Origin of the sequence: Nocardioides nanhaiensis, assembly GCF_039542785.1 — a bacterium.
GTDB lineage: Bacteria > Actinomycetota > Actinomycetes > Propionibacteriales > Nocardioidaceae > Nocardioides > Nocardioides nanhaiensis.
This window is the reverse complement of sequence record NZ_BAABIM010000002.1, coordinates 55083-106148: the sequence shown is the minus strand read 5'-3', so window position 1 is coordinate 106148 and position 51066 is coordinate 55083. Positions and strand designations below refer to the sequence as shown.

Below are 51066 nucleotides of genomic sequence, written 5' to 3'. Positions count from 1 at the left end.
ACCAGCCGGTCGCGCAGCTGGGACTCCAGGCGCGCCGAGAGCGCGCGGTCGCTGGAGACCACGAGCACCAGCAGCACCGCGGTCAGCGCCAGGAGCACGAAGGCGGTGACCCGGCGCCGCAGCGAGGGGGTGGCGACGCCGTCGCTCACGGGCGAGCGCCCTCGCGCGGGGCGCGGAGCACGTAGCCCAGGCCGCGCTCGGTGTGCAGCAGCCGCGGCCCGTGCTCCTCCAGCTTGCGGCGCAGCGCGCTCACGTGCACCTGCACCAGGTTGTCGGCGTACTCGCCGTACCCCCACACCTGGGTGAGGATCTGTGCCGACGACATCACCTTGTCGCGGTGGTCGGCCAGGAAGCACAGCAGCCGGAACTCGGTGGCCGTCAGCGACACGGGGGAGCCGGCGCGCTCGACCAGACCGGCGTCGGGGTCGATGCGCAGGTCGGCGACCTGCACGCTGGTGGGCACCGCGCCCAGCCGCCGCAGCACCGCCCGCACGCGGGCCACCAGCTCCTCGGTGACGAACGGCTTGGCCACGTAGTCGTCGACGCCGACCTCGAAGCCCCGCAGCCGGTCCTCGACGGCGTCGCGCGCCGTCAGCATCACCACTCCGGCGCCCGACCGCGCGCGCACCAGCTCCACCAGGTGCGGGCCCTGGCGCCCGGGCAGCATCCAGTCGAGCACCACCAGCGCGGGGCGGAACCCGGCCAGCTCGGCCTCGAGCTCCTCGCCGTCCGGCAGGGCACGGACTTCCAGCCCGGCGGCCACCAGCGCCTGCGTGACGCTCGAGCGGATCGCGGCGTCGTCCTCGACGACCAGGACGCGGGCCGGGGCAGGGGTGCTCACCGCGCCAGTGTGCCGACCCGGGGCTGAAGAACACCTCAAGAAGTGGGCGGGAGTCCTCGTTCTTGAGGTGGCCTTCAGGTCCGGCTCGCAGCGTGGTGCTCGTTCCCAGTCGTGACCGACACCGACCGACACCCGCAGGAGTCCTCGTGCCCGACCTCGCCCACCTCAGCCTGCTCGACCTCGTGGTCCTCGTGACCGTGGTGGCAGCCGTCGTCGGGGCCCTGCGCCGTGGTGCCGGCCTGCTCGGTGCCGTGGGCAGCGCGCTCGGCACCGCCCTGGTGGCGTGGCTGGTGCTCGCGGCGCTCGTGGCGTGGGGTCCCGGCCCCTGGGGCCACGCGGCCCGCGACACCGCCCTGATCCGGGCGGTGCCGGCACCCGAGCGCGCCTGGGACCAGGCCGAGCGCCTGCTCGGCGCCCGCCCCTGACCGGTCCGATCCGCATCTCGACCCCATCCCCATCCCCACCTGAAGGAGACACCCATGAACGACGACACCCGCCCCCTCTTCGTCCCCGGCGCCCAGCCCACCCCGCCCGCAGCGCCTTCCACCCCGCCTGGCCGGCGGCGCGGCCTGCTGGTGGCCGGCGTCGGCGCCGGGCTGGTGGCCGGCCTGGCCCTCGGTCTCGGCGTGCCTGCGCTCGCCGACGGCCCGGGCGGCGGGGACTCGTCCCTGCGTGCCGACACCAGCACGGCACAGCCGGCGCCGGCGGAGCAGGGGGCGACGCCCGAGCCCGCCCCGCCCGCCGAGCCCGTCCAGCCCGGTGACGACGCGCCGGAAGCAGCCGTGCCCTGCGAGGGCGGGCCGCGCGCGCCGCACCAGCCGCCGGCGGTCCCGATGCCGGAGGGCGAGCGGCCCGCGCCGCCGTCCGCGGGGGAGCACCCCGCGGAGCCGGAGGACGGGCGCACCCCGCCCTCGGTGCCTCCGGCGCCGACTCCTCCGAGCGGGGTCGAGACCCAGCCGGCCCCGACCGCACCCCGGAGCAGCTGACGCGGAGGGTGCCGCGACGCTGTCAGGCCGGCGGGTACTGCTGCGCGCGCAGCAGCCGCGCCAGGTGGGCGGCGTTCGCGGCGGCCGTGGCGGTGGTGCCCGCGGTCTTCTCCGGCGTCTGCTCCAGGTCGTTGTAGTCCGTGCCCTGCATCGCCTCGCCCACCCAGTAGGTGCAGCCGCTGGCCGGCACGGTGAAACCGGTGTCGTTGAGACCCTGCATGACCTCGGCGACCGTGTGGTGGGCGCCGTCCTCGTTGCCCACCACCGCCACCAGGGCCACCTTGCCGTAGGTGCTCATCCGGCCCTCGTGGTCGGTCTCGGAGATCTCGGCGTCGAGCCGCTCGAGCACGACCTTGCAGACCGAGGCGGGCTGCCCCATCCAGATCGGCGTCGCGATCACCAGCACGTCTGCCGCGAGCACCTTGGCCCGCAGTGCCGGCCACCCGTCGCCGTCGCCCTCGTCGGTGCTCACCCCGAAGCGGACGTCGTGGTCGACCACGCGCAGCACCTCGCCGGTGACGCTGTGCTCACCCAGGGCCTCGAGCACCTGGGTGCCCAGCAGCACCGAGCTGGAGGGAGCGGGGGAGCGCTTGAGCGAGCACGCCAGGACCACCGCGGTCAGCTGCTGCTCGGTGGCGGGATCGGTGGGGGTGGACGGCGTGGCGGTCACGGGGCTCCTCGGCGCTCGGGTCGGCGGACGCGCGCCGGTACCCGGGTGCCGCGGGGGTATGAGGCCGTGGGCGCCCCCGGCAGGATTCGAACCTGCGACCGGCGGATTCCGACGGCGAACGTTGCTGGACGTTGGTACGTGTTGCCGTAGACGACCCGCTGGACCGATTGACCTGCCATGTTGGTCCCGCGGGTCGCTTTCGCTGGACGATTGCCCGTCAGGCGGGGGGTGCGGCCGTGGATCGTTTCCGCGGGGTAGGTGCGGGGATCGGGGCCCGGTGGTGCCGTCTAGGGAAAGTGCGTTCATTGACTTGTTTCTATGGACGCCAGGGCTTAGCGTCTGTGTTGTCAGCAAGCACGACACACCAACCGAAGGAGTCACCATGACCGACACCACCACCACCACCCCCGCCGCCGGTTACACCCGCACCCCCGCCTGGCAGACCCTTGGCGGCTTCGTCCGCAAGGACGACGGCAACATGACCGCCGCTGAGGCGATGGAGGCCGCCGGCCTCGCCGGGTGGAACGTCCGCAAGGAGGCGATGTACACCGCCTCCGGCATCGAGATTCCGAACCGCGTCGCCACGGTCCGCAACGACCCGAAGACGGGCGGCACCGAGTACCTCGGATATGTCGGTCACAACTACGTGATCCAGCAGAACGAGGAGACGTTCGACTTCCTCGACTCGATCGTGGACCAGTCGGGCGCGAACTACGACGCCGCCGGGATGATGAAGAACGGCGCGCGGGTGTTCATGACGATGAAGATGCCCGAGGGCATCAAGATCGCCGGGGAGGACGCGCACGACCTCTACCTGCTGGGGTCGAACGGGCACGACGGCTTCCACTCGTTCCAGATCGCGGTTATGCCGATCCGCCTCGCGTGCACCAACCAGCTCACGATGTCGCTGCGCGGCGCGAAGCAGTCGTGGAAGATCCGCCACACGGTGAACATGGCCGGGCGGCTCGACGAGGCCCGCCAGTCGCTCGAGTTGACGTTCGACTACATGGACGAGTTCTCGGCCGAGATGGAGCGGCTGCTCGACCAGGCGTACACCGAGGCCGAGTTCGACAAGCTCACCCAGGGCCTCATCCCCGATGGCAAGACCGACGCCACGAAGGCGCGGGTGGCCGAGCGTCGCGGCGACCTCATGCACCTGTTCACCGAGGCCGAGACCAACGCCTTCGGCCGGGGCACCAAGTACGCCGCCTTCAACGCGGTCACCGAGTACGCCGACTGGATCGCCCCCATGCGTGGCGACCGCGACGGCACCAAGCGGGCCCAGCGGATCATGGACGGCGGCACGACCCAGGACCTCAAGGACTACGCCCACAAGGTTCTCGTCGCGGCCTGATCGCCGGGTAGCCGAGCGGCCACACCGTCTAGGCGGTGTGGCCGTTCGTCTTGGCGATGCACGGGTAGCCGTGTAAGTTCTGTGGTGTCAGCAAGCCACACCGAAGGAGCCCCCGATGAACTACACCGCCCCCCTCGCCAAGGGTGACACCATCCGCGACCACCGCAACCGTCCCGTCGTCGTCGGCGCGGTCCGCCCCCTGCGGGCAGACGGCCGTACGTGGGGCGTCTACGCCGCCGACGGGGCCCTCGTTGTCCGCGTGGCGGGGGTCGCCCGATGAGCAAGATGCGCCCGCCGTTCGTGCGGCTCCACGTCGCCACCCTCGACCCGGCCACCCGGCCCGACGAGCTGGCCGCCGCCATCGCCGCGTGCGAGGCCGTGCAGAGCCGCCACCGGCTCGCCGAGGGCGCGGTGTACGCGTCCGGCTGCCGCCGCTACCTGCTCGACACCGGCCGGTCGTGGAAGGCCGAGCGGGTCGACGCCGGGGCGACGGCATGGGGTGGCGCGTCCGACCACCGTGCCCGGGTCGCCGGGGACGCGTGGCGGTGTTCCTGTGGCGCGTCCGGCACCGCGGCGGACCCCGTGGCCGCCCACGCCGCGCACGCCGCGCAGACGGCCGCCTAGGTCGTCCAAAGAAAATAGCCGCGCGGGCTGGCTTCTATGGACGCCAGCACTTAGCGTCTGTGACGTCAGCAAGCAGGAAACACCGTCCAACGAAGGAGCCATCATGAACCTCACCCACGACACCACCGACGCGACGATCCTCGCCAACGTCGAGACGGCACGCGCCCGCGTCATCGGCCTCTGCAACGAGCGGGCGAGCGCCACCGACATCGCCGAGGCCGCCCTGCTCGTCGCCAACGCGGAGGGCATGGCGTCCGCCCGGATCGCCTACCGCAACACCCTGCGGAACGCCGCCGACCACCTGCGCCACGACCCGACGCACCCCGAGGTGGTCGAGGCCGCCCGCACCTACCTGCGCGACCTCATCCTCAGCGGCGCGGACGACACGTGGAGCGGCCGGGGCAACGACGCCCGCCGCGCCCGGCACGACGGCTTCCTCGCCGGTGCCCGCGAGTTGCTGATGCGCCGCTGAGCCACCCACACCCCCGCCGGGGGCGGCGTCACGTCGCCCCCGGCCCCACCCCGGAAGGAAGGAACCGCATGACCGCCACCGCCGCCGAGCAGGTGGAGCTCGTCTACACCGCGCCGACGGGCAAGGCCACGATCGGCCGCGTCCACCGGACGACCTGCGAGCACATCCCACGCACGGCGACCACCATCCCGGCCGAGCGTGTCGACCCCGACGCCCTCACCGACGCGACGCGGGCCACGTGCTGCTCGCCTCGCATGTTCGACGTCCGCACCGCCATCGCCCGCCAGGGCAACCCCACGAAGGAGCAGAGCATGACCGCCACCGACACCGCCAAGCCCGCCGCCGAGAAGAAGGCCGCCGCGAAGCCCGCCGCCGCTGCCAAGCCCGCCGCCGACAAGAAGGCCGGCGCGACCAAGGGGGCCGACAAGCCCGCCGCGAAGAAGGCGGCAGCCAAGCCCGCGGCGAAGAAGGACGCGCCCGCCCGCACCAAGGTGGGATCGTTCGAGGTCAAGGGCGACACCCACAAGTGCGAGGGGACGTGCGGCGAGACGCTGCCGGTCAAGAAGTTCCCCACGGTCGGCAAGGACGGGCACCGCGCCGTCGAGTGCCGCCCCTGCCGCGACGTGCGGACGAAGGCCGAGAAGGCCGCCCGTGACGCCGCCAAGGCGAAGGGCTGATCGCGCCGTGAAGATCAACGTCACCGGCCACCTCGACACCGACGACCTCGACGCCGAGCACGTCGACCTCGATCACCCGATGGGGCTGTCCTCGGCCGGGTACGAGTACTGGTCGCGCGAGCTGCCCCTGGACGACGCGGACTTCACCCTGGACCGCGGGTGATCCCCGGGGGCCGTCGGACCACCGCCCGGCGGCCCCCGTTGCCCTCGCACAACGTCCCCGGGAAGGATCGGCCCATGCCGCCACGCAAGACGCCGAAGCGATACCTGAGCCGCCCCGAGGTCGCCGAACGGATCGGGGTCAAGCCCGACACCCTCAACCGCTACACGCTGCCCGAGCCGGACGCCCAGATCGGGGCGCGGCTCGTCGGCTGGCTGCCCGAGACGATCGACCGCTGGAACGCGGCGCGGCCGTCGCGGTTGGCACCATTCGCAACACCCCCGGACTCCGACTAGGGTCGGACCCGACGACGCCCCCGGCGTGGCCCCTGCTTGCTGACACTTGTAGGTCTCCTTCTGGAGTGTGGCCCCCGGGGGCGTTGTCGTGCGCCCGCACGACTTCCTCCAATCGTCTAAAGAAAGTGGGCGTGGCGTCTACGGTATGCACGGCTACCCGTGTACTTTCGAGATCGTCAGCAAGCGATCCGATCGGGAGGCAGCATCGTGGACAAGGACGTTCGGCAACTCGTCAAGGCAGCGGCGCGACAGGGCTTCGAGGCGGTGCCACACGGCGCGCACGTGCGGGTGACCAACAAGCGCACGGGGGAGTGGACGACCCTGGCCAAGACGCCAAGCGACTACCGCTGGCGCAAGAACGCCATCGCCAACCTGCGGCGGATGGGCTTCAACCCCCACCGCTAGGCGCGCCAGAAACGACGAAACGCCCCCCACCCGACCACATGGGCCGGATGGGGGGCGTTAGTCCGTCAGCGGGCGTCAGACGACGGCGGTGCCGTGCTCGTGACCGTCGGCCACGTCGTCCGCGTCGTACTCGTAGGCGGGGTCCTCGTCCGACGGCGGCTCGGTGGCCAGCCACGGCACGAGGCGGGCGAGCAGGTCGTCCACGCCCGGCAGGGCCAGGACACGGGTGATCGCGCCCGCGACGGCGATCGACGTCGCCACGACGGGGAGGGACGGGTCGACGCCCGCGGCCTCGATGACGAGGCCCCACACGGCGGCGATGCCGACGACGGCAGCGAAGACGGTCCGGACGGTGGCCCGCCACGGGTAGGCGGTCTGGGTCGGTGCGGTCATGCGGTGTTCTCCCTTGCGGTGGGTGGGGGTGGTGGTCACGCGACGACGCGGAAGCCGTAGCGGTCGCCCAGGCGGGCGAGGGACACGCGGCCGGGCACGCCGTTGGCGTCGCGGCCCTTGTAGCCGAGCTTGCGCTGCCAGGCCGCGTAGTTCTTGCAGCCCTCGGCGCGCAGCGCGCGGCGGACGCGGTTCCGCTCGCGCCGGGTGCGCTTGACCAGCCCGCGGGTCCACCCCGCGACGGTGGCCGCCCGACGGAGGCGCTTGACCGACACCGAGGGGCGGTTGTCCACCGGCTGCGGCTTCGGCGGGGTGGCGGCGTGGGCGGCCGTGAGCCGGCCGCTGGTGATCGCGCGCATGACCGGCTTGCCCGGGCAGGCGGTGGAGTTGCCCGGCACCTGCTGGTGCCCCTGCACGAGGTTGGCGGACGGGAACGTCCGGCGGATGTGGGCACGCAGCTCGCGGAAGGCGTCGACCATCGCCTCCGGCGGCTCCTCGTCGTTGCCGAGGACGAACAGAACGCCGACGCGCGAGGGGTTGCCGATGGTCCCGGCGTGCGCGCCGACGTTGAAGCCGGTGAGGTCCCACACCCGGCCGGAGCCGTCGAGGGCGAAGTTGTAGCCGATGTCCGCCCAGCCCTTGGACACGTGGTAGGAGCGCCAGCCGCGGAGGCGGTTGGCGACCGCCGACTGGCTGAGGCCGGCGAGGCGGACGTTGCCCGCGGCCGGGTAGTGGCAGGCGATCCCGACCACACGGGACTTGGACAGGGGCCGCCCGGCGCGGCCGTTGCGGGTCGACGTCCACGCCGACCGGGGCAGGATGTTGAGGCTCATGCGGTGTTCTCCCTTGGGGACGACGACGGCCCCCGCCCGGTGTGGGCGAGGGCCGTCTGGTGTGGTGTTGCGGGTTGGTCAGTTGGGCGGGTGGGGGGGGTGTGCCGACCGTGGGAACGGCGGGAACCGCTCGGGGTCCACGCCGTTGTCAATGGCGATCCGCCGCACGATCGAGGCGTGCTCGCGGGCGATGCGCGCGTTGGCCTCGGCCGCGTCCCGCTCCCGGCGCAGGCGGTTGTTCTCGCGCTGCTCCTGCGGACGGCGGTTGTTGACGTAGCCGATGATCGCGCGGGCAATCTCGGGCAGGATCGTGCCGACGCCGAGGGCGGCCAGGATGGTGACAACAGCCTGGATCGTCGTCATGCGGGGCTCACTCCTTTTCTGGGCGCGGCTCGTAGTTGATCCCCCGCACCTTGTAGGCGCGTCCGATGAACACGAGGACGACGATGGCGATGGCCCCGAACTGCGGCAGCCGGTTGCCGGGGCCGTCGAAGTGGAGGTAGGCGACGACCGCCGCGTAGATGGCTGCCCCGGTCATGCCCGCCTTGGTGGCGACCCGTTCGGCCCACCACAGGCCCGGCAGGACACCGGCCGCGCCGAAGCCGCCGCACACCATGAGCAGGATTGCCCACGCCGACGTGAGGGCGACGCCGATCGTGCCCTCGATGGAGGACGGCGGATTGAACCAGGCCGAGACGCCCATCATGAGGGCGAGCAGGTAGGTGGCGAGCATGATGAACCGCTCGACCCGGGGCTCGCGGACGCGGCGGAACGCGCGGGACACCGCGCGCGGCAGGTTCACCCCTCCGCCTGCTCGGCGATGGCGGCCTCCGCCTGCTCTGCGCGGGCCGTCTGCATGGCGAGGTTCACCGAGAGCTGTGCCACCTGCTCGCGGAGTGCGGCGATCACCCGGGAGGGGTCGACCGCGATCTCGTTCGGCTGCTGGTTCATCACGCGTTCCTTTCTTCGAGGGATGCGACGCGCGCGTAGAGGTCGCGCACGAGGGGGATGAGGGCGACGCCGATGCGGTCGTAGGCGAGGCCCTGGGTGTCGCCGTCCTGGTCGTAGATGACGAACTCCGTCAGGCCGGTCGCCTCGACGTCCTCGGCCACGAGGCCGGGGATGCGGAGCATGGGCGTCTGGTTCTCGGGCACGTCGTCCTCGCCCGCCAACTCGGCGGCGAGCGTCTCGGCGGCCACGCGGTCGAACCAGGACACCATCGGGACATCGAGCAGCCGCATGAGCCGCTCGGTCGGGATGGGCTCGATGAGCAGCTTGGAATCGCGCCGCGACGTAATGCGGAAGATCTGGCCGCCCGCACCCATCTGCACGTTCGCCGAGCCGCTGTTGGTGGAGTGGCGACGGAAGTAGACGTTGCCGTTGCCGTCGGCGTCGATCGAGTTGGAGTTCGCGCCGCCGGTCCGCACCTGGAACACGCCCCCGGCGTAGATGAGGGCGTGGACGGATGGGGTCAGCAGGAACTGACCTCCGGGGTTGAAGGTCATCCCTCCGCTCGGCCGCGCGTTGACGACCTCACGCGTGATGTCGAGCGCCCCGCCCTGGAAGCGGAACAGGGGGGCGTCGAGGACGGCCGCGCCGCCCGAGATGCCGACCATTAGCCCGTCCTCGCTGATGAGGTTCATGCCGTAGCCGGGGGTGGTGAGGTCGAGCCAGATGGCGGTGCCGCCGTTGCCCTCGTCAACGGCCATGATGGTGCGGTTGGCTCCGGCGAGGCGGACGCCGCCCGGCTCCCACGACGACAACTGGCCCATGAGGGACCCGTTGCTGCGCAGGAAGTCCAGGACGCCGCCGCCGTAGGACAGGTCCTCGCCGAGGCGGACCCGGTTACCCGAGGCGTTGCCAGCGGTCACGGTGCCGTTGATGTCGGCGTCTACCGCCGTGAGGCGGCCGGTGGCGGCCGAGATGGTGGTGCGTGCCGCCCCGCTCGACGGGTAGGCCGAGAGGCCGCGGGCGTCGAGTTCCACGCGCTGGCCGCTAGCGGCGGTGCGGACGGTCGTGCCGGTGATGACGATGCCGTCAATGGCACCGCCCGCGATGGCGTCCGCGGTGACGGAGTTGGTAGCCAGGGTGAGGACCGTGACCGAGCCCGCGCCGAGGTCGCCGTTGACCAGCGGGCGTGGGGTCGCCGCGACCGCTGCCGAGGCCGTCGAAACGTTGCCCGCACGGTCCACGGCAACGAGGGTGATCGAGGCGGCCATGTTGTAGGTCAGGCCGGTGATGACCGCCCGGGCGTCCGGCCCGTCGAGGCGGTCGCGGATCACCCCGTCGACCAGCACGCGCACGTGCGCGAGGGTGGCGGGCATGGTGGCCCCGGTCGACGTGCGACCGTCCCAGGCGACGGTGACGACACCGAGGCGCACGGTGACGCCCGGTGCCGACGGCCGCGGGGGCGGGGCGAGGTAGCGGGCGGTGGTGATCGTCCGCTCCGTCGACCAGGGGCCGGTGACGTAGTTGTCCGACACCGCGCGCACCCGGAACGTGTGGGCGGTGTTGGTCGGCAGCGGGGACACCGCGTGCTGGGAGTCGGTGACGGTGGCCGCGAGGGTCCAGGTGCCGTCCGGCCCTCGCTGCCAGACCTCGTAGCCGCGCACGCCGAGCAGGACGCCCTCGGCGTCGGTGGTGACGTCGGCCCAATCGAGGGCCACGCGGGCGCGGGGCTGGCCGTCGGTGTCGGCGTAGGCCGTCGTGCTGACGACCAGGCCGTCCACGGCCGCGGGGGCGCGGGAGTCGGGGCCGTCTGGCGTGGGCGGGCTCGGGGTGCCGCCAGCGCCGCCGCTGGACGCCCCGCCCGTGACGTTGGCCGTACGCCGCGCGAGGCGGGCGAGCAAGTCGTCCAGGCGGGTGCCGAGGGTGGTGTGGCCCGACACGCCCTCGGCGTCGTAGGTCACCGACACCTGGGCCACGCGGGCGCGGTCGCGGATGAGCGTCCCGTTGTCCTCGCGGTCGAAGAAGGCCCAGTCGCCGGGGCGGTAGTGCTGCCACGGCACGACGGTGGCGGCAGCGGCGTGCCACTCGCGCGTGTACTGCGTCCGCTCGCTCGCACCTGCCGCCAGCTCCTGCTCGATGAGCAGGGCGGCCGTTCCCTCGTCGGTCACGCCGCTCTGGGTGACGTATCCCTCGAGGCGGCCGTAGGTCTGCACCGCGGCGGGGTTGGACACGTCCCACACCCCGCCCGCGTCGCCGGTGAGGCGCGCGAACGTCACGAGGTCCTCGATCGACCCTTCCTCGGGGGCCGAGGTCACGCCGTCGGTGTGGCGCACCCACACGGGCGCGGTGCCGGTGGTGAGGTCGCGGGCGAGGGCGGTGTCGGGGTTGTAGAGGTTGAGGGTGCGGCCGGTCCACGACAACTCCGCGAGCCCCTGGTCCACGACCGCCTTGAGCACCGAGTCGAGGTCGGCGGACGGCTCGAAGGCGAGCGTGACCTCGTGGGCCCACGGCTGCCCGGCCGAGTCGGTGGTGGCGTTGAAGGAGCGCGCGAGGCCGGGGCCCCATCCGCGGCCCCGGGCGTCGTCAAAGATGGTGCCGACGATCGTCCCGGGGTTGGCGGCATTGAACTGACGCTTGCCCTCGCTGTTCATGTTGCCGCCGGTCCACACGCGTGCCTTGCGGGCGAGCCAGCCGAGGTGGATGGCGTCGTAGCTCCGTGCCTGCCCGCCGTCGTCCTTGGAGTTCCAGGCGCGCTTGACGACGAGGAAGCGGGCGTCGTCGGGCTCCACCCACGTCCCCGCCGCCGCGTCCCACCGCTCCACCGCAATCTCCGGCAGGGCTTCGAGGACGTCGGAGCGGCGGCCGGCCTTCGTGTAGCCGACCTTGAGCGTGGGCAGGTCTGCGCCGAAGGGGATCGTGGCGGTGTAGTTGAGGGAGTCGGGGAGGACACCGATCTGTGCGCCGAGCGGCGTGTAGGCGACGAGGCGCAGGTGCATCACAGGAAGGCCCTCCTAGCGCGGCAGGTGTTCACCCCCGCGCCGCCCGTGCGCGTGAGGGTCCACCCGATCCGCTGGTTGGTGTTGGGGTTGAGGTCGAAGCCGTTGGGGCCGACCGACAGGCCGCCGGATACGTCGGTGCCGCCGGTCCATGCCGTGCCGGTCACGCGGTAGGCCGCGAGGATGCCGGGCTCGATGCGGAGGGATGAGCCGCTGGGGATGGTCGCGCCGGACCACCGCACCGAGCGGCCCGTGGTGGCGTCGGTGACGACCACCGACGCCACCGGGCCCGGGACCATGAACACGGGATCAGTGATGGAGCCCGTTGTGCCCGCGAGGTTGGCGGCGTTCGTGATCGACCACGAGGACGTCGAGGTCGACACGTTCTCGCGGGCGTCGGCGTCACGCCAGAACACGGTCGGCAGGTCGAACGGCAGCACGAGCTCGGCGGTGAACGGGTCGAACATCTCCGGTTCCACCGCGGCAAGGAGTCGCGCGGCTACGGTCCGGTAGTAGGCGTCCCCGGTCGGGTAGTACCGCAACTCCGGCAGCCGCCCGAGGGGGGCGGCCAGGGCCCAGAGGCGTTCGAGGTTGGCCCGGAGCTGCTGGTGCCCACCCGACACCCCGCCCTCGGTGTTGTCGGTGACGATGAGGCCGACGGTGTGCGACCCCGCGGCGCGCACGGTGGGCGGCAACGGGGCCGTCCCATGCACGCCGGGGATCGTGACCGACGGGACCACCGGGGCCGGTAGGCCGGGGAGCAACGTCTTGTCGCTCACCGCCCACCGGCCCGCGGGGTCATCGAGGGGAACCCCATCGAGGGTGTACGTCCCCATGCTCACAGCGCACCTACCATTCCGAGGGTCCGGGCGGCGGCGTCCACGGTCTTGCTCGTGGGCTCCGCCTGCGGGTTGTGGATCGTCTGCTCGACCACCACGCGCGGCCCGCCGTACGCGCCACCACCGGATGCCCCCGGGCCGTCGCCGCCCCAGGGGGGACGGACGTCGGGCAGGGACGGGGTGGGGCCGTCGTCGGTGAACGTGAGCGCGTTGCTGACGGCCGTAGACGCCCGCTCGACGTCGCCGAGGCGGGAACGGACACCGGCTGCCGCGTCGGCCGCCAGGGCGGCACCAGCGGCGGTGACCTGCCGGACCCGGGACGCCGCGCCCATGCCGACGGCGAGGCCGGCGGGCACCCACCGTCCGATGAGTGCCAGGACGCGGGACGGCGACCGGATGCCGAGCGCCTTCTTGATCGCGCGGGCGAGCTGGTTGGCTACCCGCTTGGCCGCCTTGTTGATGCGGTTGATCTGGGACTCGATGCCCTTGACCAACCCCTGCGCGGCGTTCACACCGGCCTGGAACAGGGTCGACGAGGACGACGTGCCGAGGGTGTTGGCTGCCGCGTTGATCTGGGCGTTGAGCCCGTTGACCTCCGCGACCGCCGTCGACCCACCGGCCACCAGGGCGGCGGCGTAGTCCGACGCTGCCTCCGGCCCCGCCTCGACCAGTTCCCGGTAGGTCTGCTGGTTGAGCCCGGACCGGAGCAGGGTTGCCATATCGGTCGTGAACTTCTGCACCACCGCGAGGCGGTCGCGCATGGAGGCCACGATGTCCGCTGACGTCACCTTCTGGAGGAAGCCGTAGACGTTGACCTTGCCCTCGGCGTTCATGAGGGACGTGTAGGAACGCACGTTCTCCACGACCGACCGCTTGAAGTCGTCGCGGAGGGCGACGGCGTTAGCCAGGCGATCCTGCGCCTTCTTGAGCCGGGTGGTGAGTACCTCCCGGGCCCGGGCGAAGTCGGCAATCGTGGCCGTCTGAATCCGCGCGCCGCGACGGAAGCCGCCGTTGGAGTTGATGTTGCGGAGCAGGCGGTCGGTGGCCGCCCCGGCGGGGCGACCCTTCCAGATCGACTTGGTGCGCCGGTCCTGGTCGCGCACGAGCAGCCGCGCGGCCTTCGCCTGCTGCGCCCGTGCCGCCCGACTCGCCTTCGCCAGCCGGGTCGCCTCGGTCTTGGTGATCTTGGCACCGGCCCGCTGGCGTGCCCGGTAGATGCGGTTCGCCTCGCGCTTGACCGCCGACTCCGACGCCTTGGCGATCCGGTCCGTGACTGCCTTGAGCGCCTTGGTGGCCGCGGAGGCGGTGGACCGGATGCCGACGGCGAGGCCGATGGGCAGCCACCGGCCGAGGCGACGGAACACCTTGGACGGCGACGCGATCCCCAGCGCCTTCTTGACGACCCCGGGGAGCTTGTCGGTGACGTACGTCTTGATCGTGCTCACGATCGAGCCCGCCATGCTGCGAATACCCGACGTGAAGCCGCGGATGACGTCGGCACCGGCACTGATGAGCCACGAGCCCGCGCCGGACAACGCGCCCTTGACCTTGCCCGGGATGCCGGACAGCCAGGACGTGACGGTCGACCACGCGCCGCTGATGCCGTTACGGAGGCCGGTCATGGTCGCGCGGCCCGCGTTGACGAGCCAGGAGCCGGCGGACGAGAGGGCACCGATGATCTTGCCGCCGATGCCACCGACCCAGGACGACACCGTGCGCCACGCGCCGACGAGGCCGGCGAGGAGCCCGGCGATGACCGACGCGCCCGCCTTGCGGAGCCAGGTGCCTGCCGCGGAGAACGCGCCCTTGACCCTGCCCGGGATGGACCCGAAGAAGCCCATGATGGCGTTCCAGTTGCGGACGATCATGCCCAGCGGCGTGAACTTGGCGAACCGGACGACGATGTTGAGCAGCCCGGTCACCGCGGCCCCGACCGCCTTCGCCGCCGCGGACACGATGGACTTGATGCCGTTCCAGGCGGCGGTGACCGCCCGGCGGAAGCCCTCGTTCTTGTTCCACAGCAGGACGATCCCGGCGACGAGTGCGGCGACGGCTACGACGACGATGCCGATGGGGTTGGCGGTCAGCGCGGCGTTGAGTGCCCACTGGGCGGCCGTGGCAGCGATGACCGCGCCCCGGACGATTGCCTGCCCGGCGGCGAACGCGATGGCGGCAGCCTTGGACGCCACCATCGAGGCCGTGTGGGCGACCCAGGCCGCGGTGGACCGTGCGGCCGAGGCGACCGCGGCCGCCGCTGCCTTCGCCTGCTCAACGATCCAGAGCCGCATGACGGCGATCCCGGTCCGCATGGACGAGATGAAGTTGCCGAGCGACTGCTTGGCCATCATGACCTGCCAGCGGGCGTTCATGGCGATAGCGCGACCCTGGGTGGCGACCCACGACCCCATCGCCGCCACGCCGGTCCGGAGCCGTCCGGCGAGGTTGGCGGTGGTCGCCATGAGGCCCTTCTGCCCGGCGGCCATCCCGTAGGTGCCGAGGGCGTACGCCTGCTGGGCAGCCCGCACCGTGGCGACGGTCGCGGCGTAGGACTTCTTGACGGCGATCACGCCGCGCATGACCGCCTGATACGTCTTGTAGGCGGCGACCATCGAGAGGACGGTGGCGGCGAGCGGGACGGTGACCTTGTGCCACCGGACGAACAGCTCGACCACCTGGCCCGTGACCGTGATGACGGTGGCGATGACGTCGGCGGCCGTGCGGATGGCCCCGGCGAGGGTGGTGCCGATCGCGGCAGCCGCGGAGCCGCCGTCGCCGTCGAGCGCGCCGAGGGCGTCGCGGATGCCTGCCACGGCCGGGCCGAGTGCGCCGCCGATGACCGACGCGCCCTCGCTGATCGCGGGCCAGAGGTAGGCGGTGAACCAGGTCCACGCGGCGGACACGGCCGGGACGACGGTGCCCATGAAGGCCGCGCCCGCGGCGGTCGCCATCGCGGTCACGCGGGGCGTGATGGCGTCTACCCCGGTGATGACCCCGGCTAGGCCGTTCTTGACCGCCGGGAACGCGCCGGACACCACGGAGGCACCCATGCGGGAGAGGGCCGCGCCGACGTTGGCGGCCATGCCGCGCATGGTGTCGCCGGATGCCTGCGCCGCCCCGCCGATGTTCTGGTCGATGACCCGCTTGAACGTGGCCGAGTCGACCTTGCCCGCCGCGACCATTTCGCGCAGCGCGGTGGCCGAGACGCCGTACTCCTTCTGGAGCCACTGGTAGATCGGGATGCCGCGATCCGCGAGCTGGTTGAGTTCGGCGGTGTACGCGCGCTGGGACGTCTCGACCTTGTTCATGATCGAGCCCATCTCGTTCATCGAGACGCCCGCGATGGTGGCCGCGTCGGCGGCCGTGGTGAGGTACTTGGTGAGTTCCTGGCCGGGGCGGACACCGGCAGCCACCGCACCGGCCGCGGTGGTCGCGGCGGCGTCGAGGCCGTAGGCGGTGCCCTTCACCGACGCCAGGGCGGAGGTCATGATGCGATCCACGCTCGCGGCGTCGTGGCCGAGGCCGACGAGCTTGCCGCGGGCGGCGTCGATGTTGAGGGCGCGGTCGACGCCGCCCTTGATGACCTTGGCCGTCATGATGCCGCCCGCGATCACCGATGCCCGCTTGGCGTAACGGCCCACGGTGCCCGCGAAGGAGTTGCCGTAGGACTTGCCGCCCTTCCCGCCTGCCGCCCCGAGGGTGCCGTTCAACTCGCCCTCGATGACGCCACGCGCGCCCTTCATGGACGGGATGACCTGAAGCGCGGCGTAACCGATCGTCTGCATGTGCGGCTCCCCTCGGGGTAGGGCTAGGTGAGCGACCCCTCAGCGATCCGCCGCTCGCGGTCGCGCTTGCGATCCAGGGCGCGGTTGACGGCGGCCTGGCGCTTGGGGTCGGTGTGCGCGCGCTTCGTGTTCGAGGGCAGCGCGGGGTGCTTCTCGCCGGTGAGGGCGGACCACACGTGAGCGGTGAGGTAATCCCCGATGTGCCAGGGCCGTTCGCCATCGTTGAGGGCGCGGGTGACCGACGACTCGGGGTTGTGGAGCAGGTCCACGAACAGGGAAACGCCCTCGCCCAGCGGGACGCGCCCCCGCACGACGTCGGAGAACGGGATGCCGTAGAACCGGCGGAAGTCCGCTCTCAACGCGTGCGGGTGGCGCGCGGCCGTGTGGACGAGGTTCCTCAGTTTCCCGTGTCGATCCCGCAGTGCGACAGGTACCGCTTGACGAGTGCCTGCATGGGGCCGCGCCGCAGACGGGCGGTGTCCTTGAACTTCTGGAACTCGTCGCCCAGCGCGAGCTTGATGACCTCGACGTCGGCCCCGGCCTCGCCTCCGGCGAACGCCTCCGCGGCCTTCCACCCGTCGAGCTCGTCGAGGTGGGTGAGGCTGAACGGGGTTCCGCCGTGGACGATCACGAACGGCTTGAGGTCGACCTCGGAGCGGTAGTTGTCGAGGTTGAAGTCGACGGTGGGGTTGTCGTTACGGGGGTTGCTCATAGCGGTGTGGGTTCCTCTCAGGTGGTGGGGATGTTGACGTGCTGCTGGGTGACCCCGAGCACGCGGTCCCCGTGGGTGATCTCGACCGTGACCGTGAGGTGGTCCGGCCCCTTCTCCGCCGATGGCTCGGCGGGTGGCGTGCGGGCGTCGACCTGCGCCTGGGCGAGGTCGCGCCGGATGGTCCGCGCGGTGGCGGGATCGAGGTCGACGTCGGGCCCGTGGCGGCGCTCGTGTTCGGCGCGCACGTCGGCGTCGGTGACGGTGATGGCAGGCATGACGGCTCCTAGCGGTGTGGGCGGGCAGAGCCGGCCGGGCGCGCCCACCGCTGGAAACGCGCCCGGCCGGGGTCGGTGTGGCCCGAGGTCAGGAGGTCGGGGCCGCGGACTTCTGCTCGATGAACAGCTCGCCTGCCGCGTTGGGGTAGATGGTGGCGAGCAGCTCGTACTTGGTGAGGTCCGACTCGTTCTCGGTGATGTCGCCGTCCACGGTGATGACCGCGTGGCGGGCGGTGATGAGGCGACGGACGGCGGCACCGTCGCGCGTCTCGAAGGCGACCTTCACCGGCACCGGGCGGGGCACGATGATCTTGCCCGCGCCGGACCCGGGCCACAGGAGCTTGCGGGTGACCGCGTTGTCCTCCAGGGCCGAGAACTTCCGGGTGAGCTTGAAGTTGCGCCGGGACGTGCGGACGAGGATGCCGCCCCAGGCGTAGTGGTCGCCCGTCTCCTCCTCGCGCGTCTCGGTGATCCCGTCCTCGCCGTTCAGCAGGCCGACGAGGCCCCAGGTCGCGCCGAACTCGGCGTCCACGCTCGCGGGGACCTCGGCGCTCAGGTTCTCGCCGACGTAGACGTCCGCGTCCGCCCACAGCCGGGCGTTCTCTGCGTTGCCGCTCATGCGGTTCTCCTTTGGTCATGACGAAGGGCCCCGCCGGATGGCGAGGCCCTGGGTTGTGGGTGGTGCGGTGGGTCAGACGACCCGGGGGGCGAGCAGGGCGCGGACGGTGGCCCACGCCATCGGTTCGCCCGTGTCCGGGTCGGTCGCCCGTACGGCCGATGTGCCGGGCAGGACGGCGCGCACGACGGGGCCCCGGTGGTCGGTGGCGAGGCCGTGGCAGAGGGCCGCGAGGTCGTGGGCGTCGTCGTCGGTGGCGTGCCACACCGCTAGCCGGATGACGGTCCGGGCGTTGGCCGCCTGCTGGATCGTCCCCGGGCCGTCCTGGGACACCACGACTAGCGGCGTGGGCCCGTTGTGCGGCTCGCGGTCGCTGGGGGTGCGTGTGGCGACGGTGACGCCCTGGGCGTACGACTCGCCACGATCGGACAACCGGGCGCGGAGGTCGTTGGCGATGGCTGCCACGCCATCGCCGAACACGGTTGCCATCAGCGGCCCCGGACGGTGAGGCCGGCGGCCGACGCGGCGGATGTGAGGATGCCGTACTTGGCCTGGAGGCCGACGGCGCGCGGGTGGCGGACCACGACGGCAGCGGCCCCGCGGTCGGTGGTGTACCGCTCGACCACGACGTCCCCCAGGCCGTCGCTGGGCAGCCGTGAACGGACACCCGACGCGATCGTCTCGGCGGTGGCGTTGACGGCCGCCGGAACCTCGCCGGTGCGGAGGATCGCGCCGACGCCTGCGCGGTCGAGCTGGACCTTCCACATGGTCACGCCCCCTTCCATGCGGTCATCGTGAACTCGATGTGATCCGCGCCGTGGGGGTCGGGCCAGTAGGCGACCTCGCCCGTGACCGCGTGGACCTCGCCGCGGTACTCGATCCGGTCGGTTGAGCGGATGTCGGGTGCCTTGCCGGGTGGGGTCAGGACGCGGTAGCCGGTGGCGCGGGTGATGCTGCCGCCGTTGTCGGTGTCCTCGTTCTGGAAGTTGGGCTGGACCGACACGCCGCCGATGAGTCGCCGGGTGACGGCCTCGGGGGACCAGTCCTCCACGGTGTCCCCGCCGCGGGTGGTGCGCTGCCCGGCACGGATGCGGACGATGCTCTGCCCGAAGATCATGCGCGGCCCCCGATCCGGTAGCGGTCGGCCGCGTCGACCCACGCCTGGGACACCCCGACGGCCTCGCTCTGCCCGAAGGTGAGCGTGATGCCGCCGACCTGCTTGGACGACAGGCCGCGGAGGATGTTGTACCCGGCCTCCGCCTGGTCCTGCACCGCCTCGGCGATGTCGTCGGGGATGGGGTCGTAGCCGTAGGTGAGGGTGACCTCGACCGCCCGGCGGCGACGGGGCCACAGGCGGCCGTCACGGCGGTTGAGCAGCCCGTACTCGTCCCAATCGACCGCCACGGGCGTCCCGTTGACCAGGACGCCGCTGACGTCGGTCACGTGGCGGGCGGGGAGGGCGAGGTCGAGGGTGCCGGTGCCGTTGACGACCAGCGTCTCGGTGACCCGGTGGACCTGCCACCGCACCGCCCCCCGGAACCGCGCGGAGGCGGACCGGAGGGCGACGAGGAGGCGGGCGTCGGTGGGGGCGACGCCGAGCTTGGTGGCGAGGTCATCGGCCGGGGTGAGCAGCGGGGGCGTTTCCTCGGCCATGACGTCCCCTACTTCCGCTGCGACCGCGACCGGGACCGCGACCGCGACGGGGCGGCGTCGGACTCCGGTGCCGTCTCGGCATCGCTGGCGTCGTCTGCGGGGTCGGCGGCGTCGTCGTGGCCCTCGGGCCCGTCGGCGTCGTCGTCGTCCGTCAGAACGGCGAAACCGTCCTCGGTGGCGTCGGTGGCGTCGGTGGCGTCGGTGGCGTCGGGCTCACCGTCGGGGGCCGGCTCGGGGGCCGGGGGACGCGGCACGGGGCCGGGGTCCGGCGCGGGCGCGGTGGGCGCGGGCACGGCACGGGTGTGCGCGGCGGCGACGCGCTCGGGGGCGATCCCGTAGCGCGCGGCGTCCGCGACGTTCACGCGGACACCGTTCTCGATCACGACTGGCGGCATGGCTGCTCCTTCGGTTCGTGCGGGTGGTCGGGGCCACCCCCGGGCCCGGCCGCCGTGGTGGCGGCCGGGCAGGGGGCGGGGTGGATCAGGCGGCGGCCGTGTCGTAGAGCGGGGCCTCCGGGTCCACGACCTCGCCCACGGTCATGAGCTGCGGGTTGAGCGACCCGAACGCCGCGCGGGCCTCGGCCAGGACCGCCACGAGGTTGCGGACGAAGAAGTCCTCGTGCGAGTCGGTGGCCGTGAGGGTGGTGTCCTCGCGGTCCCACAGGACGAGCGTCGACCACTCGCCGCCGAGGATCACGTCGTCGCCGAGGTCGGGGACCTCGACGCGCGGGCGACCCCACAGGGTCTGCGGGCCGGTGCTGAACGGGCCGCCGCCGTAGAAGCGGCCGTCCGCGGCCTGGAGGTTGTCGAGCGCCTCGTTGATGGCCGGGGACACGGCGAAGGCGGTCAGGGTGCCGCCCGCGTCCTTCACCTGCCGGATCATGCGCCGCGCGGTCTTGACGACGTTGCCGCGCCACGGGGTGTTCTGGACGCCCGTCATGTTGAGCAGGCCGTCGAACTCCTCGTACTGCGCGTCGATCGGGTTGGCCTTGTCGCCCGCGAGCATCTGGCGCTCGAACTCGCGCGCCACGCCCGTGCGGAGGAACGCGTCGATGAGCGTCCGGAGCTGGCGCACGTCGGACAGGGCCCGCTTGGTGGCGGGCATCCAGTGGGCGACGGTGATGACGTCCGCGGACTGCTTGCGGAACGTCATCTTCGACTTGGGCTTCACGCCCGCCTGGCGGGGGGTGACGCTCTCGCCGACGGGGTTCTCCGTCTCGGCCTCGTAGACGCCGCGGGCGTTGGAGGTGGTGGTGCGGCCGTCGACCGTCACGCCCTCCGGGATCACCTGCGCGTACTCCACCTTGTCGCTGCCGGTGGAGCCGACGGTCACGAGGTCGCGGATGCCGCCCTTGTAGGGCTCGCGGTACTCGACCACGCCGAGGCTGTCGGTCTGGACGAGGGTGCCCGCGCCGCCGTTGCGGTTGGACCCGGTGAGCAGGTCCTTGAAGCCGCCGATCTGGACGGCGGGCATGTTGATGCCCTTGGCCGACTCGTTGATGAGGCCGTTGTGGGCGCTCATGAGGGCCTTGTAGCCGTCGGAGTCGGTGAACCGCTGCCCGACCGAGACGGCCTTGCCGCCGAAGCCGAGGCGGGCGTCCTTGAGGACGTCGCCGTTGAGGGCGTCGGCGTCGGCCTTGCTCATGAGGTCGTGGACCTCGGCCGCGGTCACGCTGACGGCCTTGAGCTTGGTGATCTGCTCGTTGACCGTGGCGGCCTTGGCGAGCCGCTCGGTGACGGTCGCCTGCTCGTCGTCGGTGAAGCCGCGACCGGCCTCCTCGGCCTTGGCGGCGAGGTCACGGACCTCGCCGAGGATGCCGTTCCGCTCGTTCTCGAGCGCCGCGAGTGCGATGGTCATGCGTGTCTCCTTCGTGGAATGACGAAGCCCCCGCCGTGTGGCGAGGGCCGGTGGTGCGGTGGTGCTGCCGGGGACCGTCAGACGGTCGCGGCGATGTCCGCCAGGAGCGCGGCGCTCCGCGGGTCGAGCGACTTCGCCGACCCGGCGGCGGTGCCGGTGTCGGTGTCGTCGGTGGCCCCGTCGTCGGGCGGCGACGTCGGGGGGTCGGTGGGGGCCGGCTCGGTGGTGTCACCGTCCGGCGCGGGGACGTCGGGGTCGTCGGCCTTGCGGTCGGGCCGCGGGTAGTTCGCGCGGACCGCCTTCACGTCGTCGAGGCGGGTGTCGCGGTTGACGCCGACGAGGCACGGGCCGACCTCGTGCAGCGCGCTGAACTTCCGCAGCTCGAACACCTCGCGCTGGTCGTCGCCCTCGCCGCGCACGCCCCAGCCCGCGTCGCCGACGTCGAAGGCGAACGAGAACTGGCCGATGCGCTTCTGCGCGAGCAGGCGGTGGACCTGCTGGGCGAACGCGGCGGCGGCCTCCACGGGGGAGTCGACGTCGAGCTTGCCGATGACCTCCAGGCCCTCGGGCGTCTCGCGCGCCTTGCCCGGCTCGACGTGGCCGATGTGGGCGAACACGTCAGCCCATGCGTGGGACCACACGACGGGGATCGGGTCGCCGCGGTCGGCGTAGGCCGCCAGGACGTCGCTGAACGCGCCCTCCATCACGACATCGCCGTAGGCGTCCACGTTGCCGAACACCGACACGACCGCGCGGAACTCGCCCGCGTTGAGGCCGGTGCCGTCGTCGGCCTTCGTGGCGGGGTCGGTGGGCCCGACGGCTTTGACGACCACGCGGGCCGCCTTGGTCATGGTCGTCACATGCTTCTCCGTTCGTTCACGATCGTTAGACGATCAGGGCGTGACTACGTGCCGTAGTCGAGGCGGCAGGTACATCCGGCGTTGTCGTCGGGGGTGCCGAAGTGGTCGCCGGGCCACCGGAGGCCGTTGCTGAACACGTCCCCGATGTCGACCGTCTCCCCGTTCTGGGCTGCGTGGGAGGCGCGGGGGTTGGTCGACGTGACGCGCCAAGTCTTGGTCCGCAGTCCGGACTTCGTGGCGGCATCGTGGCGGCCGAACGAGACGGCCTCGGTGATGAACGCCCCGGCGAGTGCGATGGCGAGCGTGTTGCTGCCCAGGAACTCGCGGAGGCGGTCGGTGGCCGAGGCGGGGTCGTCGGCCACGGTGGCGGCTAGGCCGTCACCGACGGCGGTCGCCCACCGTCCCGCGTTCGTCTCTGCCGCCTTGGCGATCCACGCCTCCACCATCCCCGGCGACCATCCCTCGGCCTCAGGGTTGTAGGTGGCGAGGATGTCCCACGCCCCGACCTCGGCTAGCCGCTGCATGGTGGCGCGAAGGACCGGCAGGAGCGCCGCCGCCTCGGCGTCGTGGTCGAAGGCGGTGGTGACGTCCGGCAGCGCCTTGAGGTCGAGGCGTTCGGCGAGGCGGGATGCCTGCCGTTCCCAGAACACGGTGAGGCGGTTGGTGGCCGCCGCGCGCTCGGCCGGGATCGTCCCGTGGTCGTCGGGGCGGGCCGCCTTCAGCCCGCCCCGTCCGCTTTTGGGTCGTCGTCCCGGTCGGCCTCGTCGGGCGCGGTGTCGTGCGGGTTGGCGACGTCGCCGACGAGCACATTGAGCGGCGTGACCAGCTCGTCCGTGCCCGCGACGTAGGGCAGGTTCTTCCGTGCCCGTGCCTCCGCGGTGGTCATCCAGGGGCGGCCGGTCGCCTGCGCGAGCGACTTCGCCTCGGCGTCGAACGATCCGCGCAGGCGGGCGTCCACGTTGAGCTCGATGTACTCGTCTGCGCGCAGGACACCGGCACCGAGCAGGCCGACGTTGAGCGCCTGTTCGAGGTTGACGATCCACGACCCGAGGACGTCGCCGTACTTCATCTCGCGGAAGGCGTCGATGTTGCTGTAGGTGCCCTCCCGGGCCCCCAGCAACTCAGGCGGGTAGTGGTACAGCAGGCACGCCTCGATGAGGGTGAGGTTGCGGATCGCGGCCGTGTCGAACTCCGACGGCTTGAACACGTCGGCGGCCCGGAGCTTCATCCCGTCCTCCAGGATCGGGAATCCGCCCTCGTTGCCGCCGCCGAGCTTGTAGGAGTCGATTCCGGACTTGAACCGCTGGAAGGCGGTGTCGTCCCACTTCGGCGCGTCCACCGGCCGCTCGATGACGGCGGGGATGCGCCCGCCGTTCTTCACGACCTGCCGCCGCCAGTCGCCCACGACGTCCAGCTCGGCGGCGAGGTCGGAGAGGGTGCGGAGGCGGGAGTTGCCGCGGTCGAGGCCGGTGTCGTTGTACGGCATGGCCGAGGGGGCGATGTCGAACACCACGCGATCGAGGGGGATGACCACGGGCTCGGCGTCGTAGGGGTGCCACCACACGCCCACACGGCGGCCACCGGACACAGCGACGGCCACACGGTGCGCGGGCAGCCGGAGCAGGTGGAGGCGGCCGGCGGCGGCGTCGTAGTCGACCAGGGCGGCCCAGCGGTCGTGGATAGCGAGGTCGAGCAGCACCTGCTCGAACCAGCGCGCGCCGCCGTAGCCGGGGGCCGGGGCCCGAAGCATCGCGGCGACCGGGGAGGCGGCTAGGCGCTCGCGGTCGGTGTCCGATGTCCGGCGGTAGTGGTGGATCGGGATGGACCCGACCTCGCGGGCAATCTCGCCCGTCACGGTGCGGATCGCGGGCTGGGTGGCCCACAGGTCGGCGGGGTCGCCGCCGGCCTGGTAGTCCATGAGGGGCACGGACATCGTGAGCGCGCCGGCCTTCTCGTTGTCGAGGGCGATGACGTCGCCGTCGCGGATTCCGTATCCCATCGTCAGACCACCTGCGCCCACTGAATCGCGGCGGTCGGGATGACCACCTGGCCGTCGAGTGGTCCGGCGTTGGCCCCGTAGCCGGTCACGTGCCCGAGGGTCACGCCGTCCGCGTCAGCGGCGTCGAGCGTGCCCTTGAACGTCCCGCCGGTCGACGTGACGAGCACCGTGCGGGCGATGTAACGCCTCATGTGCTTCATTTCGGTCCTCCCATCACACGACCCGGAGGCCGGTGTCCTCGTATGCGGACTTCTTCGGGGCGGTCCCGGCCATCGCCTCGCTCATCGCGTTCACGAAGGCACTCCACCCGTCGATCTTGTCGGCGGCGTTCGCCTTGTCCGGCTTCACGTTCCCCGCGGCGTCGGTAGCGACGGCGAGGTTGTCGGTCATCCAGGTCATGACGTCGTTGCCGCCGTGGCGGACCATCGGCACCCCCGACTTCTGCCCGGTCATCAGGAGCCGCTTGCACTCCTTGAGGGGCGCGGACATCGAGGCGAAGCCCTGCCCGAGCTTGACCATCTGGAAGCCGTCGTCGGTGAGGTCGATGGTTAGTTGCGAGGCGTTCCAGCGGTCGAACGCCACGCTCTGCACGTCGAACAGGTCGGCGTCCTCGTTCATGGACTGCCGGACGTAGGCGTAGTCCGTGACGTTGCCCGGGGTGGTGCGGAGCCATCCGCGGCCTAGCCACACCATCGCCTCGCCCGCGGTGCGGGTGTTGAGGTCGGCTAGCGCGTCCTCGGGCACCCACATCCGCCAGAGGGCGTCGAAGCCGTCGTCATCGCGGGGCAGGAGCCAACACAGGGCGGTGAGGTCCGACGTCGATGCGAGGTCGAGGCCGCCGTAGGCCATGCGGCCCGCCAGGTCCGCCTCGTTGATCGGGTCGCCCGCGTTGGCGCGCCAGGTGGCAAGGTCGATGTAGCGCGCCGTCTGCTTGGTCCGTAGTCCCAGGTGGAGCCGCTGGAACGCGGCGAGGGCGGCGGGGTCATTGGCAGCCTTCTTCGCCTCGGCCTTGAGGTAGGCCGCCGAGGGACTGATGCCGTACCCCGGGTTGGCCTTCCGCATGGTGGAGACGGCGAAGGGCGGATCGTTCTTGTCTGCCGCCCACACCACGCCGTACGTGTGCTCGTCGCGGATCGTGCCCGCGGCGAGGCGGTCGATGTAGCGGCGCTTGCGGTCGTAGATGGTGCCCGGCTTGCCCGAGTCGGCGGTGGTGATGATGACCGACAACGGCTGGGTGCGCGACCCGCGGCCCGTCTCGATCGTCTCCACGAGGTCGGGGGTCTTGTGGACGTGCAGCTCGTCCACGATGGAGCAGTGGATGTTCGCGCCGTGCTGTGCGTCGGCCACCGACGAGACGGGGATGATGGTCGACGCCGAGCGGAGGTGGATGACCTTCTCCGCGTACGCCTTCACCCGGCCCTTGAGGGCCGGTGCCTTCTCGGCGAGGGTCTTGATCGGCGAGAACACGAACTTCGCCTGTTCCTTGCCGGTGGCCGCTGTGACCACCTGGGCACCCTGCTCGCCATCGGCGCAGGCCATGTAGAGCGCGATCCCCGACGAGATCGTTGACTTGCCGTTCTTGCGGGGGACGTCAACGTAGAGGTCGCGGATGATCCGCACGTACCCCTCGGCCTCGTCGTCCCAGCGGACCCAGCCGAAAGTGGGGGCGATGATGTACGCGACCTGCCACGGGTCGGGGTTCAGCGGCTTGCCCGCCCACCGGCCCGAGACGTGCGTGAGGGCCTTGAACGCGGCGAGCACCTTGTCGACGCGCTCGAAGTCGAAGGCGGCCCCGGCGACGTCGCGCGGCTCCGGGGTCTTGACCGCGGGCGGGCAGTCGGGGAGCGGGATGCCGCGATCCACGAGGTAGGCGTGCACCTCAGGGGACAGCTTGAGGTCGCGGATCGGGTCGAGCACCTTCGCCGCTGCCCGCTTGCGCGGGTCACCCGAGCGCGGGTTCGCCTCAGTCGAAGGGGTTTCCCTCGTCGTCATCCGCCGCTCCCCTCGCGAGCGCCTGCTCCGCGGAGGGGGTCAGGCCGAAGTGGGCAGCGATGCCACGGACCTCGCGGGCCGCGTTCCGCTGGATCGCCACGGCGGGGTGAGCGAGCGTGCCCTGCCGGGCGTCGATGAACATGCCCTCGCGCTTGAGGGTCGCGGTGGCCTCCACGAACGTCTGCCACATCTCGCAGTAGGTGGCGAGCGTGGCGGCGTCGCCTTCCTTGAGGATGTCGAGGCGGGCGAGTTCGGGGACCACCCGCTGCCACTCGTCGAGGGCCTCGCCCTCAAGCCAGAACGGGGGCTCGGGTGCCACGCGCCGGAAGCCGGGGTCGGGCTTCACCGGACGCCCGCCGCTGTCCCGGCCCTCGCCGCGGCCTTTGAGCAACTTCAGCGGGGCCGGCTCGGGGTTGGGGTTTGCCATGAGTCACCCGCCTTCCAAGTTATGGTGCTTGTCTCGACTCGGGGGACGGCCCGGGTCTATGCATGCGAGAGGGTGGGGTGCGCAGACGTGAGCCTTGCGTTCCGGGATCGCGAGATGAACCCCGACGAGTTGCTCGCGCTGCGCCTCATGCTGAGCACTTTCCGCGACGGCAGTGGTCAGCACTTGGCGTCGATCAACGCCAACATGCCCGATTACCGTGACTTCGAGCGCTCGCTCGCTGCTGCCCTCGACGGCAGCGCGCCGGAGAACAAGGGCGTCTTCGATGTGATCGTCCCCGACGATCCGCTGCCCATCGGGATCTCATGCAAGATGGTCAGCGCGCCGCCCGCGAAGCATTTGTCTAGCTTCATGGAACTATCGAACTCGGCAGCGGCCTTCCGCGCGCACCTGTTGAAGTTGCAGATCCATTGGTCGACGGAGCCAACTCTTGCTGGACCGGCGCTCATCGAGCTCGTGGAGTCATGGCACCGCGCAAGCGCGGACGAAGTGGACGTCGCGGGCAGCAAGTACGCCGTGCTTACGCACGACCGCCGTTGGCAGAAGTGGCGTCTTGCTTGCTTCGCCCTGAACCTGCGATTCGCCAACCCCCGCGGCGAGGTGGAGTGGCTAGCCGAGGGGGCCTCCCTGAACGGGTATTGCATGGACGGCGACCGCCGACATCGGCTGTGGCAGGTCTACCCAAACTCAGGCGGACAGATGAAGTATTACCCGCTGCTGCGATGGGCAGAATGGATCACGCCAGAGTTCGAGCTGGAAGTGCCCCCGATAATGTCACTGAGGGCACGCGCGGCTGAGTACTTTCCGGACCTGTGGCCGAGCGCGGTTCCTACGGACGCGCCTCTCGCCTAATCCACAGCTTCTCAAGTCGGACGGCAGCCTTCTCGACCTTCGGGGGCTTAATGACGACTTGGTCCCACTCGGAGAGATAGTCGTTGTACAGGTCGTTGTCGTAGCCGCTCAAAACGGCCGGCCCGGGATGTTTCACGAGCGTTTCCAGCATGTCGATGTGGTCGTCAATCGTCATCTCCTGGCCGTACATTTTCTGCGTTCGCGTCGACGGCAGGTAGGGGGGATCGGCGTAGATTAGGCAATCCGGGGCGGCATATCGCCGCATTACGTCAACCGCCGGACGATTCTCTATTTCCGCGTCGCGTAACCGCATTGCTAGTTCAAGAAGATCCTCTGGAACGCGCTGCCACCGAACCGACATTCCGCGAGCGCGCTGCCGACTGCCGCGGGTCTTCCAACCTGTTTTCTTTGCGAGGTCGCTCGCGTGTGCTTGCCACACGCGAACAACGAACCGCCGGGCGTCCTCGAGAGCATCGCCAGTGACGATGTCCGAGTTCGTGTACTCCTCCCGCGACCACGGCGTGGTTTCTAGCGACCAAAGAAGATCATCAGTATGGTCGCGCAAAACTCGGAAGAAGTTCACGACGACGTGGCTGGCGTCGTTGATTATCTCGTGCGGCGATACGGGCTTAGTGAAGAAAACGGCTCCGGAACCGAAATATGGCTCGACGTAATGGTAGTGGGGACCAAAGTTCGCAACGATGTCGACGGCCATTGACCACTTCGACCCCGGATAACGGAGGGCCGCACTCCGCCTAGCAACGACTCCGATGTCGGGGGGCGTGGGCTCGGCGGTCATGCCGCCATCATCGCCCATGTTTGGCCGGCTCGGTAACCCGTCCGCGGCGCGTCGTGCGGTGTCCATTGCTTGTAGACCCCCTCCCTGGGGGAGTTGATCCACCACGTACGCGTCTACCGCGCCGGGGCCTCGTGGGGTTGGGGGTCGTGATCGCGACTCCCCTTCCCGTGTTGGTGTGTCCCCCCGGGTCGGGGATGCCCGGCCACACGGCCCGGGGGGACGTCTAGGGGCGACGCTGGCGGCCGTACGGCGTGGGGGGTGGGTGTGTCTACCCCCGTGCGCGTTGACGGTTCCTAGCGGCGTTCTCGCTCCGCGTCTTGCTGTCGTGGCAGGGGGCGCACAACCCCTGCCCGTTCGCGGGGTCGTAGCGGGCCCCCCCATCGGCAACGGGGCGCACATGGTCCGCTTCGACTGCGTCGCGTTGTCCGCACGCACGGCATACCCCGTCCCTACGGAGGACGGCACTACGGAACGCCCGGGCCCTACGTCGATCGGTGTTGGTGTTGCGCGCCGATCGCTGTTCCCACGGCGTGTAGTGCTCCGCGCAGCGTCCACGTGCCACGGCCCAATCGGTGCAGCCGGTGACGAGGCAGCGGCTAGGTGGTGCGGTCGGCATGGCGTCCCCCGTCCCGTGGGTGTGGTGTGCCCGGCCCGCTCACGTGGCGGTCGGTTGTCGTGGCCCACATGGGCGAGTGAATCCACGGCGGGCCGGGCAGGCAGGGGGGTGGGGGGAGGGGGACCGGGGTCGGGGGGGGCGGTACCTACCGGGGGGCGGGCATCCGGAGGGGGGCGGTCCCACCACCGGGGAGGACCACGTGCCACGCGACGACGGGTAGGAGGCGGGTGCCCGTCCACAGCTCGTAGAGCGTGCGGGCCGGGGGATCGGGGTCCGGGTCCACGGTGTCGCCGAACGCGAGGGCCATCGTGTCGAGGTCCACGGTGTCACCGGCCGCCGCGCTGTTGATTCGCGCCTGGTACCGCACGGCTGCCGTACCCGTGGGGGCGACGGCAGCGAGGGACACGAACGGGGACCATCCGCCCGGGGCCGGGGTGACCGGCTGCCCGATGACGTTGCCGACCTGCCCGCCGCTGGCGTTGAGGAACTGGCACATGACCGTCATGGGGCGGGGCGTCCCGGCCACCCATCGCGCCCACCCACCGGCAGACACGACCGCACCGGGCAGACACGGCACCGGGGGCAGCGCCTGGACGTTGCGGTTGCCTGCCCCGGTGGACCGCACGCGGAGGTGGGTGGTGCCGGTGTGGGCGTCGCCCTCGATCCAGTCGAGGTCCGCCTGGGTCGATCCCCACGCGCCACGGTCGCCGGCCTCGAACGAGGGATCAGCGAGCAGGTTGTCCACGGGTCACTCCGTCCACGCGATGACGGTCCCGGGCGGCAGGTCGGCGGGGACGTCCGTGCCCACGGGCAGGGACACCACGGCACCCGCGGGCACCTGCCGGGGGCCGAGTAGCAGCTGGCCCCGGGAGTTGATGCCGAGGCGGCGGATCGCGCCGCGGTTCCACGGGCCCCGGACCTCGAACACCGGGCCGTCGGCGTTGTCGGCGTAGGCGTGGACCTTGAGGGCGGGCTCGTCCTTGCGGACCGCCCATGCCCGGGGCAGCCCGGACTCGTTGAGCCAGAACGTCTTGACGAGCGCGCCGAGGGCGGTCCGTACGCGGACCATCCACGGCTCGGGCTGGTCGGGGTCGGTGGTGTCGTAGTCGAGGTCGAGGCCGATGTGCCACCCGGGCTCCACATTCGCGCCGGGGTGGGCGGGGTAGGCGGTCCGGTGCTGGACCCCGCCGTCCCGTCCGTCGCGGCCATCGCGTCCGGCCCGACCACGGGGACCGGCGACCACGGGCGTCACGTCGGTCACCCCACGGCCGCTCAGGTCAACGGCGTCGAAGTCACTCATCGCGTGTCACCCCCCGGCGGTAGACGGCGCGACCCTCGGCCACGCGGATCACGACCCCATCGGGGGACGTCACGGTCACGTCATAGCGGGCGAGGTCCCACGTCCACCCGAGCGTCTCGTCCGGGTCGGCGGCGATGACCGCGCACCCGTCGACCACATCGGCGGCGAAGGTGTGCAGCACATCGGCTCCACCGGCCCTCGCGCGGATCTGTGCCCGCGTGGTCCATTCGGGGCCGATGGGTGCGCCGTTGTAGGTGACGCGCCAGCCGCGGGCCCACGTCGTGCCCTCCGGTATCACCAGGTCATCGCGGTCCATGACGACCTCCTTACGTCTCGCCGGGGGTGCGACGGGGAAGGAGGCCGTCGCACCCCCGGGGGCCGCATACGCAACAACCCCCGGCCGTGGGTGTGGGCCCCGGCCGGGGGTTGTGGTGCGGCTGTGGTGGCGGTTCCCGTTGCGGCCCCGGAGCGATGAGGGCGCACGTATCCCGCTGCGTCCGAGTGTTACGCAAGATTCGGCGCGTGTCGAGTCGTTGCGTTTCAGCGTGTCAGCGGCAGTAGCCGACGACCCACACCGACCCGCCGCCGTCGCGGATGGCGTCGGCCCGGTCGGCAGACATCCGGCGCGTCTCGCCGTCGTTGGTGACGGCCAGGACGTCCTGCCCGATGGTCCGGGGCCGGGCGTCGCACCGGGGCCACGCGTCGGCGAGAGCGGTGCTCCACGTCGGCTGGTTGAGCGCCTTGTCGGTGCCGTACTCCACCGCCCGCGCCTCGTACGCCTCCCGGTCGCGCTCCTCGAGGAAGGCGGGCAGCGCCAGCACGCACACCACGGGCGTCATCGTGAGGACGTTGGCGGCCACGGCGAACATGAGGCGGCGGCGCAACGTGGGGCGGCGTCGTGCGGTCATGCCGTCGAGCTTGCGGGAGACGTGTGGGGCTTGGGAAGTCGGGGTGTGGACACGGCGGCGAGCAGGTCGCGGCGACGTCGCGCGGTGGCGAGGTCGTTGTCCGGGTCGACCGCCGGCTCCTGCGCCCGGCGGGTCCACCAGCCGTCCGCGGCGTACCGCTCGGCAGTCACCGCGGCGAGCAGGTCGGTGGCGTCGTCACTCATCCTTTTTCTTCCCTCCCTTGCACTTGTGGTCCTTCGCGCGGGCGTCGGTGTCGCCCCTGTGCTGCTTCCACACGAGCCACCCGCACCCGCGGCACTCGGCCACCCACCCGCGCTCGTCGGGGCCCATGCCGGGCACCCAGCCCTCGTGGGTGAAGGCGATGACGGGCTTAGTCACACGGACGCACCTCCAGCACGAAGCGCGCGCCGTGGGGCGGGGTCTTGGTGGGGGCGTGGATGCGGTGGCCCGAGAACGGGACGTGGACCCAGCTGTCGTCGGGCAGCACGTCCTCGGCGACCAGGGCGTCCTGGCACACCTTGAGGGTTGCGCCCATGTTGTCGGCGTCGCGGCGACGGCGGTCGGTGGGCCACAGGTGGAGCACGACCTCGGCCCCGACGACGCGCGGCAGGTCGTGGGCCCGGATGGCGGCGCGCGCTTCGTTAAGGGTGGTGCGGATCGGGCCGTGCCGCCCCTGCCACCCGCCGCGGTCGTTGAGCGACAGCGGGAGGGACGTCCACGGCAGCGGGAGCCAGATGGTGTGGACGAGGACCAGGGGCGGCTCGGCGTCGGTCACGGGCGATCGGCCTCCTGCACCGCTGCCGCCCGCTCGCGCAGCCATCCGGCGGCCCACGCGTCGGGGATGTCGTCGGCGGCCTCGCGTAGCGCGTCGGCGCTCACGGTGGCGTCGATGCCCGACTGTGCGCGCAGCAGGGTCGCCGCCTGCTCTACGTCCATGCGGGTGCGGGAGGCCAGGCTGTCGGCTACGCGGAGGATGGCGTCGTGGCGGTCGAGGACCGTCCACGCCTGCGGGGCGGTCATGCGACGACCCGCACGCGGGCAAAGACCGCGTTGTGGTCGGAGAGGCGGAGGGCCTTGAGGCGGATGACGCCGCCGCCCACCCGCGTCAGGTGCTCGGGGTTGACGTGAATGGTGTCCGGGCCGTTCCGGGCCGCCCGGGTGACCAGGCCCTTGCGGCGCGCCTTGGGCCACGGGTCGCCGTTGTTGAGGTCACCGGCCACGGCTGCCGGGACGTTCTGGCGGCGCAGCCAGCGCCGCTGCCGGTGCTCCATCGTCCGACGCTCGGCGGTGCGCCGTGCCGACACGGCTGCCGCGGTGCGGGTGGGGTTGTGGGGCCCCAGGTGCTTGTAGATCGTCCCGCTCTCGCGGTGGGCGAGGCGGACCATCGGGGCGTGCAGCGGGTAGCGCCAGGTGGTCACCATCTGGCGCGGCACCCCGGCACGGCGGAAGTCGGCCTTGACCCAGACGACGACGTTGCAGACGTAATCGTTGCGGCGGGGGAAGCGGTTGTTGGGGGTGGCGCGGGCGATCGAGACGCGCGGGTCCTTGCGTAGCGCGCGGACCTGCGCCCGGTTGGCCTCGTTGACCGTGAACACCTGGACGCCGACGGCGAGCAGGTGGTCGAGGATCTGGACCATGCGCCCGGCGGGGTCGCGCCAGTGGCGCTTGGCGTTGACGGTGGCGATGGTGAACGTGGGCGCGCTCATGCGCGGCCTCCTTCGTCTAGTGAGCGTCCACGGCCGCTGGACGGTGTGGGCGTGCGTGTGGGCCCGGTGACCTCGCGGTAGAGCCCCCAGATGAACAGGGCGACGGCGGCGGTGATGAGCACGGCCGCGCCGATGTGGTCGAGGTTCACAGGCGTTCCCCCACGGGCTCGACGTACGGCGGCTCGTACGGCTCCGCGGGCGCGCCCGGGTCGCACTCGGCACAGATCCATCCGTCGGGGCCCAGCGCGATCTGGGTGCTGGGGAGGGCGTGGTGTCCGCACGCGACGATCGAGACGTGCCGGGCGATCGTGCGCCGCTTCACCTGCGAGGGCAGGAGCGCCTGGTTGGCGGCAGCCTCGTCCTCCACGGGGGTGCGGAGGTCGGGGCGGCAGCGCGGGGCGGCGCACGAGTCCGGGGGCAGGTCGGAGAACACACACATGCCGTCGGCGTCGAGCTGGTGGCGGCTCATGCGACGTACACCCCCCGGAACGCGTCGGACCGCTCGGGCATGAGGCCCTTGCGGTCGGAACGGGACGCGGTGCCCCACGGCTTCCCCGTGGACTCCACGCACAGCACCTCGCCGCCGCTGTCGTGCAGCCGCCAGAACCAGTCCTCGCGGGCGATGGTGACAACGTGGGCGAGGTCGGTGCGGGCGGCCCCGGCGTTGGGGGCGGCCCCGGTGAGGAGCAGGTAGTCCACGATCGCGTCACGGGCCGCGGAGGGGTCGGTGGTGCCGCCGACGACCCAGGCGGCGTCGCCTATCGGCATGACCTCGATCTCGGTCTTGGTGGTGGTCACTTGCGTCCTTTCTTCATGCGGGCGGCTAGCGCGTGCGGCTGGCCAAGGTCGGTGTTGCACTTCGAGCAGGCGGGGCGGATGTTGGTCCGGCGGTAAGTGCCGCCCTGGCAGCCGGGGACGATGCGGTCGACGGTGACCGTGGCGACGGTGAGCAGGTCGCCGCACCGGAAGCAGCGGCAGGCGGGCTCGCCGGTCCCGCGGGCGACACGGACGTAGCCGTCACCCCAGACGGGCATGACGTCCACGTCGGCGCGGTAGGTGGCGACGAGCCACGCACGGCGGCGGCGGCGGTCCTCGGCCGATCCGCGTTCGTTGCGGGCCGCCTCGGCGCGCGGGGACCGGACGGTAGTCACGCGTCCCCCTGTGGGCCGAAGCCGGTCACGTGGGTCACGGGCCCGGCGGGGTCGGTGAAGTCGATGACGACCGCGGCGGGTGCGACGTCGGCGGGTGTCCCGGCGGCGAACAGGCGCACGGCGTACACGGCCTCGGCCTGGACGACGTGGGCTGGCGGAAGGCCGGCGGCGGCGCGGTGGCGCAGGTTGTAGACGAGGACGCCGGGCTCTACCCCGGGGTCACCTGCCACGACCTCCACGCGGCTCATGCGTCGTCCGCCGTGGTGAAGTGCCGCTGCTCGGCCACCGCGTACCCGGCAGCCCACGCGGCGCGGAACGTGCCGAAGGTGTGGTGGATGCGTCCCACGGCGGCCGACACGGCGGCCCCGGCGGCACGGATGGCCTCGTGCTCCACGCTGGGCATCCCCAGCTCGCGGCGGACGGCGTTCACGTGGCGGCGCAGGGACGCACGGGCGATCCGGCGCTCCCGGTCGGCCCACCGCATGACCACGAGGCGGACCTCCGCGTCCGTGAGCGGCCGCTCAGGCATCGTCACGGCCCGCGGTGATCGTGATGGCCTGGACCTGCCCGCGCCACCCCACGCGGGCGCTGACGGCGGCGTTGGGCGGCAGGTCGTTGGTGACCGCGGACTGGACGGCCTGCGCGACGTCCTCCAGCGTCATGCCCCGACGGCGGTCGCTCCTGAGGCACGCCCGGGTGATCGTCTGCTTCATGTTCGCTCCTTCGGTTGGTGGCTCGCTGACGGCTGTGACCGTACACGGCTAACCGTGCTCTTACTAGGCGGACGTCCACGTACGTTAGACGACGTGGGACGAACAAGGGGCCGCCCGGATGAACCGGGCGACCCCTCGCGGTGTCACTTCTTGGTGCGTGCGTCCCGGCAGGTCCGGCACTCGACGCCGCGCTGCCCGTTCTTCTTCGTGGTGGGGAACGCCTTGAGGCCCTTGACCTCGCCGCACGCCCCCGCGCACTTGTGGGTGGCGTCCGGGCCGCTCACGGTCCACGTGCGGTCCCCGCCCTTGCGCGTCGACTTCGCCGCGTCGACCTCCTTGGCGATGGCCTTGCTGTCGACCTTTGCCTTGGTGGGCTTGGACTTGGCCGGGCCCATGATGCCGCCCACGAGCTTCTCGAACGTCGGCAGGCTGCCCTTCGTGGGGGCCGGGGCCGGGGCCGGGGCGTCGGCCGGGCCGAGCGACCCGGTGACCATCTCGCCCTTCGGGTTGTCGACGCGGTACGCCTGCCCCGACTTGTCGCCCGCCCGCACCGCGTCGATCTTGCGGCTGTAGGTCTTGGTGGTGTCGTCGGCCAGGGTGAGGGTGAACTTGGCGCTCATGGTGGTGCTCCTTCGTTGGACGGTGTTCCTGCTTGCTGACACTGAAGAACTTAGGTGCCACCGTCCACGCGCACAAGACGAAACGCGCTTTTCGTTAGACGAACTTCTGAGCCGTCCTCATGACCTCATCGAGGTCGTAGGTGACCCGGCCGAGGTGGTCGTGACCGACGCGCCGGATGTGCCCGCGGTTCGCCCACTGGCGGATCGTTACCGGGCGACGACCCACCGCGGCGGCGGCGGCGTTGGTGTCGACCAGGACGGCCCGGGCGGGGGGCTCGACGACCCCCCGCCCGGTGTGGTGCGCCTGGGTCACTCGCCGGCCTCGTAGCGCGTCACGACATGCGCGGCGAACCAGCCACGGCCCGCGCCCTCGAAGCCGATCTGGACCTGGCCGGTGATCGGGTCGGACGAGAGCACCTTGCCGACCCGTCCGCCGTCGGCCACGACCGGCGTGCCCGCCGGGATGTCCACCGCCTCGCCGTCGGCGTGGAGGGTGCCGGTGGCGGTCGGGTCGGCCGTGTCGGCGTCGGCGACGAGCGCCGGGTCCGGGGTCGGGTCCGGCGCGGTGATCGCGTCGGGGACGTTCGGGTTGCTCTGCCGGTTGCGGGTCATGCCCGCCTCCTATCTCGTGGACGGTCGCCCACGTTCATTAGACGACCGGGGGCAAAGAAAGCCCCCGGGTCGGGGGTGGTGGTGTGCGGTGGACCTAGAAGGGCGGGTCGTCGGTGCGTCCCGGCGGGGGCGGGCCCCACGGGTCGCCCGGCGGCTGCTGTCCGCCCCATCCGCCCGCCTGCTGCTGGTTGCCCTGCTGCTGCGGGGGCCGCTGCTGGTTGCCCCCGCCGCCGCGGTTCGTACTGCGCTCGAAGCGGGCGGTGCCGAACGTGAGGGCCGGGCCGATGGTGTCGACGGTCATCTCGAACGTCGACCGCTTCTCGCCCTCCCGGCTCTCCCAGTTCGACTGTCCGACGCGGCCGGTGGCGATCACCTGCTGGCCCTTCATGAGCGACTCGGCCACGTGCTCGGCCGGGGTGCCCCACACGACGAGCTTGAGGAACAGGGTCGTCCCGTCGTCCCACTCGTTCGACTGCCGGTTGAAGGTCCGGGGGGTGTGGGCGACGGTGAGGTTTGCGACCGCCTTCCCGTTCGGGGTGAAACGCAGCTCGGGGTCGGCGGTGAGGTTGCCGACGATGGTGCTGTGCATATGTCTCCTTGGCGTTACATGACCGGGCTGAGCATGAGAAGCCTGCTCATGAGGTCGATGAGGCGGGCGGTGGTGTTGACGTTGAGGGGGGCGTCGGGGAGGTTGAGGTCGAAGGTCACCCCCTCGACGTCGGACCACAGCGGCGTCACGGTGATGACGCCATCCTCGAACTCGATCGTGCGCGGGCGGCCGTGGGCCGTTCCGTCGCGGGGGGTGCTCCACTCGGCTGCCGGGTCCAGCAAGGTCATCTGTTCATTCGCTCCGTTTCGTGGCATCAGGTGTTACTCGGGGGTATACCTCGGGTGGTGCGTACCGTCCAACGTTCGTAGACACGAGGCTAACACGAGATTGTTGAGGGTTCACCAGTAGCCAATGTGGTGACGTGCCCTACCCGCTAGCGGCGTCCAGCCAGGACGGGCTCGTGGACGCCCCACACGCGGCGGCACGAGGGCATCCCGCACCCGATCCGCCACCCCTTCGGGTCGACCCACAGGGCCGCGATCCCGCACTCCGGGCACGTTTCCTCGATGCGGAACGGGCGCAGGCCGCGGGGCGGCTCCACGACGCGGGAGGCGTCGCGGTGGTGGTCCCACATCCGCTCGATGACCTCCGCCGCGAGGTTGGGGTCGGTGGCGTGGAGGTCGGGCAGGGCCGCCGCGATCTCCCCGAGGCGTCCAGCGGTGGTGTTCACCGTGTCCACCCCGCCGCGCAGGGTGCCGCGGGCGAGGCCGGCGTAGCGGCGGGCGTCCGCGGCGATGGCGGCGCGGAGGTCCACGACCTCCAACCGCACCGGGGCCGCCTGGTGGACGGTGGTGGCCGAGCGGCCGGTCCCGTCCCCACCGCCCCCGCCGGGTGTCACATGGGCGGCCAGGGCCGCGTGCTGCACCGCTAGCTCGCGCATGGTGGCCGCGCCCCGGGCGATCCATGCCCCGATGGTGCGGGCGTGCTGCTGGTCCGTCATTCGTCCTCCTTCGTGCTGTCCATGACGCGGGCGAGGGCGGCGCGCGCCCCCGAAGGCGGACCCACGGCCGGGCCCGCGGTGGGCACGTCGATGCCGACGGCCCGGCAGGCGGTGGCCGCCGCCTCCTGCTCGGTCGCGCCGCTGGCGATGGCGTTCCGCGCCACACGCGCCCACCGCTGCTCGGCCCGCGGGTCGTCGGCCAGGGCCGCGGGCGGCGTGGGGGCGGCGATGCCCACCAGCCGCTCGCGGCGCACGAGGCGCACGCGGCGCAGGACGTCGGCGGGCATGATCCACTCCCGCGTCTCGCGGTAGTGGGCCACGATGGCGTCACGGGCGTCCTCGAAGCGGACGTCGGGCAGGGCGGCGGCCCATGCCTGCGCGTCCGCCTCCCCGACCGTGCGCCGGTCGAAGGACGAGCACACCGACAGGGCGGCGGCGGCCTCGGAGACGTTCATGCGCCGCCCCCGATCGCGCGGAGGCCGTGGCCGGTCTGCTCCCGCTCGGCGAGACGCTGAGCGAGCTCCATGCCCGCGGCCACCCGGTCATCCGTGGTCGACCGCTTCGGGCCACCGTCGCGCGGCGGGTAGGGCGCGTCCTCCCACCGCTCGCCGTTGAGCCAGGTGGTCGGGTGCGGGATGTACTGCGCCGGGGGCAGGTTCGGGTCCTCGGCCATGCGACGAGCGGCGCGGACGATGGTGCCCCACGCGTCGGCACGCGTGACCGCCTTGGCGAACGCCTTGCGCGCCTTGGCCTTGTCCGTCTTGCGCGGGTAGGCCGCCCAGAACGCGTCGAACGCCTCGGCTGCCGCGTCGACCGCCACCGCCGCGGGACGCGGTGGAGTGTCTTTGGACGGTTCCGGATGGTTCAAGGACGGTTCGGGTGACGCCTCCGCCACCCCGTGCGCGTCACAGGTGTCACCCCGTGGCGTCACGGATGTCACCCCGTCCGGATCGCGGGGTGACACAGGCGTCGCCCCGTTCCCGGCCCCCGTGCCGCCGCCCTCGTCGCGGCGCGGGACGGTGATCGTGTAGCGGTTCGGCCGCCGGTCGTCGCGGGTCTTGCGGGTGCCGCCGTCCTGCCGGTGGACCACGACCTCGCCGAGGTCCACGAGGCTGCTGATGGCCCGCTGGACGCCCCGGGGGTCGACGTTGGCGTAGCGGGCCAGCGTCGCCACCGACGGCCACGCACCGCCGTCGCCGTCGTGGTTGGCGATCCCGATGAGCACGACCTTGGCCGTGCCCTTGGCGCGCGAGTGCCGCAGGACGTGTGCCATTGACTCAACGCTCATGGGCGGCCCCCGTCCGTAACCGTCGCGTGCGGGGCCAGCAGCGCGCGGGCGGCGTCTACCTGCCCGGGGTCGACGTCGACCGACAGCGACCCCATGCCGTAGCGGCTGGCCGCCGCGCGTGCGATCGACCCGCGACCACAGAACGGGTCCGCGATCCACCCGACGCCCTTGCCCGCAAGGAAGCCGAGGCCGACGTCGAGGGATGCCTCGTCGGTGGCGTTCGGGTACACCTTCGGACCGATGGGGAACACGTCGGGCGTCGGCTTGGCCGACTTGCCGCGCACCGACACGGCAAGCAGGTGGGTGAACGCCGGGCGGAACAGCGACGTGCCCTCGGTGGCGACGGCGATCTTGTGCCACACCACGGACGCCCCGACCGCCTGCGCCGCCTCGATCACGAGGCCGGCCTTGGACCGGAGCCGGCCGTCGGCGCGCCGATCGGTCTGGTAGAAGATCGCGTACCCCTTCGGGGTCACCGCCTCCACCGTGAGCCGGGCCGCCTGCGCGAACCAGGCGGCCCATGCGGGCCCCTCCAGGCCCATCTCGGCGGCGTCGGGCAGGGATGTGAACACCGAGGCGAACGCGCCCCGCTGATCGGCCAGCAGGGGCAGCGCGTCGCCCGTGCGGATGTCTGCCGTAGGTGCGGTCATGCCGTCCCCCTCTCGGCTGCCTCGGCGTCGGCCAGGTCCTCGTCGAGCGCGGACTCGGGGAAGTCCCCGGCGGCGGCAGCGGTCGCCTTCCGGGCGTCGCCCTTCACGAACACCAGGAGGTACTCGTGAATCCGCCCCGCCTTGCGGGAGGCGTCGAACTGGCGCGGCGTGCGAACGGCCGCCGTGCCGATGGGCGTCAGGAGGATGTGGTCGTTGTAGAGGTCAAGCCCGGCGTCGCGGAAGGCCGCGATGGTGTCGGGCACGAGGCCAATGCACGACCCGTCCCCGCCCTTCTCGCGGACCTCCCCGACCACCCACGCGGCGAAGCGGTCATCGGCCAACGTGGCAGCCGCGCCGCGGATGATGTCGCGGTAGATGTCGAGGAAGTCGCCGTAGGGCATGTTCGACAGGTCGGCGGGGTCGTCCGAGTACTTCTCGAGGAACGCGTACGGCGGGCACGAGAACACCAGGTCCGACTCGTAGCCGTCGGCGGCGAGTTCGGGCATCACCGCGGCGCTGTCACCCGCGACCCACCGCGGCTCCACGTCCCCGGCGATGTGCGCCTGCTGGCGGTTCGCTTCGACCTGCTGGGCCCGGAGTTCGACGCCGGTGTAGTGGCGGGCCATCGCACCGGCCACGACGCCACGGACGGACCCCCCGGCGAACGGGTCGAGGACGCGGTGACCGGGCGCGGAATACCAGCGGTAGACGAGCTCGCAGAGGGTGGGGGAGAAGATCGACGTCTGGCTCGACGCCTGCGCGGACGCCAGGTGCTTGGCGTCGTGCATGAAGTCCATCCGCATGTTGAAGGTGAGGCCGTCGTCGCGCCCCAGCTCGGAGTCGATGCCGAGCGCCTTCCACTTCTTATCCCGCTTCTGCCACGCCTTGCCCTTGCGGTCCAGCACGGTGAACGGCGGCTCGGTGTACCGCTCGCGGAGCAGGTTCGACGCCTTCGGGGTCATATCGAACAGGCCCTCATCGGCGAAACGGTCGGTGCTGTTGTTAGTCATTCGTCCACGCTCCTTAGACGATCGCGGCACGCCAAAGACGTGCCCGGTTGCCCATCCCGGACTTCCCGGAGTGGTTGGGGACGGCCTCCACCAGGCCGTCGGTGACGAGTTCGCTCGTCCGCGTGCGGACCCCCGACGGCGACGCCCACGGGATGCGCGCGGCGAGGTCGTCGTGGGTCATCGGGCCGAGGTCGCGCAGCGTGGCGAGCACGGCGTCACGGATGCGCTCGCGCCGCGTCACCGCCTGCGCGGCGGCCTCGTGCGAGGTGTCCGGGTCGGTGCGCCGGACGGGTAGGGTCGTACGGTCGGTCATTCTTCGCTCCTTCGTGTTGGGCTAGTAGGTCGGGCTCTCGTCCCGCTGCCACAGCGGGCCGTGGGGCAGCCACCAGGCGCGGGCGTGCCGCCACACCGGCACCGTCCCGGGGTCTGCCCATGACGGGACGATCAGGCCGCGGTCGGTCGCCTCCGCGGGGTTGGCGTGCGCCCACCCGTGGCAGGTCGAGCAGAGGGCGACGAGGTTTGCGAACGAGTCCTCGCCACCGCGTGACCGGAGCTTGCGGTGGTGGCACTCCCACGCGTCGGGGTCCATGCCGCGCCCGCAGCGGTCACAGCAGCCGCCTGCGCGGACGAAGATCGACGTCCGCAGGTCCGCGTCCATCGAGGGCCGCCGCAGGCCGCGAGACGGCCGCTTCGCCTTCCGCGGCTTCGGCGGGTTGGGGGTGCGGCCGGGACGGCGGGGGAGTCCCGCCTGCCGGGCCATCGCCGTGCGCTTCATCGGGGACTTGCGGCCGATCGGTCCGCCCCGCTTCACCGGCAGCTCCGGCAACGGCAGCGGCCCAGGCACGACGCCGAGGGCGAGTGCATCCGCAGCGCGCGGCGGACCCAGCGCTTCACGGGCCCTCACCGCGACCGGCCACGGCGAACATCTGGCGCACCGAGGCCCCGACGGACTGGTACGCCCGCAGCTCGGACTCCAACGCCTTCGCGAGCCGGTCGGCGTACTTGTAGGCGACCTCCGCGACGTCGCGCGCGGTGCGCTCCTCCTCGGTGGCAATCTCGACCTCGGCCTCCTTGTCCTTGACCGTGCCGTCGGCGGCGAGCCACGCGCGGGCGTGGGCGAGGTCGTAGGCGTGGTCCGCCCGCATGAAGGCCTTGTAGCGGTCGTTACAGACCGCGGCGCTGTTGGCGATCCGGTCCGCGATGTCGCGGATACGCCGCTCGATGTCGACGGGGTTGAGGACGTCCACGCGCTCACTCATCCGGCGTCACCCCCGGCGGCCTCCCCGGCGTTCTCGGCGGCGGCGGTGGCGTCGGGGTCCGGGTCGCCGGCCTCGGCACCCTCGGACGCCTTCACCGCCTCGTACCGCGCCTGGAACTCCGCCCGGATGTTCTCGGGCGCGCGGCCGACGTAGTGCGTCTCGTACACCTTGCGGAGGGCGGCGACGGTGGTCGCGGCCTCCATCGCGGCGCGAAGGGCGGCGACCGGATCGGGCCCGACCTCGCCTGTGGTGGTGTTCACCTGCTGCGGGGCGGCCACGTCGTAGACGGTGGCGTCCGGGTCGGGCTCGTCGGTGGGCATCGTGAGCGACTGGATGAGCGCCGTACGGAACGCCACCGACATCGCCTTGGCCGTTGCCTTGTCGCCGGAGTCCATCGCCTCGGCTGCCACGGTGGCCGCGATCCGGTCACCGGCCGGGCCGGTGAACACGAACGCCACGACGACGCGGCAGAGGGTGAGGTTGCCGCCCGAGCGGGTGGTGGCGGCGTCGTAGGTGACGCTCTTGAGGTCGGGGGTGACCAGGACGCCGTGGCGGACCAGCGCCGGGTGAACGGCCTTCATCACCGCGTCGATGCCGCGGAAGTTGAAGCCCTGCTGCTGGTTATATCCCTCCTTCCCCACGGCCCCGACGTCGGCCATGACGCGAATGAGGGCGGCGGTGACGTGGACGGGTGCGGCCTCGCGCTCGACGGCGGGGGCGGTGGTCGTGTCGGTCATGCGGGCTCCTTGGTGGTGAGGGCGTCGGTCCAGCCGTCGGTGATCGAGGCGGGCGTGGACTCGGTGTCGGGCAGGCGGCGCGGCATGAGCAGGCCGAGATAGTCGTCGCCCATGCGGACGACGTACGGCTTGCCCGGACCGCCGGGGACCTGGGCGACGGTGGTCGTGAGGTTGCGGGTGTGGGCGATCCGGAACTCGGCGAGGCGGGCGAAGTCGACGCGCATGGGACCGCCGAACGCGGGGCCGGTGTCGAGTGCCTGCCGGAACAGCGAGCGAACGTCGGGGAAGTTCGCGAAGCCGGCCGTCTCGACGTCGACCGCGAGGCCCATGCCCTCGAACCGCACGCGGCCGTGTGTGACCGTGACGGCGAGCTCGGGGTCCACACGTCCACGGGGGCGGCGGAACACCGCCAGGACGCGCGTGAGGGCGTCGCGGTGGACGTGGACGGTCACGGCCGCGCGGGCGTCGTCGTGGTCGAACCGCACGCGCGACAGGGACGCGGCGAAGCGATCGGTGGCGGTGAGCAGCGCGTGACTACCCGCGACCTCAAGCCGGGCGTGGCAGAGGACGGGCAACATGGCGTCCTTGCCGATGGTCTTGAGGACCGGGGCCACCCAGGCGTGAAGGCCGCGCACGGTCGTCGTGAAAGTGCTCATGCGCCACCGCCCACGATGCTCAGGCGGGTCCGCGGTGCCTTGCGGGTGAACGCGGCGGCGATGTCGGGATGGGCCGCCGCGAGCCCGGCGCGGTCGAACGTGTCGGCCTCGTAGGCGGTGACCTGTGCGAGCGGGTCGCCGTTGACGGTGAGGAATCCGCCCTCGCTGCCGATGATGGCCCGGATGCGCTTCTCGATGGCTTCGCGCTCGTCGGCCAGCGTCGACTGCTCGCGCTTGATCCGCGCGAGGCGGGCGAGGTCGTCGGTGACCATCTCGGGCAGGTCGGCCTCGACCTCGCGCGGTGCCCACCGGGTCGAGAGGGACCGGGCAGTCACGCACGCCCAGAAGTCGCGTTCGGCCTCAAGGATCTCCGCGATACGTGCCTCGTCGCGTTCGATCGGCCCGACGTGCAGGACCTCCTTCACCGAGTCGACCCACTCGCTCTCGGGCCGCTTCATCCAGCCCTTCGGGTTCACCCCGACCACGAAGCGGACGTGCGCGCGGCCGGTGACCGCGAGGTAGTGCTGCCCCTGGTCGTAGGCGTGCGCCGACACCTCGCCGGCCTTCCACGCCTTGTAGGTCTTGGTGGTCGTGCCGGTGGTCTTGCACTCCACGAGGCCGCCGTCGGACGTGAGGCCGTCGGGGTTGGCGTACCGCCACGACTCCTCGTTGTGCCGGTAGAAGCCGCCCTTGCGGACCCGGATGCCGTAGTGCGCCTCGACCTCGGCCAGCAGCCGGGGCTCGAGCAGGTGCCCGAAGCGGAACATGGGCAGGTCGCGCTCGACCGGCTCGGACGTGTCGAGCTTGTCGCGGTAGACGTCGCGCGGGGTCACGTTGCCGACGTGGGTGCCCATGAGGGTCGCGGCGTCGGTGCCACCGATCCCGTCACGGCGCTCGCGCAACCAGCGGGTCCGCTCGGTCGCCTCGTCCACGTCGATCCGGGTGGCGTCGGGGGTGCGCCAGTTGGCGCGGGTCGTGGTCGTCATGCGCGGCTCCCCATCAGCGGCCGGACGGGGGTCGCCACGCGCTCCTGTGGCGGTGCCGCGTCCATGACCTCGGCCACCGTCATCCGGCAGGGGCACCAGGTGTAGGAGCACGAGTCCTTGGCGCTGGGGTTGGTCGCGTGGTCGAAGTGGCGGTGATTGCAGTCGGGACAGATGTGGACGACGTAGCGGCGTCCTTCGGGCTGGGTCATGCGTCGCTCCTGTTCACGTAGGCCGCGAGGGCGGCCGGGTCGTAGCGGTAGGCGCGGCCCACGCGCACGGCCGGGATCGCGCCGGACCGGCGGAGGGCGTTGAGGGTCCACGTGGACACCGCGAGGCGGCGGGCGGCAGCGGCGGGGGTGAGCAGGTTGTCGACGCCCACCCATCCCGAGGCCGTGGCGCTCATGCGAGTTCCGCCCCGTCGCGGTGCATGAACACCTCGCCCACGGGGACGCCGAGGGCGTCGGCGATCTTGACCGCCTTGTCCTTCGCGATCCCGTAGCCGGGCTTGGCCGCGACGTTGCTGATGGTCGACCGGGACACGCCGGTCAGTTCTTCGAGGGACCGGATGCTCTGCCGGGCCCCGTCGATGGCGCGGTCGACCGCGCCGGGGCGGGCGACGACCATCGCCACGCCGAGGGTTGTGTGTTCGCTCATCTAGTGGCTCCTTCTAGCCGTTCGTCTACGTTCGTTAGACGATGCGGGGACGACCGTACGGCAAGGGTGTGTCCATAACAACTAGCGGCGTGTCGACTATTGCTAGACGTCGCCGTCTATAACCCCTAGACTGGCGACGTTGCCGGATGCAACAACCTGGCCGCGTCGGGACAGCGCGGGCACATGGGATCAACGTGGGGGACACCCCACCGGGAAGGAGTACACAGATGAGCGACACCACCACCGGGCTGAGCCTCGCCGCCCTGATCCGACGCGAGCAGGACAACAGCGGGGCGTCCTATATGGACATCGCCAAGCGATCCGGGCTCTCGAAGGCCAAGATCGGGCAACTCGCGGACGCGTCATCGCGCTACCAAGTGCGCAGCGAGACGGTGCAGAAGTTGGCCGCCGGCCTCCGCCTCCCGCTCCACGTAGTCCAACGCGCGGCGATGGTCACGGCAGGGATCAGCGACGACACGGGCGGCAGGGACGCCCGTATTGACCTCATCGCCAGCCAACTCGCGGAGCTAGACGACGCGCTGCTGGACGTCGTGGCCGCGATGGTCGACGCAGCGGTCCGGGTGCGATCCCGTGGGTAGGCCGCCGCTGCCCGTCGGCACGTGGGGGAGCATCGTGGTCACCCCGGCCGGTCGCGGCTACCGCGCCCGGACCCGGTTCCGCGACCTCGATGGCGTGACCCGCGAGGTAGAGCGCAGCGGGGCGACGAAGGGCGCGGCGCGGAACGCCCTCACCGGCTACCTCACCGAACGCACCACCCCGGCCGCCGACGCCATCACCGCCGAGTCACTCGTGCGCGACGTCGCCGCCGTGTGGTTCGCCGAGCGGTGCGAGGGCAAGCGGGCCATCGCGGAGAACACCCGCCGCCGCTACCGCGAGGTCATCAAGGACCACGTGGGCCCCGCCGTCGGCTCCCTACGCGTCCGCGAGGCGAACGTGACCCGCCTCGACCGGTTCATCAAGACCGTCGCCGCCGATGTCGGCGCGCCGACCGCCAAGCTCTGCGCGACCATCCTGCGCGGCGTCATGGGCCTCGCCGTCCGCCACGGGGCCGCCGCCTCCAACCCCATGCGCGAGGTCGCCACGGTCCACGTCGACCACAAGGAACCGCGCGCCATGACCTTCGAGGAGGTCACGCGCGCACGCGAGGCCGCCGCCCGCTACTCCGCCGGGCTGCCGGTCGTGGAGGGGCGGAAGGTCCACCGCGGCGGATCGCGGGCCACCGACCTGCTGGAGATCGTTGACGTCATGCTCGCTACCGGCGCGCGGATCGGCGAGGTGCTCGCGATCCGGTGGGCCGACGTCGACCTAGAGAGCGGCGTCCTGACGGTCGCGGGCACCGTCGTGGCATCCGACACCCCGGCCGCGACACCGATCCGCCAGCCGGTCACGAAGGGCCGCAAGACGCTCGCGTACCTGCTGCCCGCGTTCGGCATCGAGGCCATCATGCGGCAGCGCGTGGCGATGACCGCCGCCAACGCCGAAGACCTCGTGTTTCCGTCCCTGGCCGGGACCGTCCGCGACCCCGGCAACGTCCGCAAGACACTCCACCGCGTGCTCGGGCAGGTCGGCCTGGAATGGGTCACCCCGCACACGTTCCGCAAGACCGTCGCCACCGTCATCGAGCGCGAGGCGGACCTGCCCACCGCGACGGCACAGATGGGCCACTCGTCCGAGGACGTGACGCGGCGGCACTACGTCGAGCGCGCAGCGTTGGGGCCCGACACGCGCGCGATCACGTCCAAGTTCGTGCCCGCCTCGTCTAACGACTGAGGACGGCCGTCTCGTTACCGCGGGGCCCACGCGGGGGGTTTCCGCGGGGTTTCCGCGGGATCGGGCCCGTTAGACGCGGGGGCGGCTGGGCCCCCAGCCTGCTCCCGCGCAGGTCAGGGGCCCTTTCGGGTGCCCCCGCCGTGACTCGAACACGGGACCGGCGGATTAGAAGGCCGCTGCTCTATCCAGCTGAGCTACGGGGGCAGCGGAGCCGGCGGCCGGCTCCGCCGCGCAGCCTACTGGCGCAGCCGCCTCCCACCGGCAGTGCGTCGTAGAAGTGCGGACACGTTCGGTCGTCAGCAGCGGGCGACCCGCGTCGCACCGCGGTTGCGCGCCGGTGCCGCAGCCAACGTGTCCGCACTTCTACGGACGAGCCGTGGGACTGGATCAGCCCAGTGGGCGCTCGGCCACCGTGAGGACGTGCGTCACCGGCCAGTCCACGGGCTCGCCGGTGACGGCGTCGGCCAGCGCGGCGCAGGGGGCGAAGCGGTGCTCCACCAGCCAGTCGTTGCGGGTGCCACCCGAGCCGGGCCGCAGCGTGAAGCCGACCCCGGTGAGGAGCTCCTCCCAGCCGGTGGGGGAGAGGCCGCAGAACTGCTCGTGGCACTCCGAGAGCCAGTTGTCGGTGTAGTCCTTGGTGGTGAGGAACTCCATCGCGTCGGCCAGCCGCAGCCGCCAGCGCCCCTCGCCCAGCGGCTCCGCGCGCCAGTCGGCCCCGGAGAGCCGCGGGAAGTCGTGCGCGAACTGCACCATCCGCGCGTCGGTCGAGAGGCCTTCCACCACCGCGGCCACGCCCTCGCGGTCGAGGCCGTCGAGATCGGTGCGCGGTGCGGCCAGCGGGGCGCCGTCGTCGGTGCGCAGGGTGAGCACCACCGCCCGGTCCGGGTCCTCGGGCCCGACGACGTCGGAGTTGACCCACACCCCGCCGGGCCGCGTGTGGTCGAGGACGCGCTGGGCGAAGAGCTCCACGTCCGGGCGGCCCGCGCCGTAGGAGAACACCTCGTGGGTCAGCGCCAGCGAGACCGAGCAGTCCACCGAGCGCTCCGGCATGACCGGACCGCTGAGGATGTTGGCGCGCAGGAACCACACGTTCGGGTTGGCGAAGGCGCCGCTCGCCTTCTTGTGCTCCGCCTCGGCCAGCAGCGGCCGGGCGACGTCTACGCCGAACAGGTCGGACTCCGCGAACGCGGGCTCGCCGGCCACCAGCTCGAGCAGTCCGCCCGAGGCGCAGCCGATGTCGAGCAGGCGCCCGGGCCGCAGGTGCGGACCGACGATCTCGAGCTTGCGTCGCGCGGCGTTCTCGAAGGCGGCCTTGTAGGTGCGGTAGTCGCGGGTCTCGGTGAGGTCGCCGTCGTCGGAGACCACCGGGTCGGCGAAGAGGGCCGGCACCGCGGAGACGACGTCGTAGCGCTCGTAGAAGCGCACCGTCTCGGGGTGCGCGACGCCCGACCACGAGGGGTCGCCGGCCGCGAGCATCTCGACGACCTGCCAGGGCCCGGTGGCCCGCGGCTCGACGGTGTCCTCGACCCCGACGACGGTGAAGCCGCGCGCCGCGTACTCGGCGGCCACGGCCGGGGTCGAGCACGCGACCAGCGTGGTCGCGGGCGTGACCTCGGGCAGGTGCGGGAGCGAGGTGCCGACCGTGGTGGTGACCAGCTCGGAGAAGCGCGGGTGGGAGGGCACGTCGGGCACGGGCACGACCACGCCAGGCAGGTCGGAGGCCGTGATCACCTGCGTCACCAGCGCCTCGCGACGGTGCCCGGGCAGCGGGTTGCGGCGGGTGGACCCGTGGTTGGCCGAGGTGATCGCCCAGACCACCAGCGCTCCGGCCGCCGGGCCGCCGGCGGTGATCTCGCGCAGTCGCTGCACCTGGAAGCGGGTCACCGCGTGGTGGCGTCCCGGGAAGAGCACCAGGGTGTGGCGCCCGCTCATCCCTTGGGTCCCTTCCCCGGCTTCTCGGGCTTGCCGGGCTTGTCGTCCTTGTCCGGCTTGCCCGGAGGACCGTCCTCACCCGGCGGACCCGGCTCGTCCTCCTCGTCCTCGGACTCTTCCGTCTCCTCCTCGTCCGGCTCGTCCTGGGACTCCTCGGTGGGCTCCTCGGTCGGCTCCTCCGAGACCTCCTCGGAGGGGTCCTCGGTCGGCTCCTCGCTCGCCTCCTCGGTGGCCTCGTCGGAGGGCTCCTCGGTGGGCTCCTCGTCCCCGTCGGGCAGCGCCGCCAGCAGCGCGGCAGCGGCGTCGAGCACGTCCTGCGCCTGGTCGTCGTCCAGGTCGCCGTCGGCCACCGCCTGCTCGACGACGCGCTGCAGGCGGGTGAGCTGGCTGCGGGCGGTGTCGTAGTCCTGGTCGGCCAGTGCCTGCTCGGCGTTGCCGAGGATCCGACCCACGGCCGGCACCTGCTGGGCGGGGGTCGGCTGGTCGCTGCCGCAGCCTGCGGTGGCCGTGAGCACGCCCAGCACGGCCCAGGCCGCGAGCCCCCGGCGCGCCGGGCTCACCGGTCGCTCCCGAACACGGCGTCGTGCAGGTCCTGGGTCTCGTCCTGCAGACCACCCTCGATGCCGCCGGGGATGGCAGGCACCTCCGGACCGGGGTCGCCACCACCGCGGGTCAGGCCCACGAGCGCGGCCACCGCGAGCAGCAGCACCAGCGCCCCGGCCACGAGCAGCAGGGCCTTGCGGTCGGTGGGCAGCGCGCGCCACCGGTCGCCGAGACCACCCGGCCGCGACGACGCCGCGAGGAGGGCGGGAGCAGGCGCCGGTCGCGGAGCCGGCGCCGGTGCGGCCGCCGGCATCACCTGGGTGCTGCCGGGGTCGGCGGCCAGGGGCGTCGTCACGGCCGCCGGGGGAGCAGCATCGAGGTCGCGCAGCCGCGCGGCCACCTCGGCGGCCGTGGGGCGGGAGCCGGCGTCCTCGGCGGTCATGGCGCCGAGCAGCGCCCGCCAGCCGGTGGAGACACCGGTGGGCAGGTCCGGGGCGCGGTGCAGCCGGGCGACGGCCGCCTCGGCGACCCCGCCGGGGAAGGCGCGCTCGCCGGTGAGCGACTCGATCAGCAGCAGCCCGAGGCTGTAGACGTCGGCCGCCGGCCCCGCCTGCTGACCGCGCACCTGCTCGGGCGCCAGGTAGGCGGCCGTGCCGATGGTCTGGCCGGTCAGGGTGTGGCGCATCGTCTCGCCGACCAGCCGCGCGATGCCGAAGTCGGCCAGCAGCGCGCGGTCCTCGGCGGCCAGCAGCACGTTGCCGGGCTTGACGTCGCGGTGCACCACGCCGCGGTCGTGGGCGTGCGCCAGCGCCGCGGCCAGCTGGCTGCCCAGCAGCGCCGCGCGGTCGGGAGGCAGCGGGCCCCGGGCCAGCCGGTCACCCAGGCTGCGGCCCTCCACCAGCTGCATCACCAGGTAGGGCCGGTCGTCGTCGGTGGTGCCGGCGTCGAGCACCGTCACCAGGTGCGCGTGGTCGAGCGAGGCCAGCGTGCGGGTCTCGAGCAGGAAGCGCTCGCGGGCGGCGCCGTCGTCGGGGGCGTGACGCAGCACCTTGACGGCGACGGGCCGCCGCAGCACGTCGTCGACGGCGCGGTACACCTCCGCGGCGCCGCCGCTGCCGATCCGGTCACCGAGCCGGTAGCGCCCCGCGAGCAGGGTGCCGCCGCCGTCGTCGCCGACGGCTGTCTCCGAGCCCGCCATCAGCGGCGCGTCGCCCCGTGCTCGGCCATCCAGGCCTCCACCTCGTCGGCCGCGCGCGGCAGCGAGGCGGAGAGGTTGCGAGTGCCCTCGGCGGTGACGAGGATGTCGTCCTCGATCCGGATGCCGATGCCGCGCAGCTCCTCGGGCACCAGCAGGTCGTCGGCCTGGAAGTACAGGCCGGGCTCGACGGTGAGCACCATCCCCTCGGCCAGGGTGCCCTCGCGGTAGGCCTCGGGTGCGGCGCGGCCGCAGTCGTGCACGTCGAGGCCGAGCATGTGGCTGACGCCGTGCAGGGTCCAGCGCGCGTAGACCTTGGAGTCGGGGTCGAGCGCCTCCTCGGCGGAGCAGGGGAGCAGGCCCAGGTCGGCGAGCGCGTGCGCCAGCACCACCGTGGCGGCGTCGTGCGCGGCCAGGAACGGCACGCCAGGGCGCAGGGCGTCGATGCCGGCCTGCTGGGCGTGCAGCACCACGTCGTAGAGCTCGCGCTGCAGCGGGGTGAAGGTGCCGTTGACCGGCAGGGTGCGCGTCACGTCGGCGGTGTAGAGGTGGTTGCCCTCCACGCCCATGTCGAGCAGCACCAGCTCGCCGGGCGTGATGGGGCCGGAGTTCTCGATCCAGTGCAGCGTGGTGGCGTGCGAGCCACCGGCCACGATCGAGTCGTAGCCGAGGTCGTTGCCCATCGTGCGCGCGCGGCGGAAGAAGGTGCCCTCCAGCCAGCGCTCGCCGTGCTCGAGGACGCCCGCCCACTCGCGCACGCAGTCGGTGAAGCCCAGGGCCGTGACGTCGCAGGCCTCCTGCAGCTGCGCGACCTCCCAGTCGTCCTTGACCAGCCGCTGCTCGGAGGCCACCCGGG

At 72.1% G+C, this 51066-nt stretch carries 80 protein-coding genes and 1 tRNA gene (2 of these 81 running past the window's edge); 13 read left to right on the top strand and 68 right to left on the bottom strand.

The genetic code is table 11. The annotated features are described in order from the left end of the window. Together ABD948_RS08695 and ABD948_RS08690 are read right to left on the bottom strand one after the other, a co-directional pair. Positions 1-149, bottom strand: partial view of a HAMP domain-containing sensor histidine kinase gene (locus ABD948_RS08695; protein ID WP_345264785.1) — the 5' portion only. Its footprint begins 1327 nt before the window's first position; 149 of the gene's 1476 nt are visible here — the first part of the coding sequence; it begins with the start codon at positions 147-149; the stop codon falls past the left edge of the window. Next, positions 146-841 carry a response regulator transcription factor gene (locus ABD948_RS08690; protein WP_345264783.1) on the bottom strand — a complete coding sequence of 232 codons (696 nt, stop codon included), beginning with the start codon at positions 839-841 and terminating at the stop codon, positions 146-148. The genes ABD948_RS08695 and ABD948_RS08690 overlap by 4 nt, the downstream gene beginning before the upstream one ends. A gap of 146 nt (positions 842-987) precedes the next feature. On the opposite strand from ABD948_RS08690, the gene ABD948_RS08685 reads away from it, so the two are divergent. Further along, positions 988-1266, top strand: coding sequence for a hypothetical protein (locus tag ABD948_RS08685; RefSeq protein ID WP_345264781.1), 279 nt, complete (start codon positions 988-990; stop codon positions 1264-1266). Between the two features lie 54 nt (positions 1267-1320). Next, positions 1321-1827: a hypothetical protein gene (locus tag ABD948_RS08680; protein WP_345264779.1), complete on the top strand. Its 507-nt coding sequence runs from the start codon at positions 1321-1323 to the stop codon at positions 1825-1827. Positions 1828-1849: 22 nt separating this feature from the next. Here ABD948_RS08680 and ABD948_RS08675 read toward each other — a convergent pair whose 3' ends face one another. Continuing rightward, positions 1850-2497, bottom strand: coding sequence for a flavodoxin family protein (locus ABD948_RS08675; RefSeq protein WP_345264777.1), 648 nt, complete (start codon positions 2495-2497; stop codon positions 1850-1852). Positions 2498-2879: 382 nt separating this feature from the next. Here ABD948_RS08675 and ABD948_RS08670 point away from each other — a divergent pair, with 382 nt between their 5' ends. The 8 genes from ABD948_RS08670 to ABD948_RS08635 all read left to right on the top strand — a co-directional run bounded on the left by ABD948_RS08670 (position 2880) and on the right by ABD948_RS08635 (position 6485). Then, positions 2880-3851 carry a DUF932 domain-containing protein gene (locus ABD948_RS08670; protein ID WP_345264775.1) on the top strand — a complete coding sequence of 324 codons (972 nt, stop codon included), beginning with the start codon at positions 2880-2882 and terminating at the stop codon, positions 3849-3851. A 115-nt stretch (positions 3852-3966) separates the two neighbouring features. Next, positions 3967-4131 carry a hypothetical protein gene (locus ABD948_RS08665; RefSeq protein ID WP_345264773.1) on the top strand — a complete coding sequence of 55 codons (165 nt, stop codon included), beginning with the start codon at positions 3967-3969 and terminating at the stop codon, positions 4129-4131. Next, positions 4128-4475: a hypothetical protein gene (locus ABD948_RS08660; RefSeq protein ID WP_345264771.1), complete on the top strand. Its 348-nt coding sequence runs from the start codon at positions 4128-4130 to the stop codon at positions 4473-4475. The genes ABD948_RS08665 and ABD948_RS08660 overlap by 4 nt, the downstream gene beginning before the upstream one ends. Before the next feature lie 103 nt (positions 4476-4578). After that, entirely contained in the window at positions 4579-4947 is a 369-nt protein-coding gene (locus tag ABD948_RS08655) for a hypothetical protein (RefSeq protein ID WP_345264769.1), read from the top strand. A gap of 68 nt (positions 4948-5015) precedes the next feature. After that, the gene (locus ABD948_RS08650; RefSeq protein WP_345264767.1) at positions 5016-5624 is read left to right on the top strand and encodes a hypothetical protein; all 609 of its coding nucleotides are present in this window, start codon (positions 5016-5018) and stop codon (positions 5622-5624) included. 7 nt (positions 5625-5631) lie between these two features. Next, positions 5632-5787, top strand: a complete 156-nt coding sequence (locus tag ABD948_RS08645; protein WP_345264765.1) for a hypothetical protein — start codon at positions 5632-5634, stop codon at positions 5785-5787. Positions 5788-5861: 74 nt separating this feature from the next. Further along, positions 5862-6080: a helix-turn-helix transcriptional regulator gene (locus tag ABD948_RS08640; RefSeq protein WP_345264763.1), complete on the top strand. Its 219-nt coding sequence runs from the start codon at positions 5862-5864 to the stop codon at positions 6078-6080. A gap of 207 nt (positions 6081-6287) precedes the next feature. Next, complete coding sequence (locus ABD948_RS08635; RefSeq protein WP_345264761.1) at positions 6288-6485, top strand: hypothetical protein; 198 nt, start codon at positions 6288-6290, stop codon at positions 6483-6485. A gap of 75 nt (positions 6486-6560) precedes the next feature. Here the strand turns inward: ABD948_RS08635 and ABD948_RS08630 are convergent, their stop codons facing one another. The 24 genes from ABD948_RS08630 to ABD948_RS08515 form a co-directional block, all read right to left on the bottom strand. Continuing rightward, positions 6561-6878, bottom strand: a complete 318-nt coding sequence (locus ABD948_RS08630; protein ID WP_345264759.1) for a hypothetical protein — start codon at positions 6876-6878, stop codon at positions 6561-6563. Between the two features lie 35 nt (positions 6879-6913). Then, on the bottom strand, positions 6914-7708 hold the full coding sequence (locus tag ABD948_RS08625; RefSeq protein WP_345264757.1) for an N-acetylmuramoyl-L-alanine amidase: 795 nt from the start codon (positions 7706-7708) through the stop codon (positions 6914-6916). A 78-nt stretch (positions 7709-7786) separates the two neighbouring features. Then, a complete protein-coding gene (locus ABD948_RS08620) occupies positions 7787-8071 on the bottom strand; it encodes a hypothetical protein (protein ID WP_345264755.1) in 285 nt (94 codons plus the stop codon). A 7-nt stretch (positions 8072-8078) separates the two neighbouring features. Next, complete coding sequence (locus ABD948_RS08615; RefSeq protein WP_345264753.1) at positions 8079-8510, bottom strand: hypothetical protein; 432 nt, start codon at positions 8508-8510, stop codon at positions 8079-8081. After that, a complete protein-coding gene (locus ABD948_RS08610; RefSeq protein ID WP_345264751.1) occupies positions 8507-8659 on the bottom strand; it encodes a hypothetical protein in 153 nt (50 codons plus the stop codon). Before ABD948_RS08610 ends, ABD948_RS08615 begins: the two co-directional genes overlap by 4 nt. Continuing rightward, the gene (locus ABD948_RS08605) at positions 8659-11652 is read right to left on the bottom strand and encodes a phage tail protein (protein WP_345264749.1); all 2994 of its coding nucleotides are present in this window, start codon (positions 11650-11652) and stop codon (positions 8659-8661) included. The genes ABD948_RS08610 and ABD948_RS08605 overlap by 1 nt, the downstream gene beginning before the upstream one ends. Beyond that, positions 11652-12365, bottom strand: coding sequence for a hypothetical protein (locus ABD948_RS08600; RefSeq protein WP_345264747.1), 714 nt, complete (start codon positions 12363-12365; stop codon positions 11652-11654). Before ABD948_RS08600 ends, ABD948_RS08605 begins: the two co-directional genes overlap by 1 nt. Before the next feature lie 125 nt (positions 12366-12490). Continuing rightward, positions 12491-16273, bottom strand: a complete 3783-nt coding sequence (locus ABD948_RS08595) for a tape measure protein (protein ID WP_345264745.1) — start codon at positions 16271-16273, stop codon at positions 12491-12493. Positions 16274-16296: 23 nt separating this feature from the next. Continuing rightward, positions 16297-16632: a hypothetical protein gene (locus ABD948_RS08590; RefSeq protein WP_345264743.1), complete on the bottom strand. Its 336-nt coding sequence runs from the start codon at positions 16630-16632 to the stop codon at positions 16297-16299. 38 nt (positions 16633-16670) lie between these two features. Beyond that, on the bottom strand, positions 16671-16985 hold the full coding sequence (locus tag ABD948_RS08585; protein ID WP_345264741.1) for a hypothetical protein: 315 nt from the start codon (positions 16983-16985) through the stop codon (positions 16671-16673). A 17-nt stretch (positions 16986-17002) separates the two neighbouring features. Further along, positions 17003-17260: a hypothetical protein gene (locus tag ABD948_RS08580; protein WP_345264739.1), complete on the bottom strand. Its 258-nt coding sequence runs from the start codon at positions 17258-17260 to the stop codon at positions 17003-17005. 88 nt (positions 17261-17348) lie between these two features. Next, complete coding sequence (locus ABD948_RS08575; RefSeq protein ID WP_345264737.1) at positions 17349-17879, bottom strand: hypothetical protein; 531 nt, start codon at positions 17877-17879, stop codon at positions 17349-17351. A 72-nt stretch (positions 17880-17951) separates the two neighbouring features. Beyond that, positions 17952-18365 carry a hypothetical protein gene (locus tag ABD948_RS08570; protein ID WP_345264735.1) on the bottom strand — a complete coding sequence of 138 codons (414 nt, stop codon included), beginning with the start codon at positions 18363-18365 and terminating at the stop codon, positions 17952-17954. Beyond that, positions 18365-18661, bottom strand: coding sequence for a hypothetical protein (locus ABD948_RS08565; RefSeq protein WP_345264733.1), 297 nt, complete (start codon positions 18659-18661; stop codon positions 18365-18367). The genes ABD948_RS08570 and ABD948_RS08565 overlap by 1 nt, the downstream gene beginning before the upstream one ends. Further along, on the bottom strand, positions 18646-18993 hold the full coding sequence (locus tag ABD948_RS08560) for a hypothetical protein (protein ID WP_345264731.1): 348 nt from the start codon (positions 18991-18993) through the stop codon (positions 18646-18648). The genes ABD948_RS08565 and ABD948_RS08560 overlap by 16 nt, the downstream gene beginning before the upstream one ends. Continuing rightward, entirely contained in the window at positions 18990-19529 is a 540-nt protein-coding gene (locus ABD948_RS08555) for a hypothetical protein (protein ID WP_345264729.1), read from the bottom strand. Before ABD948_RS08555 ends, ABD948_RS08560 begins: the two co-directional genes overlap by 4 nt. An 8-nt stretch (positions 19530-19537) precedes the next feature. Then, positions 19538-19924 carry a hypothetical protein gene (locus ABD948_RS08550; protein WP_345264727.1) on the bottom strand — a complete coding sequence of 129 codons (387 nt, stop codon included), beginning with the start codon at positions 19922-19924 and terminating at the stop codon, positions 19538-19540. A gap of 85 nt (positions 19925-20009) precedes the next feature. Further along, positions 20010-21386, bottom strand: coding sequence for a phage major capsid family protein (locus ABD948_RS08545; RefSeq protein ID WP_345264725.1), 1377 nt, complete (start codon positions 21384-21386; stop codon positions 20010-20012). Positions 21387-21463: 77 nt separating this feature from the next. Then, positions 21464-22237, bottom strand: coding sequence for an HK97 family phage prohead protease (locus ABD948_RS08540; RefSeq protein WP_345264723.1), 774 nt, complete (start codon positions 22235-22237; stop codon positions 21464-21466). 53 nt (positions 22238-22290) lie between these two features. Continuing rightward, positions 22291-22896 (bottom strand): hypothetical protein, encoded by a 606-nt coding sequence (locus tag ABD948_RS08535; protein ID WP_345264721.1) that lies wholly within the window; start codon positions 22894-22896, stop codon positions 22291-22293. 68 nt (positions 22897-22964) lie between these two features. Further along, the gene (locus tag ABD948_RS08530) at positions 22965-24245 is read right to left on the bottom strand and encodes a phage portal protein (protein ID WP_345264719.1); all 1281 of its coding nucleotides are present in this window, start codon (positions 24243-24245) and stop codon (positions 22965-22967) included. A gap of 2 nt (positions 24246-24247) precedes the next feature. Next, the gene (locus ABD948_RS08525) at positions 24248-24445 is read right to left on the bottom strand and encodes a hypothetical protein (RefSeq protein ID WP_345264717.1); all 198 of its coding nucleotides are present in this window, start codon (positions 24443-24445) and stop codon (positions 24248-24250) included. Between the two features lie 13 nt (positions 24446-24458). Beyond that, on the bottom strand, positions 24459-26162 hold the full coding sequence (locus ABD948_RS08520) for a terminase large subunit (protein ID WP_345264715.1): 1704 nt from the start codon (positions 26160-26162) through the stop codon (positions 24459-24461). Positions 26163-26208: 46 nt separating this feature from the next. After that, positions 26209-26664, bottom strand: a complete 456-nt coding sequence (locus ABD948_RS08515) for a phage terminase small subunit P27 family (RefSeq protein ID WP_345264713.1) — start codon at positions 26662-26664, stop codon at positions 26209-26211. A gap of 114 nt (positions 26665-26778) precedes the next feature. Here ABD948_RS08515 and ABD948_RS08510 point away from each other — a divergent pair, with 114 nt between their 5' ends. Continuing rightward, positions 26779-27534 (top strand): hypothetical protein, encoded by a 756-nt coding sequence (locus tag ABD948_RS08510; protein ID WP_345264712.1) that lies wholly within the window; start codon positions 26779-26781, stop codon positions 27532-27534. Here the strand turns inward: ABD948_RS08510 and ABD948_RS08505 are convergent. The 36 genes from ABD948_RS08505 to ABD948_RS08335 form a co-directional block, all read right to left on the bottom strand. Further along, a complete protein-coding gene (locus ABD948_RS08505) occupies positions 27512-28333 on the bottom strand; it encodes a DNA adenine methylase (RefSeq protein ID WP_345264710.1) in 822 nt (273 codons plus the stop codon). The genes ABD948_RS08510 and ABD948_RS08505 overlap by 23 nt on opposite strands. A 268-nt stretch (positions 28334-28601) precedes the next feature. Continuing rightward, positions 28602-28949 (bottom strand): HNH endonuclease signature motif containing protein, encoded by a 348-nt coding sequence (locus ABD948_RS22130; RefSeq protein WP_425576552.1) that lies wholly within the window; start codon positions 28947-28949, stop codon positions 28602-28604. A 145-nt stretch (positions 28950-29094) separates the two neighbouring features. Next, on the bottom strand, positions 29095-29694 hold the full coding sequence (locus tag ABD948_RS08500; RefSeq protein WP_345264708.1) for a hypothetical protein: 600 nt from the start codon (positions 29692-29694) through the stop codon (positions 29095-29097). A gap of 3 nt (positions 29695-29697) precedes the next feature. Continuing rightward, a complete protein-coding gene (locus ABD948_RS08495; RefSeq protein WP_345264706.1) occupies positions 29698-30249 on the bottom strand; it encodes a hypothetical protein in 552 nt (183 codons plus the stop codon). Beyond that, a complete protein-coding gene (locus tag ABD948_RS08490) occupies positions 30242-30565 on the bottom strand; it encodes a hypothetical protein (RefSeq protein ID WP_345264704.1) in 324 nt (107 codons plus the stop codon). Before ABD948_RS08490 ends, ABD948_RS08495 begins: the two co-directional genes overlap by 8 nt. A 232-nt stretch (positions 30566-30797) precedes the next feature. Beyond that, complete coding sequence (locus ABD948_RS08485; RefSeq protein ID WP_345264702.1) at positions 30798-31157, bottom strand: hypothetical protein; 360 nt, start codon at positions 31155-31157, stop codon at positions 30798-30800. Beyond that, entirely contained in the window at positions 31154-31360 is a 207-nt protein-coding gene (locus tag ABD948_RS08480) for a hypothetical protein (protein ID WP_345264700.1), read from the bottom strand. Before ABD948_RS08480 ends, ABD948_RS08485 begins: the two co-directional genes overlap by 4 nt. Then, positions 31353-31535, bottom strand: a complete 183-nt coding sequence (locus ABD948_RS08475; RefSeq protein WP_345264698.1) for a hypothetical protein — start codon at positions 31533-31535, stop codon at positions 31353-31355. The genes ABD948_RS08480 and ABD948_RS08475 overlap by 8 nt, the downstream gene beginning before the upstream one ends. Continuing rightward, on the bottom strand, positions 31528-31932 hold the full coding sequence (locus ABD948_RS08470; protein WP_345264696.1) for a RusA family crossover junction endodeoxyribonuclease: 405 nt from the start codon (positions 31930-31932) through the stop codon (positions 31528-31530). Before ABD948_RS08470 ends, ABD948_RS08475 begins: the two co-directional genes overlap by 8 nt. Next, positions 31929-32177: a hypothetical protein gene (locus tag ABD948_RS08465; RefSeq protein ID WP_345264694.1), complete on the bottom strand. Its 249-nt coding sequence runs from the start codon at positions 32175-32177 to the stop codon at positions 31929-31931. The genes ABD948_RS08470 and ABD948_RS08465 overlap by 4 nt, the downstream gene beginning before the upstream one ends. After that, complete coding sequence (locus ABD948_RS08460) at positions 32174-32863, bottom strand: endonuclease/exonuclease/phosphatase family protein (RefSeq protein WP_345264692.1); 690 nt, start codon at positions 32861-32863, stop codon at positions 32174-32176. The genes ABD948_RS08465 and ABD948_RS08460 overlap by 4 nt, the downstream gene beginning before the upstream one ends. A gap of 145 nt (positions 32864-33008) precedes the next feature. Next, positions 33009-33332: a hypothetical protein gene (locus ABD948_RS08455; protein WP_345264690.1), complete on the bottom strand. Its 324-nt coding sequence runs from the start codon at positions 33330-33332 to the stop codon at positions 33009-33011. Then, entirely contained in the window at positions 33329-33661 is a 333-nt protein-coding gene (locus ABD948_RS08450; protein ID WP_345264688.1) for a hypothetical protein, read from the bottom strand. Before ABD948_RS08450 ends, ABD948_RS08455 begins: the two co-directional genes overlap by 4 nt. Further along, positions 33658-34014 (bottom strand): HNH endonuclease signature motif containing protein, encoded by a 357-nt coding sequence (locus tag ABD948_RS08445; protein ID WP_345264686.1) that lies wholly within the window; start codon positions 34012-34014, stop codon positions 33658-33660. The genes ABD948_RS08450 and ABD948_RS08445 overlap by 4 nt, the downstream gene beginning before the upstream one ends. Next, entirely contained in the window at positions 34011-34262 is a 252-nt protein-coding gene (locus ABD948_RS08440) for a hypothetical protein (protein WP_345264684.1), read from the bottom strand. Before ABD948_RS08440 ends, ABD948_RS08445 begins: the two co-directional genes overlap by 4 nt. After that, on the bottom strand, positions 34259-34549 hold the full coding sequence (locus ABD948_RS08435) for a hypothetical protein (RefSeq protein WP_345264682.1): 291 nt from the start codon (positions 34547-34549) through the stop codon (positions 34259-34261). Before ABD948_RS08435 ends, ABD948_RS08440 begins: the two co-directional genes overlap by 4 nt. Next, complete coding sequence (locus tag ABD948_RS08430) at positions 34536-34727, bottom strand: hypothetical protein (RefSeq protein WP_345264680.1); 192 nt, start codon at positions 34725-34727, stop codon at positions 34536-34538. The genes ABD948_RS08435 and ABD948_RS08430 overlap by 14 nt, the downstream gene beginning before the upstream one ends. A gap of 143 nt (positions 34728-34870) precedes the next feature. Continuing rightward, positions 34871-35347 (bottom strand): hypothetical protein, encoded by a 477-nt coding sequence (locus ABD948_RS08425; protein WP_345264678.1) that lies wholly within the window; start codon positions 35345-35347, stop codon positions 34871-34873. A 94-nt stretch (positions 35348-35441) separates the two neighbouring features. Next, a complete protein-coding gene (locus ABD948_RS08420; RefSeq protein ID WP_345264676.1) occupies positions 35442-35660 on the bottom strand; it encodes a hypothetical protein in 219 nt (72 codons plus the stop codon). Beyond that, entirely contained in the window at positions 35657-35959 is a 303-nt protein-coding gene (locus tag ABD948_RS08415; RefSeq protein WP_345264674.1) for a hypothetical protein, read from the bottom strand. Before ABD948_RS08415 ends, ABD948_RS08420 begins: the two co-directional genes overlap by 4 nt. 94 nt (positions 35960-36053) lie before the next feature. Next, a complete protein-coding gene (gene ssb / locus ABD948_RS08410) occupies positions 36054-36548 on the bottom strand; it encodes a single-stranded DNA-binding protein (RefSeq protein ID WP_345264672.1) in 495 nt (164 codons plus the stop codon). A 14-nt stretch (positions 36549-36562) separates the two neighbouring features. Continuing rightward, the gene (locus ABD948_RS08405) at positions 36563-36796 is read right to left on the bottom strand and encodes a hypothetical protein (RefSeq protein ID WP_345264670.1); all 234 of its coding nucleotides are present in this window, start codon (positions 36794-36796) and stop codon (positions 36563-36565) included. Positions 36797-36942: 146 nt separating this feature from the next. After that, positions 36943-37509 carry a hypothetical protein gene (locus tag ABD948_RS08400; protein WP_345264668.1) on the bottom strand — a complete coding sequence of 189 codons (567 nt, stop codon included), beginning with the start codon at positions 37507-37509 and terminating at the stop codon, positions 36943-36945. After that, the gene (locus ABD948_RS08395; RefSeq protein WP_345264666.1) at positions 37506-37964 is read right to left on the bottom strand and encodes a hypothetical protein; all 459 of its coding nucleotides are present in this window, start codon (positions 37962-37964) and stop codon (positions 37506-37508) included. Before ABD948_RS08395 ends, ABD948_RS08400 begins: the two co-directional genes overlap by 4 nt. Further along, on the bottom strand, positions 37961-38782 hold the full coding sequence (locus tag ABD948_RS08390; protein WP_345264664.1) for a helix-turn-helix domain-containing protein: 822 nt from the start codon (positions 38780-38782) through the stop codon (positions 37961-37963). Before ABD948_RS08390 ends, ABD948_RS08395 begins: the two co-directional genes overlap by 4 nt. Before the next feature lie 11 nt (positions 38783-38793). After that, positions 38794-39447, bottom strand: coding sequence for a TRM11 family methyltransferase (locus tag ABD948_RS08385; protein ID WP_345264662.1), 654 nt, complete (start codon positions 39445-39447; stop codon positions 38794-38796). After that, a complete protein-coding gene (locus tag ABD948_RS08380) occupies positions 39444-40457 on the bottom strand; it encodes a hypothetical protein (protein WP_345264660.1) in 1014 nt (337 codons plus the stop codon). The genes ABD948_RS08385 and ABD948_RS08380 overlap by 4 nt, the downstream gene beginning before the upstream one ends. A gap of 13 nt (positions 40458-40470) precedes the next feature. Further along, on the bottom strand, positions 40471-40770 hold the full coding sequence (locus tag ABD948_RS08375; RefSeq protein WP_345264658.1) for a helix-turn-helix domain-containing protein: 300 nt from the start codon (positions 40768-40770) through the stop codon (positions 40471-40473). A 21-nt stretch (positions 40771-40791) separates the two neighbouring features. Beyond that, on the bottom strand, positions 40792-41115 hold the full coding sequence (locus ABD948_RS08370; RefSeq protein WP_345264656.1) for an HNH endonuclease: 324 nt from the start codon (positions 41113-41115) through the stop codon (positions 40792-40794). Between the two features lie 232 nt (positions 41116-41347). Next, positions 41348-41716 (bottom strand): hypothetical protein, encoded by a 369-nt coding sequence (locus ABD948_RS08365; protein ID WP_345264654.1) that lies wholly within the window; start codon positions 41714-41716, stop codon positions 41348-41350. After that, positions 41713-42453, bottom strand: a complete 741-nt coding sequence (locus ABD948_RS08360; protein ID WP_345264652.1) for an ERF family protein — start codon at positions 42451-42453, stop codon at positions 41713-41715. The genes ABD948_RS08365 and ABD948_RS08360 overlap by 4 nt, the downstream gene beginning before the upstream one ends. Next, positions 42450-43109 carry a hypothetical protein gene (locus ABD948_RS08355; RefSeq protein ID WP_345264650.1) on the bottom strand — a complete coding sequence of 220 codons (660 nt, stop codon included), beginning with the start codon at positions 43107-43109 and terminating at the stop codon, positions 42450-42452. Before ABD948_RS08355 ends, ABD948_RS08360 begins: the two co-directional genes overlap by 4 nt. Continuing rightward, entirely contained in the window at positions 43106-44095 is a 990-nt protein-coding gene (locus ABD948_RS08350) for a YqaJ viral recombinase family protein (RefSeq protein WP_345264648.1), read from the bottom strand. The genes ABD948_RS08355 and ABD948_RS08350 overlap by 4 nt, the downstream gene beginning before the upstream one ends. Beyond that, complete coding sequence (locus ABD948_RS08345) at positions 44092-44304, bottom strand: hypothetical protein (protein WP_345264646.1); 213 nt, start codon at positions 44302-44304, stop codon at positions 44092-44094. Before ABD948_RS08345 ends, ABD948_RS08350 begins: the two co-directional genes overlap by 4 nt. Further along, the gene (locus ABD948_RS08340; RefSeq protein WP_345264644.1) at positions 44301-44498 is read right to left on the bottom strand and encodes a helix-turn-helix domain-containing protein; all 198 of its coding nucleotides are present in this window, start codon (positions 44496-44498) and stop codon (positions 44301-44303) included. The genes ABD948_RS08345 and ABD948_RS08340 overlap by 4 nt, the downstream gene beginning before the upstream one ends. After that, the gene (locus ABD948_RS08335) at positions 44495-44749 is read right to left on the bottom strand and encodes a helix-turn-helix domain-containing protein (RefSeq protein WP_345264642.1); all 255 of its coding nucleotides are present in this window, start codon (positions 44747-44749) and stop codon (positions 44495-44497) included. Before ABD948_RS08335 ends, ABD948_RS08340 begins: the two co-directional genes overlap by 4 nt. Positions 44750-44976: 227 nt before the next feature. Between ABD948_RS08335 and ABD948_RS08330 the strand changes: the two genes are divergently transcribed. Together ABD948_RS08330 and ABD948_RS08325 are read left to right on the top strand one after the other, a co-directional pair. Beyond that, positions 44977-45348, top strand: a complete 372-nt coding sequence (locus ABD948_RS08330) for a hypothetical protein (RefSeq protein ID WP_345264640.1) — start codon at positions 44977-44979, stop codon at positions 45346-45348. Between the two features lie 34 nt (positions 45349-45382). Further along, the gene (locus tag ABD948_RS08325) at positions 45383-46540 is read left to right on the top strand and encodes a tyrosine-type recombinase/integrase (protein WP_345264638.1); all 1158 of its coding nucleotides are present in this window, start codon (positions 45383-45385) and stop codon (positions 46538-46540) included. Positions 46541-46670: 130 nt separating this feature from the next. On the opposite strand, the gene ABD948_RS08320 is transcribed toward ABD948_RS08325, so the two are convergent. From ABD948_RS08320 to ABD948_RS08300, 5 genes are all read right to left on the bottom strand, one after another. After that, a tRNA-Arg gene (locus ABD948_RS08320) sits at positions 46671-46744 on the bottom strand. 183 nt (positions 46745-46927) lie between these two features. Beyond that, on the bottom strand, positions 46928-48472 hold the full coding sequence (locus tag ABD948_RS08315) for a methyltransferase domain-containing protein (protein ID WP_345264636.1): 1545 nt from the start codon (positions 48470-48472) through the stop codon (positions 46928-46930). Beyond that, positions 48469-49032 carry an outer membrane protein assembly factor BamD gene (locus tag ABD948_RS08310; RefSeq protein WP_345264634.1) on the bottom strand — a complete coding sequence of 188 codons (564 nt, stop codon included), beginning with the start codon at positions 49030-49032 and terminating at the stop codon, positions 48469-48471. The genes ABD948_RS08315 and ABD948_RS08310 overlap by 4 nt, the downstream gene beginning before the upstream one ends. Then, positions 49029-50213: a serine/threonine-protein kinase gene (locus ABD948_RS08305; protein ID WP_345264632.1), complete on the bottom strand. Its 1185-nt coding sequence runs from the start codon at positions 50211-50213 to the stop codon at positions 49029-49031. Before ABD948_RS08305 ends, ABD948_RS08310 begins: the two co-directional genes overlap by 4 nt. Further along, positions 50213-51066, bottom strand: the 3' portion of a protein-coding gene (locus ABD948_RS08300; protein ID WP_345264630.1) for an aminopeptidase P family protein. Its footprint extends 631 nt past the window's final position; only the last 854 of its 1485 coding nucleotides appear in the window; the start codon falls outside the window, past its right edge; the stop codon is at positions 50213-50215. The genes ABD948_RS08305 and ABD948_RS08300 overlap by 1 nt, the downstream gene beginning before the upstream one ends.

Bases quoted from the DNA above. Each gene is read 5' to 3' on its own strand.
- ABD948_RS08680 (WP_345264779.1), top strand. From the start codon at position 1,321: ATGAACGACGACACCCGCCCCCTCTTCGTCCCCGGCGCCCAGCCCACC.
- ABD948_RS08670 (WP_345264775.1), top strand. From the start codon at position 2,880: ATGACCGACACCACCACCACCACCCCCGCCGCCGGTTACACCCGCACC.
- ABD948_RS08665 (WP_345264773.1), top strand. From the start codon at position 3,967: ATGAACTACACCGCCCCCCTCGCCAAGGGTGACACCATCCGCGACCAC.
- ABD948_RS08660 (WP_345264771.1), top strand. From the start codon at position 4,128: ATGAGCAAGATGCGCCCGCCGTTCGTGCGGCTCCACGTCGCCACCCTC.
- ABD948_RS08655 (WP_345264769.1), top strand. From the start codon at position 4,579: ATGAACCTCACCCACGACACCACCGACGCGACGATCCTCGCCAACGTC.
- ABD948_RS08650 (WP_345264767.1), top strand. From the start codon at position 5,016: ATGACCGCCACCGCCGCCGAGCAGGTGGAGCTCGTCTACACCGCGCCG.
- ABD948_RS08640 (WP_345264763.1), top strand. From the start codon at position 5,862: ATGCCGCCACGCAAGACGCCGAAGCGATACCTGAGCCGCCCCGAGGTC.
- ABD948_RS08630 (WP_345264759.1), bottom strand. From the start codon at position 6,878: ATGACCGCACCGACCCAGACCGCCTACCCGTGGCGGGCCACCGTCCGG.
- ABD948_RS08625 (WP_345264757.1), bottom strand. From the start codon at position 7,708: ATGAGCCTCAACATCCTGCCCCGGTCGGCGTGGACGTCGACCCGCAAC.
- ABD948_RS08620 (WP_345264755.1), bottom strand. From the start codon at position 8,071: ATGACGACGATCCAGGCTGTTGTCACCATCCTGGCCGCCCTCGGCGTC.
- ABD948_RS08610 (WP_345264751.1), bottom strand. From the start codon at position 8,659: ATGAACCAGCAGCCGAACGAGATCGCGGTCGACCCCTCCCGGGTGATC.
- ABD948_RS08605 (WP_345264749.1), bottom strand. From the start codon at position 11,652: ATGCACCTGCGCCTCGTCGCCTACACGCCGCTCGGCGCACAGATCGGT.
- ABD948_RS08595 (WP_345264745.1), bottom strand. From the start codon at position 16,273: ATGCAGACGATCGGTTACGCCGCGCTTCAGGTCATCCCGTCCATGAAG.
- ABD948_RS08585 (WP_345264741.1), bottom strand. From the start codon at position 16,985: ATGAGCAACCCCCGTAACGACAACCCCACCGTCGACTTCAACCTCGAC.
- ABD948_RS08580 (WP_345264739.1), bottom strand. From the start codon at position 17,260: ATGCCTGCCATCACCGTCACCGACGCCGACGTGCGCGCCGAACACGAG.
- ABD948_RS08575 (WP_345264737.1), bottom strand. From the start codon at position 17,879: ATGAGCGGCAACGCAGAGAACGCCCGGCTGTGGGCGGACGCGGACGTC.
- ABD948_RS08570 (WP_345264735.1), bottom strand. From the start codon at position 18,365: ATGGCAACCGTGTTCGGCGATGGCGTGGCAGCCATCGCCAACGACCTC.
- ABD948_RS08565 (WP_345264733.1), bottom strand. From the start codon at position 18,661: ATGGAAGGGGGCGTGACCATGTGGAAGGTCCAGCTCGACCGCGCAGGC.
- ABD948_RS08560 (WP_345264731.1), bottom strand. From the start codon at position 18,993: ATGATCTTCGGGCAGAGCATCGTCCGCATCCGTGCCGGGCAGCGCACC.
- ABD948_RS08555 (WP_345264729.1), bottom strand. From the start codon at position 19,529: ATGGCCGAGGAAACGCCCCCGCTGCTCACCCCGGCCGATGACCTCGCC.
- ABD948_RS08550 (WP_345264727.1), bottom strand. From the start codon at position 19,924: ATGCCGCCAGTCGTGATCGAGAACGGTGTCCGCGTGAACGTCGCGGAC.
- ABD948_RS08545 (WP_345264725.1), bottom strand. From the start codon at position 21,386: ATGACCATCGCACTCGCGGCGCTCGAGAACGAGCGGAACGGCATCCTC.
- ABD948_RS08540 (WP_345264723.1), bottom strand. From the start codon at position 22,237: ATGACCAAGGCGGCCCGCGTGGTCGTCAAAGCCGTCGGGCCCACCGAC.
- ABD948_RS08530 (WP_345264719.1), bottom strand. From the start codon at position 24,245: ATGGGATACGGAATCCGCGACGGCGACGTCATCGCCCTCGACAACGAG.
- ABD948_RS08525 (WP_345264717.1), bottom strand. From the start codon at position 24,445: ATGAAGCACATGAGGCGTTACATCGCCCGCACGGTGCTCGTCACGTCG.
- ABD948_RS08515 (WP_345264713.1), bottom strand. From the start codon at position 26,664: ATGGCAAACCCCAACCCCGAGCCGGCCCCGCTGAAGTTGCTCAAAGGC.
- ABD948_RS08510 (WP_345264712.1), top strand. From the start codon at position 26,779: ATGAACCCCGACGAGTTGCTCGCGCTGCGCCTCATGCTGAGCACTTTC.
- ABD948_RS08505 (WP_345264710.1), bottom strand. From the start codon at position 28,333: ATGACCGCCGAGCCCACGCCCCCCGACATCGGAGTCGTTGCTAGGCGG.
- ABD948_RS22130 (WP_425576552.1), bottom strand. From the start codon at position 28,949: ATGCCGACCGCACCACCTAGCCGCTGCCTCGTCACCGGCTGCACCGAT.
- ABD948_RS08495 (WP_345264706.1), bottom strand. From the start codon at position 30,249: ATGAGTGACTTCGACGCCGTTGACCTGAGCGGCCGTGGGGTGACCGAC.
- ABD948_RS08490 (WP_345264704.1), bottom strand. From the start codon at position 30,565: ATGGACCGCGATGACCTGGTGATACCGGAGGGCACGACGTGGGCCCGC.
- ABD948_RS08485 (WP_345264702.1), bottom strand. From the start codon at position 31,157: ATGACCGCACGACGCCGCCCCACGTTGCGCCGCCGCCTCATGTTCGCC.
- ABD948_RS08480 (WP_345264700.1), bottom strand. From the start codon at position 31,360: ATGAGTGACGACGCCACCGACCTGCTCGCCGCGGTGACTGCCGAGCGG.
- ABD948_RS08465 (WP_345264694.1), bottom strand. From the start codon at position 32,177: ATGACCGCCCCGCAGGCGTGGACGGTCCTCGACCGCCACGACGCCATC.
- ABD948_RS08460 (WP_345264692.1), bottom strand. From the start codon at position 32,863: ATGAGCGCGCCCACGTTCACCATCGCCACCGTCAACGCCAAGCGCCAC.
- ABD948_RS08455 (WP_345264690.1), bottom strand. From the start codon at position 33,332: ATGAGCCGCCACCAGCTCGACGCCGACGGCATGTGTGTGTTCTCCGAC.
- ABD948_RS08440 (WP_345264684.1), bottom strand. From the start codon at position 34,262: ATGAGCCGCGTGGAGGTCGTGGCAGGTGACCCCGGGGTAGAGCCCGGC.
- ABD948_RS08430 (WP_345264680.1), bottom strand. From the start codon at position 34,727: ATGAAGCAGACGATCACCCGGGCGTGCCTCAGGAGCGACCGCCGTCGG.
- ABD948_RS08425 (WP_345264678.1), bottom strand. From the start codon at position 35,347: ATGAGCGCCAAGTTCACCCTCACCCTGGCCGACGACACCACCAAGACC.
- ABD948_RS08415 (WP_345264674.1), bottom strand. From the start codon at position 35,959: ATGACCCGCAACCGGCAGAGCAACCCGAACGTCCCCGACGCGATCACC.
- ssb (WP_345264672.1), bottom strand. From the start codon at position 36,548: ATGCACAGCACCATCGTCGGCAACCTCACCGCCGACCCCGAGCTGCGT.
- ABD948_RS08405 (WP_345264670.1), bottom strand. From the start codon at position 36,796: ATGACCTTGCTGGACCCGGCAGCCGAGTGGAGCACCCCCCGCGACGGA.
- ABD948_RS08400 (WP_345264668.1), bottom strand. From the start codon at position 37,509: ATGACGGACCAGCAGCACGCCCGCACCATCGGGGCATGGATCGCCCGG.
- ABD948_RS08395 (WP_345264666.1), bottom strand. From the start codon at position 37,964: ATGAACGTCTCCGAGGCCGCCGCCGCCCTGTCGGTGTGCTCGTCCTTC.
- ABD948_RS08390 (WP_345264664.1), bottom strand. From the start codon at position 38,782: ATGGCACACGTCCTGCGGCACTCGCGCGCCAAGGGCACGGCCAAGGTC.
- ABD948_RS08385 (WP_345264662.1), bottom strand. From the start codon at position 39,447: ATGACCGCACCTACGGCAGACATCCGCACGGGCGACGCGCTGCCCCTG.
- ABD948_RS08380 (WP_345264660.1), bottom strand. From the start codon at position 40,457: ATGACTAACAACAGCACCGACCGTTTCGCCGATGAGGGCCTGTTCGAT.
- ABD948_RS08375 (WP_345264658.1), bottom strand. From the start codon at position 40,770: ATGACCGACCGTACGACCCTACCCGTCCGGCGCACCGACCCGGACACC.
- ABD948_RS08370 (WP_345264656.1), bottom strand. From the start codon at position 41,115: ATGGACGCGGACCTGCGGACGTCGATCTTCGTCCGCGCAGGCGGCTGC.
- ABD948_RS08365 (WP_345264654.1), bottom strand. From the start codon at position 41,716: ATGAGTGAGCGCGTGGACGTCCTCAACCCCGTCGACATCGAGCGGCGT.
- ABD948_RS08360 (WP_345264652.1), bottom strand. From the start codon at position 42,453: ATGACCGACACGACCACCGCCCCCGCCGTCGAGCGCGAGGCCGCACCC.
- ABD948_RS08355 (WP_345264650.1), bottom strand. From the start codon at position 43,109: ATGAGCACTTTCACGACGACCGTGCGCGGCCTTCACGCCTGGGTGGCC.
- ABD948_RS08350 (WP_345264648.1), bottom strand. From the start codon at position 44,095: ATGACGACCACGACCCGCGCCAACTGGCGCACCCCCGACGCCACCCGG.
- ABD948_RS08345 (WP_345264646.1), bottom strand. From the start codon at position 44,304: ATGACCCAGCCCGAAGGACGCCGCTACGTCGTCCACATCTGTCCCGAC.
- ABD948_RS08340 (WP_345264644.1), bottom strand. From the start codon at position 44,498: ATGAGCGCCACGGCCTCGGGATGGGTGGGCGTCGACAACCTGCTCACC.
- ABD948_RS08335 (WP_345264642.1), bottom strand. From the start codon at position 44,749: ATGAGCGAACACACAACCCTCGGCGTGGCGATGGTCGTCGCCCGCCCC.
- ABD948_RS08330 (WP_345264640.1), top strand. From the start codon at position 44,977: ATGAGCGACACCACCACCGGGCTGAGCCTCGCCGCCCTGATCCGACGC.
- ABD948_RS08315 (WP_345264636.1), bottom strand. From the start codon at position 48,472: ATGAGCGGGCGCCACACCCTGGTGCTCTTCCCGGGACGCCACCACGCG.
- ABD948_RS08305 (WP_345264632.1), bottom strand. From the start codon at position 50,213: ATGGCGGGCTCGGAGACAGCCGTCGGCGACGACGGCGGCGGCACCCTG.